General features: G+C 65.2%; 56 protein-coding genes and 1 tRNA gene (2 of these 57 only partly in view). 26 read left to right on the forward strand and 31 right to left on the reverse strand.

Annotation, left to right across the window (positions count from 1 at the left end; translation table 11 throughout):
- Positions 1-470: the 3' portion of a phosphoribosylglycinamide formyltransferase gene (gene purN, locus ACFQNJ_RS04130; RefSeq protein WP_382254044.1), read on the forward strand. 118 nt of this gene lie to the left of the window's left edge; only the last 470 of its 588 coding nucleotides appear in the window; its start codon lies off the left edge, out of view; the stop codon is at positions 468-470.
- A 2-nt stretch (positions 471-472) separates the two neighbouring features.
- Here the strand turns inward: purN and ACFQNJ_RS04135 are convergent, their stop codons facing one another.
- Positions 473-1,060, reverse strand: a complete 588-nt coding sequence (locus ACFQNJ_RS04135; RefSeq protein WP_382254047.1) for a YqaA family protein — start codon at positions 1,058-1,060, stop codon at positions 473-475.
- Between the two features lie 15 nt (positions 1,061-1,075).
- Positions 1,076-2,695: a peptide chain release factor 3 gene (locus tag ACFQNJ_RS04140; protein ID WP_382254050.1), complete on the reverse strand. Its 1,620-nt coding sequence runs from the start codon at positions 2,693-2,695 to the stop codon at positions 1,076-1,078.
- Between the two features lie 35 nt (positions 2,696-2,730).
- Here ACFQNJ_RS04140 and ACFQNJ_RS04145 point away from each other — a divergent pair, with 35 nt between their 5' ends.
- Both ACFQNJ_RS04145 and ACFQNJ_RS04150 read left to right on the forward strand, forming a co-directional pair.
- Complete coding sequence (locus tag ACFQNJ_RS04145; RefSeq protein ID WP_382254053.1) at positions 2,731-3,999, forward strand: RsmB/NOP family class I SAM-dependent RNA methyltransferase; 1,269 nt, start codon at positions 2,731-2,733, stop codon at positions 3,997-3,999.
- 193 nt (positions 4,000-4,192) lie between these two features.
- Positions 4,193-5,416: a DesA family fatty acid desaturase gene (locus ACFQNJ_RS04150; RefSeq protein ID WP_382254056.1), complete on the forward strand. Its 1,224-nt coding sequence runs from the start codon at positions 4,193-4,195 to the stop codon at positions 5,414-5,416.
- 112 nt (positions 5,417-5,528) lie between these two features.
- Here the strand turns inward: ACFQNJ_RS04150 and rpmG are convergent, their stop codons facing one another.
- From rpmG to trxB, 3 genes are all read right to left on the reverse strand, one after another.
- A complete protein-coding gene (gene rpmG, locus ACFQNJ_RS04155) occupies positions 5,529-5,699 on the reverse strand; it encodes a 50S ribosomal protein L33 (protein WP_056269543.1) in 171 nt (56 codons plus the stop codon).
- Between the two features lie 13 nt (positions 5,700-5,712).
- Positions 5,713-5,946, reverse strand: coding sequence for a 50S ribosomal protein L28 (rpmB, locus tag ACFQNJ_RS04160; protein ID WP_300235070.1), 234 nt, complete (start codon positions 5,944-5,946; stop codon positions 5,713-5,715).
- A 188-nt stretch (positions 5,947-6,134) separates the two neighbouring features.
- On the reverse strand, positions 6,135-7,076 hold the full coding sequence (gene trxB / locus ACFQNJ_RS04165) for a thioredoxin-disulfide reductase (protein WP_374641705.1): 942 nt from the start codon (positions 7,074-7,076) through the stop codon (positions 6,135-6,137).
- 160 nt (positions 7,077-7,236) lie between these two features.
- Between trxB and ACFQNJ_RS04170 the strand changes: the two genes are divergently transcribed.
- The 9 genes from ACFQNJ_RS04170 (at position 7,237) to lysS (ending at position 17,760) form a co-directional block, all read left to right on the forward strand.
- Positions 7,237-7,911 carry a Crp/Fnr family transcriptional regulator gene (locus tag ACFQNJ_RS04170; RefSeq protein WP_382254061.1) on the forward strand — a complete coding sequence of 225 codons (675 nt, stop codon included), beginning with the start codon at positions 7,237-7,239 and terminating at the stop codon, positions 7,909-7,911.
- A 54-nt stretch (positions 7,912-7,965) separates the two neighbouring features.
- Positions 7,966-10,314, forward strand: a complete 2,349-nt coding sequence (locus tag ACFQNJ_RS04175) for a DNA translocase FtsK (protein WP_382254064.1) — start codon at positions 7,966-7,968, stop codon at positions 10,312-10,314.
- Positions 10,315-10,367: 53 nt separating this feature from the next.
- Entirely contained in the window at positions 10,368-11,006 is a 639-nt protein-coding gene (gene lolA / locus ACFQNJ_RS04180) for an outer membrane lipoprotein periplasmic chaperone LolA (protein WP_374641711.1), read from the forward strand.
- Positions 11,007-11,012: 6 nt separating this feature from the next.
- A complete protein-coding gene (locus ACFQNJ_RS04185) occupies positions 11,013-12,302 on the forward strand; it encodes a replication-associated recombination protein A (RefSeq protein ID WP_382254066.1) in 1,290 nt (429 codons plus the stop codon).
- Positions 12,303-12,572: 270 nt separating this feature from the next.
- Positions 12,573-13,502, forward strand: a complete 930-nt coding sequence (locus ACFQNJ_RS04190; RefSeq protein ID WP_374641715.1) for a branched-chain amino acid ABC transporter permease — start codon at positions 12,573-12,575, stop codon at positions 13,500-13,502.
- Positions 13,503-13,519: 17 nt separating this feature from the next.
- Complete coding sequence (locus ACFQNJ_RS04195; protein WP_374641717.1) at positions 13,520-14,614, forward strand: branched-chain amino acid ABC transporter permease; 1,095 nt, start codon at positions 13,520-13,522, stop codon at positions 14,612-14,614.
- A gap of 16 nt (positions 14,615-14,630) precedes the next feature.
- A complete protein-coding gene (locus tag ACFQNJ_RS04200) occupies positions 14,631-15,401 on the forward strand; it encodes an ABC transporter ATP-binding protein (protein ID WP_374641719.1) in 771 nt (256 codons plus the stop codon).
- Positions 15,402-15,419: 18 nt separating this feature from the next.
- The gene (locus ACFQNJ_RS04205; RefSeq protein WP_374641721.1) at positions 15,420-16,136 is read left to right on the forward strand and encodes an ABC transporter ATP-binding protein; all 717 of its coding nucleotides are present in this window, start codon (positions 15,420-15,422) and stop codon (positions 16,134-16,136) included.
- Positions 16,137-16,212: 76 nt separating this feature from the next.
- Positions 16,213-17,760 carry a lysine--tRNA ligase gene (gene lysS, locus ACFQNJ_RS04210; RefSeq protein ID WP_382254070.1) on the forward strand — a complete coding sequence of 516 codons (1,548 nt, stop codon included), beginning with the start codon at positions 16,213-16,215 and terminating at the stop codon, positions 17,758-17,760.
- A gap of 27 nt (positions 17,761-17,787) precedes the next feature.
- Here lysS and ACFQNJ_RS04215 read toward each other — a convergent pair whose 3' ends face one another.
- Positions 17,788-19,575 (reverse strand): 7TM diverse intracellular signaling domain-containing protein, encoded by a 1,788-nt coding sequence (locus tag ACFQNJ_RS04215; RefSeq protein WP_382254073.1) that lies wholly within the window; start codon positions 19,573-19,575, stop codon positions 17,788-17,790.
- 121 nt (positions 19,576-19,696) lie between these two features.
- Positions 19,697-20,656 carry an RNA polymerase sigma factor RpoH gene (gene rpoH, locus ACFQNJ_RS04220; RefSeq protein WP_374641727.1) on the reverse strand — a complete coding sequence of 320 codons (960 nt, stop codon included), beginning with the start codon at positions 20,654-20,656 and terminating at the stop codon, positions 19,697-19,699.
- A gap of 308 nt (positions 20,657-20,964) precedes the next feature.
- Here rpoH and ACFQNJ_RS04225 point away from each other — a divergent pair, with 308 nt between their 5' ends.
- Both ACFQNJ_RS04225 and ACFQNJ_RS04230 read left to right on the forward strand, forming a co-directional pair.
- Entirely contained in the window at positions 20,965-21,396 is a 432-nt protein-coding gene (locus ACFQNJ_RS04225) for an OsmC family protein (RefSeq protein WP_382254075.1), read from the forward strand.
- Positions 21,393-22,352, forward strand: coding sequence for a cation diffusion facilitator family transporter (locus tag ACFQNJ_RS04230; protein ID WP_382254078.1), 960 nt, complete (start codon positions 21,393-21,395; stop codon positions 22,350-22,352). Before ACFQNJ_RS04225 ends, ACFQNJ_RS04230 begins: the two co-directional genes overlap by 4 nt.
- An 11-nt stretch (positions 22,353-22,363) precedes the next feature.
- On the opposite strand, the gene ACFQNJ_RS04235 is transcribed toward ACFQNJ_RS04230, so the two are convergent.
- The 10 genes from ACFQNJ_RS04235 to ACFQNJ_RS04280 are packed head-to-tail and all read right to left on the reverse strand — an operon-like array spanning position 22,364 to position 32,256.
- Entirely contained in the window at positions 22,364-22,600 is a 237-nt protein-coding gene (locus ACFQNJ_RS04235) for a thioredoxin family protein (protein WP_382254081.1), read from the reverse strand.
- A gap of 28 nt (positions 22,601-22,628) precedes the next feature.
- Entirely contained in the window at positions 22,629-24,074 is a 1,446-nt protein-coding gene (locus ACFQNJ_RS04240; protein WP_382254084.1) for a permease, read from the reverse strand.
- Positions 24,075-24,095: 21 nt separating this feature from the next.
- Entirely contained in the window at positions 24,096-26,909 is a 2,814-nt protein-coding gene (locus tag ACFQNJ_RS04245) for a cation-translocating P-type ATPase (protein WP_382254087.1), read from the reverse strand.
- Positions 26,910-26,940: 31 nt separating this feature from the next.
- Positions 26,941-27,672, reverse strand: coding sequence for an arsenical resistance protein ArsH (gene arsH, locus ACFQNJ_RS04250; protein WP_382254090.1), 732 nt, complete (start codon positions 27,670-27,672; stop codon positions 26,941-26,943).
- Positions 27,665-28,087 carry an arsenate reductase (glutaredoxin) gene (gene arsC, locus ACFQNJ_RS04255; protein ID WP_382254092.1) on the reverse strand — a complete coding sequence of 141 codons (423 nt, stop codon included), beginning with the start codon at positions 28,085-28,087 and terminating at the stop codon, positions 27,665-27,667. Before arsC ends, arsH begins: the two co-directional genes overlap by 8 nt.
- 7 nt (positions 28,088-28,094) lie before the next feature.
- Positions 28,095-29,108 (reverse strand): ACR3 family arsenite efflux transporter, encoded by a 1,014-nt coding sequence (gene arsB, locus ACFQNJ_RS04260; protein WP_382254094.1) that lies wholly within the window; start codon positions 29,106-29,108, stop codon positions 28,095-28,097.
- A 6-nt stretch (positions 29,109-29,114) separates the two neighbouring features.
- Entirely contained in the window at positions 29,115-29,594 is a 480-nt protein-coding gene (locus tag ACFQNJ_RS04265) for an ArsI/CadI family heavy metal resistance metalloenzyme (RefSeq protein ID WP_374641733.1), read from the reverse strand.
- Between the two features lie 11 nt (positions 29,595-29,605).
- Positions 29,606-29,935: an ArsR/SmtB family transcription factor gene (locus ACFQNJ_RS04270; protein ID WP_382254097.1), complete on the reverse strand. Its 330-nt coding sequence runs from the start codon at positions 29,933-29,935 to the stop codon at positions 29,606-29,608.
- A gap of 9 nt (positions 29,936-29,944) precedes the next feature.
- Positions 29,945-31,213, reverse strand: coding sequence for an organoarsenical effux MFS transporter ArsJ (gene arsJ / locus ACFQNJ_RS04275; RefSeq protein WP_382254100.1), 1,269 nt, complete (start codon positions 31,211-31,213; stop codon positions 29,945-29,947).
- Positions 31,213-32,256: an ArsJ-associated glyceraldehyde-3-phosphate dehydrogenase gene (locus tag ACFQNJ_RS04280; protein ID WP_382254103.1), complete on the reverse strand. Its 1,044-nt coding sequence runs from the start codon at positions 32,254-32,256 to the stop codon at positions 31,213-31,215. Before ACFQNJ_RS04280 ends, arsJ begins: the two co-directional genes overlap by 1 nt.
- A 65-nt stretch (positions 32,257-32,321) precedes the next feature.
- On the opposite strand from ACFQNJ_RS04280, the gene ACFQNJ_RS04285 reads away from it, so the two are divergent.
- From ACFQNJ_RS04285 to ACFQNJ_RS04300, 4 genes are all read left to right on the forward strand, one after another.
- Positions 32,322-33,221 carry an NUDIX hydrolase gene (locus tag ACFQNJ_RS04285; RefSeq protein WP_382254105.1) on the forward strand — a complete coding sequence of 300 codons (900 nt, stop codon included), beginning with the start codon at positions 32,322-32,324 and terminating at the stop codon, positions 33,219-33,221.
- A gap of 88 nt (positions 33,222-33,309) precedes the next feature.
- Positions 33,310-34,449: a PQQ-dependent sugar dehydrogenase gene (locus ACFQNJ_RS04290; protein ID WP_382254108.1), complete on the forward strand. Its 1,140-nt coding sequence runs from the start codon at positions 33,310-33,312 to the stop codon at positions 34,447-34,449.
- Between the two features lie 140 nt (positions 34,450-34,589).
- On the forward strand, positions 34,590-35,981 hold the full coding sequence (locus ACFQNJ_RS04295; protein WP_382254110.1) for an ATP-grasp domain-containing protein: 1,392 nt from the start codon (positions 34,590-34,592) through the stop codon (positions 35,979-35,981).
- A complete protein-coding gene (locus ACFQNJ_RS04300; protein ID WP_382254113.1) occupies positions 35,978-36,604 on the forward strand; it encodes a YHS domain-containing (seleno)protein in 627 nt (208 codons plus the stop codon). Before ACFQNJ_RS04295 ends, ACFQNJ_RS04300 begins: the two co-directional genes overlap by 4 nt.
- A gap of 99 nt (positions 36,605-36,703) precedes the next feature.
- On the opposite strand, the gene egtB is transcribed toward ACFQNJ_RS04300, so the two are convergent.
- From egtB to ACFQNJ_RS04330, 6 genes are all read right to left on the reverse strand, one after another.
- Complete coding sequence (egtB, locus tag ACFQNJ_RS04305; protein ID WP_382254116.1) at positions 36,704-38,032, reverse strand: ergothioneine biosynthesis protein EgtB; 1,329 nt, start codon at positions 38,030-38,032, stop codon at positions 36,704-36,706.
- A 62-nt stretch (positions 38,033-38,094) separates the two neighbouring features.
- Positions 38,095-38,457: a DMT family transporter gene (locus ACFQNJ_RS04310; RefSeq protein ID WP_382254119.1), complete on the reverse strand. Its 363-nt coding sequence runs from the start codon at positions 38,455-38,457 to the stop codon at positions 38,095-38,097.
- Positions 38,458-38,459: 2 nt separating this feature from the next.
- The gene (phnE, locus tag ACFQNJ_RS04315; RefSeq protein ID WP_382254122.1) at positions 38,460-39,287 is read right to left on the reverse strand and encodes a phosphonate ABC transporter, permease protein PhnE; all 828 of its coding nucleotides are present in this window, start codon (positions 39,285-39,287) and stop codon (positions 38,460-38,462) included.
- The gene (locus tag ACFQNJ_RS04320) at positions 39,284-40,126 is read right to left on the reverse strand and encodes a PhnE/PtxC family ABC transporter permease (RefSeq protein ID WP_382254124.1); all 843 of its coding nucleotides are present in this window, start codon (positions 40,124-40,126) and stop codon (positions 39,284-39,286) included. The genes phnE and ACFQNJ_RS04320 overlap by 4 nt, the downstream gene beginning before the upstream one ends.
- A gap of 4 nt (positions 40,127-40,130) precedes the next feature.
- Positions 40,131-40,964, reverse strand: a complete 834-nt coding sequence (locus ACFQNJ_RS04325) for a phosphonate ABC transporter ATP-binding protein (protein WP_382254127.1) — start codon at positions 40,962-40,964, stop codon at positions 40,131-40,133.
- An 18-nt stretch (positions 40,965-40,982) separates the two neighbouring features.
- Positions 40,983-41,852 carry a putative selenate ABC transporter substrate-binding protein gene (locus ACFQNJ_RS04330; RefSeq protein WP_382254130.1) on the reverse strand — a complete coding sequence of 290 codons (870 nt, stop codon included), beginning with the start codon at positions 41,850-41,852 and terminating at the stop codon, positions 40,983-40,985.
- Between the two features lie 224 nt (positions 41,853-42,076).
- On the opposite strand from ACFQNJ_RS04330, the gene egtD reads away from it, so the two are divergent.
- Positions 42,077-43,027, forward strand: coding sequence for an L-histidine N(alpha)-methyltransferase (gene egtD, locus ACFQNJ_RS04335; RefSeq protein ID WP_382254132.1), 951 nt, complete (start codon positions 42,077-42,079; stop codon positions 43,025-43,027).
- Between the two features lie 12 nt (positions 43,028-43,039).
- On the opposite strand, the gene senA is transcribed toward egtD, so the two are convergent.
- On the reverse strand, positions 43,040-44,287 hold the full coding sequence (gene senA, locus ACFQNJ_RS04340; RefSeq protein WP_382254135.1) for a selenoneine synthase SenA: 1,248 nt from the start codon (positions 44,285-44,287) through the stop codon (positions 43,040-43,042).
- Between senA and senB the strand changes: the two genes are divergently transcribed.
- Genes senB through ACFQNJ_RS04370 form a run of 6 tightly spaced genes read left to right on the forward strand, consistent with a single transcriptional unit; the run spans position 44,286 to position 48,640 of the window.
- A complete protein-coding gene (senB, locus tag ACFQNJ_RS04345) occupies positions 44,286-45,272 on the forward strand; it encodes a selenoneine biosynthesis selenosugar synthase SenB (RefSeq protein WP_382254138.1) in 987 nt (328 codons plus the stop codon). The two genes, senA and senB, sit on opposite strands and share 2 nt — an antisense overlap.
- A 57-nt stretch (positions 45,273-45,329) precedes the next feature.
- Positions 45,330-46,397: a selenide, water dikinase SelD gene (gene selD, locus ACFQNJ_RS04350; protein ID WP_382254141.1), complete on the forward strand. Its 1,068-nt coding sequence runs from the start codon at positions 45,330-45,332 to the stop codon at positions 46,395-46,397.
- Between the two features lie 41 nt (positions 46,398-46,438).
- Entirely contained in the window at positions 46,439-47,137 is a 699-nt protein-coding gene (locus ACFQNJ_RS04355) for a haloacid dehalogenase type II (RefSeq protein WP_382254143.1), read from the forward strand.
- An 18-nt stretch (positions 47,138-47,155) separates the two neighbouring features.
- Entirely contained in the window at positions 47,156-47,782 is a 627-nt protein-coding gene (gene rsmD / locus ACFQNJ_RS04360; protein WP_382254145.1) for a 16S rRNA (guanine(966)-N(2))-methyltransferase RsmD, read from the forward strand.
- A gap of 32 nt (positions 47,783-47,814) precedes the next feature.
- Positions 47,815-48,330 (forward strand): pantetheine-phosphate adenylyltransferase, encoded by a 516-nt coding sequence (gene coaD / locus ACFQNJ_RS04365; RefSeq protein ID WP_382254148.1) that lies wholly within the window; start codon positions 47,815-47,817, stop codon positions 48,328-48,330.
- A 10-nt stretch (positions 48,331-48,340) separates the two neighbouring features.
- A complete protein-coding gene (locus tag ACFQNJ_RS04370) occupies positions 48,341-48,640 on the forward strand; it encodes a YfhL family 4Fe-4S dicluster ferredoxin (RefSeq protein ID WP_382254151.1) in 300 nt (99 codons plus the stop codon).
- Here the strand turns inward: ACFQNJ_RS04370 and pth are convergent.
- The 7 genes from pth to ACFQNJ_RS04405 form a co-directional block, all read right to left on the reverse strand.
- Positions 48,589-49,260: an aminoacyl-tRNA hydrolase gene (gene pth, locus ACFQNJ_RS04375; RefSeq protein WP_382254154.1), complete on the reverse strand. Its 672-nt coding sequence runs from the start codon at positions 49,258-49,260 to the stop codon at positions 48,589-48,591. The two genes, ACFQNJ_RS04370 and pth, sit on opposite strands and share 52 nt — an antisense overlap.
- A gap of 88 nt (positions 49,261-49,348) precedes the next feature.
- Positions 49,349-49,972 (reverse strand): 50S ribosomal protein L25/general stress protein Ctc, encoded by a 624-nt coding sequence (locus ACFQNJ_RS04380; RefSeq protein WP_374642154.1) that lies wholly within the window; start codon positions 49,970-49,972, stop codon positions 49,349-49,351.
- Positions 49,973-50,056: 84 nt separating this feature from the next.
- Entirely contained in the window at positions 50,057-51,049 is a 993-nt protein-coding gene (locus ACFQNJ_RS04385; RefSeq protein WP_374642152.1) for a ribose-phosphate pyrophosphokinase, read from the reverse strand.
- Positions 51,050-51,129: 80 nt separating this feature from the next.
- Positions 51,130-51,206: transfer RNA gene (locus ACFQNJ_RS04390), tRNA-Gln, on the reverse strand.
- 90 nt (positions 51,207-51,296) lie between these two features.
- Positions 51,297-52,223 carry a 4-(cytidine 5'-diphospho)-2-C-methyl-D-erythritol kinase gene (gene ispE / locus ACFQNJ_RS04395; RefSeq protein ID WP_374642150.1) on the reverse strand — a complete coding sequence of 309 codons (927 nt, stop codon included), beginning with the start codon at positions 52,221-52,223 and terminating at the stop codon, positions 51,297-51,299.
- Entirely contained in the window at positions 52,220-52,687 is a 468-nt protein-coding gene (locus ACFQNJ_RS04400; protein WP_382254159.1) for an outer membrane lipoprotein LolB, read from the reverse strand. Before ACFQNJ_RS04400 ends, ispE begins: the two co-directional genes overlap by 4 nt.
- 50 nt (positions 52,688-52,737) lie before the next feature.
- Positions 52,738-54,525 carry a tetratricopeptide repeat protein gene (locus tag ACFQNJ_RS04405; protein WP_382254161.1) on the reverse strand — a complete coding sequence of 596 codons (1,788 nt, stop codon included), beginning with the start codon at positions 54,523-54,525 and terminating at the stop codon, positions 52,738-52,740.
- Between the two features lie 79 nt (positions 54,526-54,604).
- On the opposite strand from ACFQNJ_RS04405, the gene mutM reads away from it, so the two are divergent.
- Positions 54,605-54,869, forward strand: the 5' portion of a protein-coding gene (mutM, locus tag ACFQNJ_RS04410) for a bifunctional DNA-formamidopyrimidine glycosylase/DNA-(apurinic or apyrimidinic site) lyase (protein ID WP_382254164.1). It continues 551 nt past the right edge of the window; 265 of the gene's 816 nt are visible here — the first part of the coding sequence; its start codon is at positions 54,605-54,607; the stop codon falls past the right edge of the window.

Here is a 54,869-nt window from a genome sequence, read left to right on the forward strand (position 1 = left end):
CCGTGATCAGCAACCGGGCCGATGCGGCGGGGCTGGTGTTTGCGCGCGAACGGCGGATCGACACGGCGGTGCTCGACCACAAGGCACACGCCTCGCGCGAGGCCTTCGATGCCGCCCTGATGGCCGAGATCGACCGCCACCGCCCGGCCCTGGTGGTGCTGGCTGGCTTCATGCGCATCCTGACGCCCGGGTTTGTCCAGCACTATGAAGGCAGGCTCATCAACATCCATCCCAGCCTGCTGCCCGCTTTCCCGGGACTGAACACCCATCAGCGGGCCATCGATGCTGGCTGCCGATTCGCAGGCTGCACGGTGCACCGGGTGACGGCCGAACTCGATCATGGGGAATACCTGGACCAGGCGGTGGTGCCCATCCTGCCGGGCGATACGGCTCAGGTGCTGGCCGCCCGGGTGCTCTCCCAGGAGCATCTGATCTATCCCCGGGCGGTCGAGCGCCTGATTGCCCGCTGATCTCAGCCCTTTAAGGCGAGGTAGGCGGCAGCGCCCAGCGCGACCAGGGCCACCGTGGCCCATCCCAGGCGATCGATGTGCTGGCGAAGTTGCGCTTCCATGCGGGCACCGCCCCAGCGCATCAGGCCTGCCACCAGGAAGAACCGCGCGCCGCGACCGACCACCGATGCGAGGGTGAAGGGCAGCAGGGCCATGGACAGGGCGCCGGCGGCGATCGTGAACACCTTGTATGGAATCGGCGAGAAGCCGGCGATGAACACCGCCACCACACCCCATTCGTCGAACCACTGGGTGGCGGTCTGGTAGGCGCCCCAGTAACGGCTGGTCTGCAGCCAGGGCTCGATGGCGTCGAAAGCCAGCAGCCCGATGAAGTAGCCAAAGACACCGCCAGCCACCGAGGCCAGCGTCGTGATCCAGGCATAGAGCCAGGCCTTCTCCGGCCGGGCCAATGCCATTGGCGCCAGCATCACGTCGGGCGGGATGGGAAAGAACGACGATTCCGCGAAGCTCATGCCGCCCAGATACCAGGGCGCATGGCGGTGGCGGGCCCATTGCATGGCGCGTTCGTACAGGGGCGCAAACAGCTTCATGTCGGTGAATTCTGATCAGACGCCTTTGTGGAAGACCAGGCCGGCGTGCTCGCGCATCGCGTGGAACTTGATCTTGGGCCAGTTGGCCTCGACCGCCCGCAGGGTGGCCATGTGGTCCAGCAGCACGGTGGGCGCATCCACGGCGTCCAGCGCCACGCGGTGGGCGTTGGCGTCCATGAAGCGCTTGAGCTCCTGCTCGCCGCCATCCTCGGGCGCGCAGGTCACCCAGCGCGCCACGTTGTAGCTGCTGCCCATGATGCGTGCCTTGACGCCGTACTCGTGCTCCAGCCGGTGGGCGACGACCTCGAACTGCAGCTGGCCGACGGCGCCCAGCAGCAGCACCGTGCCGGCGATGGGGCGGAACACCTGGATCGCGCCTTCTTCGCCCAGCTGGGTCAGGCCGGCGCGCAGCTGCTTGGTCTTGAGCGGGTCGGCCACTTCCACGCTTCGGATGATTTCCGGCGCAAAGAAGGGCAGGCCGGTGAACTGCAGCGCTTCGCCTTCGGTCAGGGTGTCGCCCAGCTGCAGCACGCCGTGGTTCGGGATGCCGATGATGTCGCCGGCAAAGGCCTCGTCCAGCAGTTCGCGGCGCTGAGACAGGAAACTCACCACCGTGTTGGGGCGCAGTTCCTTGCCGCTGCGCACCACTTTCAGGCGCATGCCGCGCTCGAAGTGGCCGCTGGCGCAGCGCACGAAGGCGATGCGGTCGCGGTGCGCCGGGTCCATGTTGGCCTGGATCTTGAACACCACGCCACTGAACTTGGGTTCGGTCGGCTCCACCGTGCGCTGGATCGCGGCCTTCGCGCCCGGTGACGGGGCCAGGTCGACCAGCGCGTCCAGCACCTCGCGCACGCCAAAGTTGTTGACGGCCGAGCCGAACAGCATCGGCGTCTGCGTACCGTTCAGGAACGCGTCCTTGTCGAAGGCTGGGGAAGCGCCTTCGACCAGTTCCAGTTCGTCCTTGGCTGCCGTCCACTCCATGCCGAAGCGGCGGGCGCTCTCGGGGTTGTCCAGGCCGGCCAGCACTTCTTCGTCGCCGCCGCGGCGGTCTTCACCGGCGGCGAACACGCGCATCTGGTCCTCGCGGCGGTCGTACACCCCGCGGAAGGTCTTGCCCATGCCCACCGGCCAGGTGAAGGGAACCACGGTCATGCCCAGCTCGCGCTCGATCTCGTCCATCAGGTCCAGCGGGGCCTTGACCTCGCGGTCCATCTTGTTGACGAAGGTGAGAATGGGCGTATTGCGAGCGCGGCAGACCTGCAGCAGGCGCCGGGTTTGCGGCTCCACACCGTTGCCGGCGTCGATCACCATCAGCGCGGCGTCCACCGCGGTGAGCACGCGGTAGGTGTCTTCCGAGAAGTCCTGGTGGCCCGGGGTGTCCAGCAGGTTGATGACGCAGTCGCGGTACTCCATCTGCATGACGGACGACGCCACGGAAATGCCGCGCTGCTTTTCGATCTCCATCCAGTCGGACGTCGCGTGGCGTGCGGCCTTGCGCGCCTTGACCGAGCCGGCGATGTTGATGGCGCCCGAGAAGAGCAGCAGCTTCTCGGTCAGCGTGGTCTTACCCGCGTCGGGGTGCGAAATGATGGCGAAGGTGCGGCGGCGGCGCACCTGTTGGGCGATGTCGGACATAACCTTTGATTATCGCCGGTGGGACAATACGGCCCATGCATCCCAAAGCCCTCCTCGACGAATCGACCCGTCTCATTGAAAAAGTCTTCAAGTTCGACCACCCGGCCGACGCCGTGGTCGCGCGCCATTTCCGCGAGAACAAGGCCCTGGGGCCCCGCGAACGCGCCACGCTGTCGGACACGGTCTATGCGGTGCTGCGCGAGCGCCTCAAGCTGGAATGGCTGGCACGCTCGGGCACCGGGTCCAAGTGGCGCCGACTCGCCATCCTGGGTTTTCCGGGCGACCGCGACTTTCTCAAGAGTGCGCTGACCGATCCGGAAAAGACCTGGCTGGATGCCTGCGCGCGGGTGACCGACGGCGATTTTCTGGCGCCGCACCGCCACAACTTGCCGGAATGGCTGGCGCAGGCGCTGCGCGATCAGGTGGGCAAGGAGTTCGATGCACTGGCGACCAGTCTGAATCAGCCGGCTCCGCTCGACCTGCGTGTCAACACGCTCAAGATGAAACGCGACGCCGCGGTGACCGAGCTCAAGGCAGCGGGGCTGGCCGCGCAGGCAACACCTTTTTCACCCTGGGGCGTGCGCCTGCAGGACAAGGCCAACCTGGGCAAGCTGCCCCTGTTCATCAATGGCGGGATCGAGGTGCAGGACGAGGGTTCCCAGTTGCTGGCCTTGCTGATGGACGCCAAGCGGGGCGAGATGGTGGCTGATTTCTGTGCCGGTGCGGGCGGCAAAACCCTGGCCATCGGGGCGTCCATGCGCAACAGTGGCCGGCTCTACGCTTTCGACACCTCGGCGCACCGCCTCGACGCCATCAAGCCTCGGCTGGCGCGCAGCGGCCTGTCCAATGTTCATCCCGTGGCCATCGCCCATGAGCGGGACGAGCGGGTCAAGCGCCTGGCCGGCAAGATGGACCGGGTGCTGGTGGATGCGCCCTGCTCGGGTTTGGGAACCTTGCGCCGCAGCCCGGATCTCAAATGGCGTCAGACGCCCGAGACCGTGGCAGCCCAGGCCGAGTTGCAGGGGCGCATCCTGGCCAGCGCCGCGCGCCTGGTCAAGCCCGGAGGGCGGCTGGTCTACGCCACCTGCAGTCTGTTGCCCCAGGAGAACGAGGCGGTCGCCGGGGCTTTCACCCGAGAGCACCCGGATTTTGAGGTGCTGCCGGTCTCAGCCCTGTTGGCCGCCGCTCATGTGGTCGACAGCGACCAATTGGTGGCCGGTGAGGGCGGATGTTTCCTTCGCCTGTGGCCGCATCGCCATGCGACCGACGGATTTTTTGCCGCGGTCTGGACGAAGAAGCCTTGAATTGCCGGCAAAACACCCGAACTGTTGGAAAAGTTGCCGGCATTTGACGCATTCTTGGCGGTGGTTGCCGTTTGGTGTTTTGGGACTACTCACTTAAAATTGATGAACTGACATGAGTCAGTGCATGCCTTGCCGGTCGGGCCTTGTGGCCGGCACGTCGCCTCCGTCGTTGGGCGATTCTGCTAGGAACTGAATGAACATTTTCGAGAACGTGTGGTCCACCGGGTGGGATGCCCTGGTCCATTTCGTACAGCACGGCCTGACCGGTGCCAGCTGGTGGCAAATCGTCCTCGTGACGCTGGTGCTCACCCACATCACCATCGCCAGCGTCACCATCTACCTGCACCGCCATTCGGCGCACCGCGCGCTGGATCTGCATCCGATTCCTGCCCACTTCTTCCGGTTCTGGCTCTGGATGACCACCGGCATGGTCACCAAGCAGTGGACAGCCATCCACCGCAAGCACCACGCCAAGTGCGAGCGCGAGGAAGATCCTCACAGCCCCCAGATCTATGGCATCAAGAAGGTGTTCTGGGAGGGGGCTGAGTTGTACCGTGCCGAGGCCAAGAACGCCGAGACCATGGCCCGCTATGGTCACGGCACGCCCGACGACTGGATCGAACGCAACCTCTACACCAAGCATTCGGCGCTGGGGGTCAGTCTGATGCTGATCATCAACGTCGCGCTGTTCGGTGCCCTGGGCCTGACGGTCTGGGCGGTGCAGATGATCTGGATTCCGCTGTGGGCCGCCGGTGTCATCAACGGGATCGGCCACTACTGGGGTTACCGCAATTTCGAGGCGGTCGACGCCAGCACCAACGTCTCCCCCTGGGGCATCATCGTCGGTGGTGAGGAACTGCACAACAACCACCACACCTACCCCACCTCGGCCAAGTTCTCGGTCAAGCCCTACGAGTTCGACATCGGCTGGATGTACATCCGTGGCCTGCAGGCCCTGGGTCTGGCGCATCCCAAGAAGGTGCCGCCCCGCCTGGCTTTCGGTGACGTCAAGCCGGTGGCTGACGAGAAGACGCTCGAAGCGATCATTGCCAACCGCTATGAGGTGATGGCCGGCTATGCCGCCGAGCTGCGCGCGGCCTGCCAGCGCGAACTCCAGGGTGTGAAGTCCCGCAGTGCCGACGTCGCTCTCGTGAAGGCGGCCCAGCGCTGGTTGCACCGCGATGACGACAAGGTGCCCGCCAACGTCAAGCCGCAGCTGGCCCAGGTGCTGGCCCAGAGCCCGGTGCTGGACAAGATGGTGACCATGCGCGAGGAACTGCGCGCCCTGTGGTCCAGCACCAACGCCACCCGTGAGCAACTGGCCGCCGACCTGCAGGCCTGGTGCCGCCGCGCGGAAGAGAGCGGCATCGCCGCCTTGCGCGACTTCTCCATCAAGCTGCGTTCGGCGCACGCCTGATCTGGATCTGCGCCGCTTCGGCGGCGCGGCGTGCCTCTCGGAAGAAATCTTCGAGAGGCAACAAAAAACCCGCTGTTTTCACAGCGGGTTTTTTTGTGGGTCTCAGGCCGAATTACTTCAGCTTGATTTCCTTGTAGTCCACGTGCTTGCGAGCCTTCGGATCAAATTTCTTGATCAGCATCTTCTCGGGCGTGGTCTTCTTGTTCTTGGTGGTGGTGTAGAAGTGGCCGGTTCCAGCGGTGGATTCCAGCTTGATCTTCTCGCGTGCGCCTTTGGTTGCCATGGTGCCTTACTCCTTATGCCTGGCCGCGTGCGCGCAGGTCGGCGAGCACGGCATCGATGCCCTTCTTGTCGATCAGGCGCAGGGCAGCACCCGAGACGCGCAGACGAACCCAGCGGTTCTCGCTCTCGACCCAGAAACGGCGGTATTGCAGGTTCGGCAGGAACCGGCGCTTGGTTTTGTTGTTGGCGTGGGAAACGTTGTTCCCGACCATGGGCTTCTTGCCCGTGACGTCGCAGACGCGTGCCATGAGGACACTCCGATCTCATCAAACGGCCGCCACCCGAGCGGTGGGGGCCTCACCTCGCCATAAGGGTGGCGGTAACCCATTTCCTGTCTGATCTGGCCAAGCCGGATTCAGCAAAGCCTTGCATTATAGGTTGCTCGGCAAAGCAAGCGCCAGTCTCACCCGACCGACGGCTTCGTGTGCGGGGCAGATCAGGCGTTTTCGAGGTATCGCTGGGCGTCCAAAGCGGCCATGCACCCGGTACCGGCGCTGGTGATGGCCTGGCGATAGATGTGGTCCTGGACGTCGCCGGCGGCAAAGACACCGGGCACGCTGGTCATGGTGGCCATGCCATTGAGACCCGATTTTGTGACGATGTAGCCGTCCTTCATCTCCAGCTGGTCCTTGAAGATGTCGGTGTTGGGGCTGTGTCCGATGGCGATGAAGCAGCCCTTGACCGCCAGATCCTCCAGGGCGCCGGACTGCACGTTCCTGAGGCGGACGCCGGTCACACCGGAAGCATCACCCAGCACCTCATCCAGCACGCTGTGCAGCTTGAGTTCGATCTTGCCCTCGCGCACTTTCTCCATCAGCTTGTCGATCATGATCGCCTCGGCCTTGAAGGTGTCGCGGCGGTGGATCAGGGTGACCTTGCTGGCGATGTTCGACAGGTACAGGGCCTCCTCGACCGCCGTGTTGCCGCCGCCGACCACGGCCACTTCCTGTCCGCGGTAGAAGAAACCGTCACAGGTGGCGCAGCCGCTGACGCCTTTGCCCATGAAAGCCTGCTCGGAGGGCAGACCCAGGTACTTGGCCGAGGCCCCGGTGGCAATGATCAGGGCATCGCAGCTGTATTCGCCGCTGTCGCCCTTGAGCACGAAGGGCCGCACAGAAAAGTCGACCGTGTGGATGTGGTCGAACACGATCTCGGTGTTGAACCGCTCGGCGTGCTGCTGGAAGCGCTGCATCAGGTCCGGTCCCTGCACGCCATGGACGTCGGCGGGCCAGTTGTCCACCTCGGTGGTGGTCATGAGCTGACCGCCCTGGGCGATGCCGGTGATCAGCACCGGGTTGAGGTTGGCCCGGGCAGCATAGACAGCGGCGGTGTAGCCAGCGGGGCCGGAACCAAGAATCAGGACTTTGCAGTGTTTCATGAGGAAGGTCCCGGGTTTGTCGGCCGGGCGATTGGTATACATTTGGCAGTACACGCGGACGGCAGCGGCATGGAGGCAATGCCTGCCCCGAACCGGTGAGGTTCGAGGGGCATTTTACGAAGCTGGGCCGTCGCGGGACATGACAACAAGGAATACACGCATGGCCATCCTGTCCAATCTCGAGCTGATCCGACGCGTTCCCCTGTTTTCCACGCTGACCCAGGCCCAGGCCGAATCGGTGTCAGAGGCGGTGGTCAAGCGACGCTACAAGCGGGGCGAAGAGATTGTCGAGCAGGGCAAGAAGTCCAACTTCCTGGCCATCGTGCTCACCGGTCGTGCCCGGGTCATCACCCAGGACAGCCGGGGGCGCGAGGTGATTCTCGCTACCATGAACCCGGGCGATTACGTCGGTGAGATGAGCCTGATCGACAACCAGCCCCATTCGGCCACCGTGCGGGCCGAGGTGCAGACCGATGTGCTGATTCTGGGGCGCGCCGAATTTGCCCGCTGCCTGCCCGAAAACACCTCCATGGCCTATGCGGTGATGAAGGGCCTGGTGCAACGCCTGCGTCAGGCCGACCGCAAGATCGAGTCGCTGGCCCTGATGGATGTGTATGGCCGCGTGGCCCGGGCGCTCCTGGAGTTTGCGCAGCCCGACAAGGACGGGCAACTGGTGATCCGCGAACGGGTCTCGCGTCAGGATGTGGCCAAGATGATCGGCGCTTCCCGGGAGATGGTCAGCCGGGTCATGAAGGATCTGGAGGACCGCGGCTTCATCGAGTCGGCCGACGACGGCAGCACCATCATCAAGGAGCGGCTCAATTCCCTGGGTTGAGGCGATCCTGGTTTTTCCATGGGGTAAGCTCGCATCCGGATCGTTGCGAGCGACATGACCTATTCACTGAACACACTCAATGCCGACCGGGCCGCGCAAGGGCCCTCGGGTCTGGCACGCTTTGCCCAGGAGATTGGCTTGGTGCTGGGCGCCGCCGGCTTGCTGTTTGCTTTGGTGGCACTGCTGACCCATTCACCGTCCGATAGCGCCTGGAGCACCTCGGGCACCAGTGCGGCCATTCACAACTGGGGCGGCCAGGCGGGCGCCTGGCTCTCTGATGGCGCCTATTTCCTTTTTGGTTTCTCCTGCTGGTGGTTGGTCTTCGCCGGGGTTCGGGCCTGGCTGTCGACGCTGGCGCGCTGGCTTCGGGGCCAGCAGGATCTTCCGCCCGCGCCGGGTGAGTCGGACGAGTCGGTCGCCTGGTGGCGCTGGCGGGGGCGGCTGGGGTTCTGGGTGGCGCTGGTTCTTCTGATGGTGGCCAGCTGCGTGCTGGAGTGGACGCGCCTGCACCGGCTCGATGGCCTGTTGCCCGATGACGCGGGCGGCGCCCTGGGGCATGCCCTGGGGCCTCTGACCATGCGCTGGCTGGGTTTCACCGGCTCGGCCCTGGTTCTGCTGGCCCTGCTGGTGCTGGCGCTGCCGCGGGTGTTCGCCTTTTCCTGGGGGCACTGGTCCGAGGCCCTGGGCAGCCGCCTGGAAGGCTGGTTCGAATCGCGCCGTGAAAAGCGCGAGGCGGATGAGGACCTGCGCATCGGCGAGCAGGCGGCACGCGAGCGCGAAGTCGTCGTGGCGGTGGAGCGCGAGGAGATCGAGGAGCATCACCCGACCCCCGTGTTCATCGAACCGGCGGTCGTCGAGGTACCCAAAAGCGAACGGGTGGCCAAGGAGCGCCAGAAGCCGCTGTTCACCGAACTGCCGGACAGCAAGCTGCCCCAGGTGGACCTGCTGGACAGCGCGCCGGCGCAGCAACAGGGTGTGGACGCCCAGACGCTGGAGATGACCAGCCGCCTCATCGAGAAGAAACTCAAGGACTTCGGCGTCGAGGTCCGCGTGGTGGCGGCGGCGCCGGGCCCGGTGATCACGCGCTACGAAATCGAGCCGGCCACGGGGGTGAAGGGCTCGCAGATCGTCAACCTGAGCCGCGATCTGGCGCGTTCGCTGTCGCTGGTGTCCATCCGTGTGATCGAGACCATCCCGGGCAAGAACCTGATGGCGCTGGAACTGCCCAACGCCAAGCGACAGACCATCAAGCTCAGCGAGATCCTCGGTTCACAGGTCTACAACGACGCCAAGAGCCTGTTGACCATGGGCCTGGGCAAGGACATCGCCGGCCTGCCGGTGGTCGCTGACCTGGCCAAGATGCCGCACTGCCTGGTGGCTGGTACCACCGGTTCGGGCAAGTCGGTGGGCATCAACGCCATGATCCTGTCGCTGCTCTACAAGGCCGACGCCAAGGACGTGCGCCTGCTGCTGATCGACCCGAAGATGCTGGAACTCAGCGTCTACGAAGGCATTCCGCACCTGCTGTGCCCGGTGGTGACCGACATGAAGCAGGCGGCCAATGGCCTGAACTGGTGCGTGGCCGAGATGGAAAAGCGCTACAAGCTCATGAGCAAGATGGGTGTGCGCAACCTGGCGGGCTTCAATGCCAAGATCGACGAGGCCAAGGCGCGCGGCGAGCACATTGGCAACCCCTTCAGCCTCACGCCCGAGCAGCCCGAGCCGCTGGAGCGGCTGCCGCACATCGTGGTGGTGATCGACGAGCTGGCCGACCTGATGATGGTGGTGGGCAAGAAGATCGAAGAGCTGATCGCCCGCCTGGCGCAGAAGGCCCGCGCCGCCGGCATCCACCTGATCCTGGCCACGCAGCGCCCCAGCGTGGACGTGATCACCGGTCTGATCAAGGCCAACATCCCGACCCGCATTTCCTTCCAGGTCAGCAGCAAGATCGACAGCCGGACCATCCTGGACCAGATGGGTGCCGAGAGCCTGCTGGGCATGGGCGACATGCTCTACATGCCCTCGGGCACCGGTTTCCCGATCCGCGTGCACGGCGCCTTCGTCAGCGACGACGAGGTGCACCGCGTGGCCTCGTACCTGAAAGAACAGTACGGCGAGCCCAACTACATCGATGGCGTGCTGGAATCGGCGGCGGGCGATGGTGAGGGCGGAGATCTGCTGGGCGAAGGTGGTGAGGGTGGTGAAAAAGACCCGCTGTACGACCAGGCGGTGGCCATCGTGCTGCAGGACCGAAAGGCCAGCATCTCGTATGTGCAGCGCAAGCTCAAGATCGGTTACAACCGCGCCGCCCGCCTGCTGGAAGACATGGAGAATGCAGGACTGGTCAGCGCATTGACCTCCAGCGGCCAGCGCGACATCCTGGTGGCACCGCGAGGGGATTGAACCCGGCTCGCAGATCTCCGGAAACTCCCGGACCACAGGAGGGTCCCAGTTCCATGAAAACATCCTTGCTCACGGCCCTGGCGGCCACTTTTCTGATGGGCTCGGCGTACGCCGACGGTTTGCAGGACCTGGAGCGTTTCCTGCGTGAGGTCACCGGTGGCAGCGCGTCGTTCACCCAGGTGGTGACCTCACCCAAACGTGAGGGCGACACCCGGGCGCGCACCAAGACCTCCAGCGGCCGCTTCGACTTCCAGCGGCCCAACCGCTTCCGCTTTGACTACACCAAGCCCTTCGAGCAGACCATCGTGGCCGATGGTCAGACGCTCTGGCTGCACGATGTGGATCTCAACCAGGTGACGGCCCGCAAACAGCAGGATGTGCTGGGCAGCACGCCGGCAGCCCTCATTGCCGCGGGCACCGACCTCAAGTCGCTGCAGGGTGTTTTCGAGCTGGCTGCGCAGCCGGATCGCGACGGCCTGTCGTGGGTGGAGGCCAGGCCGCGCGAGAAGGACGGCCAGCTGCAGCGGGTGCGGGTGGGGTTTCGCGCCGGTCAACTGGCGGTGCTGGAGATCGCCGACAGCCTGGGCCAGCAGTCGGTGCTGACTTTCACCCAATGGCAGGCAGGTGCGGCCCTGCCGGCGGAACGTTTCCGGTTCAGCCCGCCGGCGGGTGCCGACGTGATCCGCCCCTGACCCCTCATGGCGACGGGCACGCATGTTCCGCTGGCTGAACGGCTGCGACCGCGCAGCCTCGGCGAGGTCATCGGGCAGCAGCACTTGCTGGGTGAAGGCATGGCCTTGCGCCTGGCCTTCGAGTCCGGGCAACCTCACAGCTGCATTCTCTGGGGGCCGCCGGGGGTGGGCAAGACGACCATTGCCCGGTTGATGGCCGATGCGTTCGACGCCCAGTTCATCACCATCAGTGCGGTGCTGGGCGGGGTCAAGGACATCCGCGAAGCCGTGGAACGCGCCGAGGCCGCGCGGGACGGGCTGCATGCGCAGCGCACCATCGTGTTTGTGGACGAGGTCCACCGGTTCAACAAGAGCCAGCAGGACGCCTTTCTGCCCCATGTGGAGAGCGGGCTGTTCACCTTCATCGGTGCCACCACCGAGAATCCCTCGTTCGAGGTCAATTCGGCCCTGCTGTCGCGGGCGGCGGTCTATGTGCTCCAGCCCCTGGGTGAGGAGGATCTGCGTCAGCTGGTGAACCGGGCGCAGGGCATCGGTGCCGTGCCCGTGATCGAGAAGGCCGCCGAGGATCGGCTGGTGGCGTATGCCGATGGGGATGCCCGGCGTCTGCTCAACACGCTGGAGACGCTGGCCGTGGCGGCGGCGCGGGAGAAGCTGGCCGAGGTGACCGATGCCTGGCTGCTGCGCGTCCTGGGTGAACGCATGCGCCGCTACGACAAGGGCGGCGAGCAGTTCTACGACACCATCAGCGCCCTGCACAAGAGCGTGAGGGGATCGGATCCGGATGCGTCCCTGTACTGGTTCGCGCGCATGCTCGACGGCGGTGCCGATCCCCGCTACCTGGCCCGGCGCTTGATCCGCATGGCGGCCGAGGACATCGGCCTGGCCGATCCGCGGGCCTTGCGTCTGGCGCTCGATGCCGCCGAGGTGTACGAGCGGCTGGGCTCGCCCGAAGGGGAGCTGGCCCTGGCCGAATGTGTGGTCTACCTGGCCGTGGCCCCCAAGTCCAATGCGGTCTACAAGGCGTTCAACGAAGCCAAGGCCTTCGTCAAGAAAGATGGCAGCCGCCCGGTGCCCATGCATCTGCGCAATGCGCCCACGAAGCTCATGAAGGATCTGGATTACGGGAAAGGCTATCGCTACGCGCACGACGAGGCCGGTGGCTTCGCTGCCGGCGAACGATATCTGCCCGAAGGCATGCCTGACCCGGATTTTTACCGGCCTGTGGACCGAGGGCTGGAAATTCGTATTGGCGAGAAGCTCCGGGAGCTGTGTGCGCTGAACAATAAGAAAGTCTAATGAAATCTCTGTACTGTTGATGCAGGGCTGATGCTGCCGCCGAAACGAGGGTAAACCCGTGCGGCATAAGGGCTTGCACGCATCGGAAGGCGATTAACCCTTCGCTACAATGCCGCCACCAACCCGCAGACCGCCCTGTAAACAGGTCGAGCCTGGCGGGTTTTTTGCTAGGTTGAAGCGGGTAAGAACACGGGACTCCTCGCCCTACCCGGGCGCGGGATCGGATCTCCCGGTCGGTGTCCCGGCCTGTCACAAACACGGAGTAACTTCATGGACGTCTTGCTGCAGCAGATCATCAATGGTCTGGTCCTGGGCAGTATGTATGCGCTGGTGGCCCTCGGGTACACCATGGTGTACGGCATCATCGGACTCATCAACTTCGCGCACGGCGACGTGCTCATGGTCGGCGCGCTGACCAGCTGGACCATCATCCGCCTGATGATGGAAGCGTCCATCGGCTTGCCGGGCTGGATGATCCTGCTCATGGCCACCGCGATTGCGATGGTGGTGTGCGCGGCGCTGAACTTCACGATCGAGAAACTGGCCTACCGGCCCTTGCGCAACTCGCCGCGCCTGGCCCCGCTGATCACCGCCATCGGCATGTCCTTGCTGCTGCAGACATTGGCGATGATCATCTGGGCACCCAACCCCAAGTCCTATCCGTCGATGCTCTCGCGCGAGCCGATCCAGCTGGGCGGCGCGGTGATCTCGGTGACCCAGATCACCATCCTGGCGGTGACCGCGATCACGCTGGCGCTCCTGATGTGGCTGGTGAACAAGACCAACCTGGGACGCGCCATGCGTGCCACCGCCGAGAACCCGCGCGTGGCCGCCCTGATGGGCATCCGCCCCGACGTGGTGATTTCCGCGACCTTCATCATCGGCGCCATGCTGGCGGCCATCGCCGGCGTGATGTGGGCCTCGAACTACGGCACCGTGCAACACGCCATGGGTTTCATGCCCGGTCTCAAGGCCTTTGTCGCTGCCGTCATGGGCGGTATCGGCAACCTGGCCGGTGCCGTGGTCGGGGGCATCGCGCTGGGGCTGATCGAAGCCCTGGGGGCTGGTTATCTGGGTGCCCTGACGGGCGGCTTCCTGGGCAGCCAGTACGTCGACATCTTCGCGTTCATCGTGCTGGCCCTGGTGCTGACCCTGCGTCCGTCCGGCCTGCTGGGTGAGCGTGTGGCCGATCGCGCCTGATACCGGAGGACACCATCATGATGAACTCGAAATCCGGAAAAATCGTCACCTTCATCATTGCGGGCATTGCCCTCATGGTGCTGCCTCTGCTGCTGCAGGCCACCGGCAGCAACTCCTGGGTCCGCATCGTTGACATCGCCCTGCTGTATGTGCTGCTGGCCTTGGGCCTGAACATCGTGGTCGGCTACGCCGGCCTGCTGGACCTGGGTTACATCGCCTTCTTTGCCGTCGGCGCGTACCTGTACGGCCTGCTGGCCTCACCCCATCTGGCGGACACCTTCCCGGCCATCAAGGCCATGTTCCCTGATGGTCTGCATGTCAACATCTGGATCGTGATGATCGTGGCGGCGGTGCTTGCCGGCATCGTCGGCATGATCCTGGGCGCGCCCACGCTCAAGCTGCGCGGCGACTACCTGGCCATCATCACCCTGGGCTTCGGCGAAATCATCCGCATCTTCCTGCTGAACCTGGACCGCCCGGTCAACATCACCAACGGTCCCAAGGGCATCAGCCAGATCGACCCGCTGACGGTCTTCGGCTTCAACATGGGGCAGCGGCACACGCTGAGCATCGGCGACTGGAGCTTCACCTTCCAGCCGGTCACGCTGTATTACTACCTGTTCCTGTTCTTCGTGATCCTGACGGTGATCATTTCCTACCGCATCCAGGACTCGCGCATCGGCCGTGCCTGGATGGCCATCCGCGAAGACGAGATCGCCGCCAAGGCCATGGGCCTGAACACCCGCAACCTCAAGCTGCTGGCCTTCGGCATGGGTGCCACCTTCGGTGGCATGTCCGGGGTGCTGTTCGCGTCGTTCCAGCGCTTTGTCTCGCCCGAGTCCTTCTCGCTGATGGAGTCGGTGATGGTCGTGGCGATGGTGGTGCTCGGTGGCATCGGTCATATCCCTGGCGTGATTCTGGGCGCCCTGATGCTGGCCGGCCTGCCGGAGTTGCTGCGTCATCTGCCCGACCTGTCGCACATGACCGATGGCCGCCTGGGCCCCGAGATCCTGCGCCAGCTGCTGATCGCGCTGGCCATGGTGGTGATCATGCTGATCCGTCCGAAGGGGCTGTGGCCTTCTCCGGAACACGGCAAATCCCTGGCGAAGTGAGCGAAAGGACACCATCATGAGCGAGACCATTCTCAAAGTGGCGAACGTGTCCAAGCGCTTTGGCGGCCTGCAGGCCCTGAGCGATGTGGGCATCGAGATCAAGCGTGGCCAGGTCTATGGCCTGATCGGCCCCAACGGCGCCGGCAAGACCACGTTCTTCAACGTGCTGACGGGCCTGTACACCCCCGACAGCGGCAGCTTCGAGCTGGCGGGCAAGCCATACACCCCCACGGCGGTGCATGAGGTGGCCAAGGCCGGCATCGCGCGCACCTTCCAGAATATCCGTCTGTTTCCTGAGATGACGGCCCTGGAAAATGTGATGGTGGGGCGCCATGTGCGCACCACTTCGGGGCTGGTGGGCGCCATCCTGCGCACCGGGTCGTTCAAAAAGGAAGAGGCAGCCATCCAGGCCCGCGCCATGGAGTTGCTGGAATATGTGGGCATCGCCAAGTTCGCCGACTACAAGTCGCGCACGCTGAGCTATGGTGACCAGCGACGTCTGGAAATTGCCCGTGCGCTGGCCACGGACCCGCAACTGATTGCGCTGGACGAACCGGCCGCCGGCATGAACGCGACCGAGAAGGTCCAGCTGCGCGAACTGATTGACCAGATCCGCAAGGACAACCGGACCATCCTGCTGATCGAGCACGACGTCAAGCTGGTGATGGGTCTGTGTGACCGTGTGACCGTGCTGGACTACGGCAAGCAGCTGTCTTCGGGTACGCCCGCCGAAGTGCAGAAGGACCCCAAGGTGATCGAGGCTTACCTCGGCACCGGCGGCCACTGATCGAGGATGGACAAGAACATGGCAAACACACTCCTGAAAGTTTCGGGCCTGAAGGTGTCTTACGGTGGCATCAAGGCCGTCAAGGGCATCGACATGGAGGTCCGCGAGGGTGAACTGATCACCCTGATCGGCTCCAACGGCGCCGGCAAGACCACCACCATGAAGGCCATCACCGGCTCGCTGGGGGCCGAAGGCGGCAGCATCGAGTACCTGGGCCAGAACATCAAGGGCCAGGGTGCCTGGGATCTGGTCAAGCAGGGTCTGGCGATGGTGCCGGAAGGACGCGGCATCTTCACCCGCATGACGATCACCGAGAACCTCCTGATGGGTTCGTACATCCGCTCGGACAAGGCTGGCATCCAGGCCGACATCGAGCGCATGTTCGGTATCTTCCCGCGCCTGAAGGAACGCAAGGACCAGCTGGCGGGCACCATGTCCGGTGGCGAGCAGCAGATGCTGGCCATGGCCCGTGCCCTGATGAGCCAGCCCAAGGTGCTGCTGCTCGACGAGCCGTCCATGGGCCTGTCACCCATCATGGTGGACAAGATCTTCGAGGTGGTGCGCGACGTGTCCGCCCAGGGCGTGACCATCGTGCTGGTGGAGCAGAACGCCCAGCGCGCGCTGCAGATCGCCGACCGCGGTTACGTGATGGATTCGGGTCTGATCACCATGACGGGCCCCGGCAAGGATCTGCTGACCGATCCCAAGGTCCGCGAGGCCTACCTGGGTCACTGACCGGACCGGTTCCGCCGGAAATTACAATGACGGGTTGCGCCTGCCTGGCGCAACCCGTTTTTTCATGCCTTCCACCATGACCACCGAACACGCCCACGCCGCCCCTGCCACCGACGACAACCAGCTGATTGCGGAGCGTCGCGAAAAACTCAAGGCCTTGCGCGAGGCCCAGCAGCGCGGTGAAGGCGTGGCCTTTCCGAACGACTTCAAGCCCGCCAACAAGGCAGAAGAGCTCTTCTCGCTCTATGGCGAGATGACCAAGGAGCAGCTGGAAGCCGAGCCGGTGCGCGCCAGCGTGGCGGGCCGGATGATGCTCAAGCGCGTGATGGGCAAGGCGTGCTTTGCGACCCTGCAGGACGCTTCCTTCGGCCCCACGGCCGGGCGCATCCAGATCTACCTGAACAAGGACAGCGTGGGCGAGGCGACGCTGGAAGCTTTCAAGCACTGGGACCTGGGTGACATCATTGCCGCCGAGGGGGTGCTGATGCGCACCCGCACCGGCGAACTGACGATTCATGCCGATCACCTCCGGCTGATCACCAAGAGCCTTCGTCCGCTGCCCGACAAGTTCCACGGCATCCAGGACCAGGAGGTCAAGTACCGGCAGCGCTACGTGGACCTGATGACGGACGAGGAAACCCGCCAGCGCTTCATGGCCCGCAGCCGGGGTCTGTCCAGCATCCGCGAGTTCATGGTCGCGCACGGCTTCCTGGAGGTGGAGACGCCGATGCTGCATCCCATCCCGGGCGGCGCCAACGCCAAGCCGTTTGAAACCCACCATAACGCGCTGGACCAGCAGATGTTTCTGCGCATCGCGCCCGAGCTGTACCTCAAGCGCCTGCTGGTGGGCGGCTTCGACCGCGTGTTCGAGATCAACCGCAATTTCCGCAACGAAGGCATCAGCGTCCGGCACAACCCGGAGTTCACGATGATGGAGTTCTATGCGGCCTACTGGAACTACCAGGACCTGATGGGCTTTACCGAGCAGCTGATCCGCCATGCGGTGCGGACGGTTCGTGGCGACCAGCCCTTGAGCTACCAGGGCCAGCCGGTGGACATCGACAGTCCGTTCGAGCGCCTGACCATCCGCGAGGCGATCCTCAAGCACACGGCTGCAGGCGCCCATGTGGACGACGCCGCCTGGCTGCGTCAGGCCCTGCTCAAGCTGGGCCTGACCGAAGAAAAGGACAAGCTCTCCAGCCGCTCGCTGGCTGGCTTGCAGGTGCTGTATTTCGAGGAACTGGTCGAGGAAAAGCTGTGGCAGCCCACCTTCATCATGGAGCACCCGACCGAGATCTCTCCGCTGGCGCGCGCCAATGATCAGCGACCTGAAGTGACCGAGCGCTTTGAGCTGTACATCACCGGTCGCGAGTTCGGCAATGGTTTCTCCGAGCTCAATGACGCCGAGGACCAGGCCGCGCGTTTCCATGCCCAGGTGGCCAACAAGGACGCTGGTGATGACGAGGCGATGTTCTACGACGCCGACTACATCCGGGCGCTGGAATACGGCATGCCGCCCGCCGGTGGCTGCGGCATTGGCATCGATCGCCTGATGATGCTGCTGACCGACAGCGCCAGCATCCGCGACATCATCCTGTTCCCGGCCCTGCGTCGAGAGGCCTGATTCTGCCGGTGGTGGCCCGCGGGCCGCTCAGAAGTTCACGGTGGCGATGTTGCGCTGCCGGTCCCATTGCAGGTTGTCGGCTTCATCGTGCAGCCACGCCAGATGCTGCTGCGCATCCATCGGCAGCTCGATCGACGGGTCTGGCAGCAGGGCAATCACGATCTTGAAGCGCAGCGTCGCTCCGACCGGCAGTTGCTCGTTCGGCCGCAGGCCACCCGCCAGAATCGCGGTGGCGGCGGAAACGGCTTGGGCGGGGCGCACCGGTCCCTCCATGAGCAGGGCAAAGGTCCGGTCGTCGATCCGCGCGGCCGTGTCCACATCACGGGCCACCGTGCGCAGCAGTGATCCGGTCAGCACCAGGGCGCGGTCCCCCACCTCGCGCCCATGCTCCTGGGTGAACCATTCGTGGTTGTCGAGGTTGATCACCAGCAGCGCACAGCGGTGCTGATAGCGCTGGGCACGAATCAGGGCGTCGTGCAGGCGCAGGATGCAGTTGTGGCGGTTGGTCAGCCCTGTCAGCGGCTCGGTCAGCGCCAGGGCCTTGGCTCGAGCGCGCGCCTCATGCTGGATGGAGGAGCGTTGCACCAGGCCGTAGATCAGCAGTGGTGCCTCGATGGTGGCGGCCAGCACCATGCCGTACTGCGAGAGGAATCCCGACGACACCAGGTTGAAGTTGCGCAGCACCGGGAGGGTGCCTGCCAGCAGCATGGGCAGCACACCCAGGGCAATCCAGCGCACCCAGCGTTCCCCCGAGCGCCAGGCTGACCACAGCAGCGCATAGGTCAGCGCCATGGTGGCGGCACCGGCTGCGCTGAGTGCCTGCATGCTGGCGGTACTCGGTTCGCTTTGGTCCCAGACAATCAAACCGACCCAGATGATCGACAGCGCGACGGCCATCCGGTCCAGGCGCCGGTCGATCCAGCTGGCCTGGATGACCTGCCGGATGAAGAGCAGTCCGGCCATGGCCACCAGGGGCAGCAGAATGAACTCGGCGCGGCTGTTCCAGACCACACTGTCCGGCCACAGGAATTGACCTCCCACGCCCAGGGAGGCTGCCATGCTCAGGGCCAGCACACCGGTGTAGATCGCATAGGCCAGGAAGCTCTTGTCCCGGAACACCAGGCCGTTGGCCAGCGCCACCAGACTCAGCAGCAAGGCCATGCCGAAGTAGGCACCGATCAGGAACTGCTGGTGGATGCGCTGCTCGCGCAGATGGGGATGGCTGTGGACATAGAACTCTCCCGAGAACGGTACCCGGGCATGTTCGATCTTCACCCAGTACCTCACCGGACCCTCGGTTCGGGTGTCCAGGGTGAAGACGGGGTAGCGATCCGGTGAATGCCAGCGGCTGACTGCCAGGTGGTCACCGGCTTCCTGCCGGACCCACTGGCCGTGTCGATCCCTGTAGTGCAGGGCGACGTGATCGGTGCCGGATCTGGCCAGCTCCAGTTCCCAGTGGACGTCATCGTGCTGTACCCAGGCATCGAACCGGATCCACAGCGCGGCGGATTCGCCGAGGGTGACGCGCTGCCCGTTCGTTCGTTCCGACCAGGGCAGCAGGTCCTGCCTGGCTTCAATCTCGTCCGGCTCCAGCTGGCCGGTGGGGTCGATCCAGTAAATGCTCCGACCCGCCAAAGGGAAACTCTGAACGGATCCGTCGATGATGACTGGCCCCGGGTATCCGTCCTGGAGCGGCAGGGCGTGGGTGCGTCCCGTGGTGAACCAGAGGAGAAGGCCCGCCAGCAGCATGGCCATCCAGGCTCGAAGGGCAGTGGTGCCCGCAATGGGGCTTGGCAGACGGCGCGCGACGGACATTCCCGGATTGTGACCGGACGGCACGCGACGGGAATCCATCTGGACCGGGTAAGTGCTCAAAGAAAAGGCCCTTGTGGCGCGCACGCCGCAAGAGCCTCAGCGATCAAGGAAAGATGGTTCGTCAGGCGTACGCAGCCAGGGCCTTGCGCATCTTCTTCATGGCCGCCACCTCGATCTGACGCACGCGTTCGGCGCTGACACCGTACTCGGCCGCGAGTTCGTGCAGCGTCATGCCGCCCGAGCCGTCGTCGTTGACCTTGAGCCAGCGCTCGGTCACGATGCGGCGGGAGCGGTCGTCCAGCTCGCCCATGGCCTTGGCGATCCCTTCGGTCGCCAGACGGTCGCGTTCGGCGGACTCCAGCATGGCGGTGGGCTCATGGGAGCCATCGGCCAGAAAGGCAATGGGGCCGTATGCCTCCTCACCATCGTCGGAAGGGGAGGGATCGAGCACGACATCGCCGCCCGCCAGACGCGTTTCCATCTCGCGCACCTCTTCCGGCTTCACGTTGAGGTCGCGTGCCACCACGTCGATTTCGTGGTCGGACAGCGCCTCCCGGTGGGTGTCGCCATCGGCCGCCTCGGCCCGGAAGCCCTGCTTCATGCTGCGCAGGTTGAAGAACAGCTTGCGCTGGGCCTTGGTGGTCGCCACCTTGACCATGCGCCAGTTCTTGAGGATGTACTCGTGGATCTCGGCCTTGATCCAGTGCATGGCGTAGCTCACCAGGCGCACGCCCTGGTCAGGGTCAAAGCGCTTGACCGCCTTCATCAGGCCCACGTTGCCTTCCTGGATCAGGTCGCCGTGCGGCAGGCCGTAACCGAGGTACTGGCGGGCAATCGACACCACCAGACGGAGGTGCGACATGACCAGCTGGCCAGCCGCGTCCAGGTCGTTGTGGTCGCGCAGGCGTCGCGCGGCCTGCTGCTCTTCTTCCAGGGTGAGCAGCGGAATGCGGTTGACCGCCGAGATGTAGGCGTCCAGATTGCCCAGCGGCGGCAGGGTGAGCGAACGTCCCGTCCACGCGCCAGCCACGGCCAGCTGGCCAGAGGGAACTGCGGTGGTGGGAGCAAGCATCTGGGACATGTGAAACACCCTCCTGAGGTATTTGTATGAATCTATGTTAGCACTCCCAGGTCAAGAGTGCTAACGTGAGACAGCATGTCCCCCGGAAAGTTCCGTCGGCTTGTACAGTGGCTGTTTTCATGTGAGTGAATGCAAACTTTCATTGATTTCCACCGTCTGAAGTCCCCTCTATGCCTGCAGCGATTTCGGACCGCTCGAGTGCATACCTGTTGGCGTGCCGCTGATCGCCGGGTGCCTATGACGCAGCAGTGGTCCGCCAAATCGTGTCGGCGGAGCAAAATATCCTTCGTTTGAGCAACAGGAAACCCATGACAGTCTCCCCGACCAAGATGCAGTTCCATGTGGTTTCGCGCCGCGAAAGTGCTCAACTCAGTCGTGCCCGCTGCAAGAACGCGCAAATCGACCTGGACACCGACCTGGCGGGCAACCCGGACGCCTTCAACCCGGCCGAGGTGCTGCTGGCTGCGCTCTCAGCCTGCATGATCAAGGGCATCGAGCGCGTGATCCCCATTCTCAAGTTCCAGCTGCGCGGGGTGGAGGTGCGGGTACACGGCGTACGACAGGACGTACCCCCGCGCATGGAATCCATCGACTATGAAATCGTGGTGGACACCGACGAAGACGACCGCCGCCTGGCCCTGCTGCACGACAACGTGAAGAAGTTCGGCACCGTGTTCAACACGGTAGCCCCGGGGACGGAACTCTCCGGAATCCTGCGGCGCAGGACCGATGCCGAATGAGTGCGGGACACGACCACCACCACGCGCCCACCAGTTTCGACCGGGCGTTTGCCATCGGCATCGCCCTGAACCTGGCCTTTGTCGGCATCGAGGCTTTCTACGGATGGCGCATCAACTCTCTGGCGCTGCTGGCCGATGCGGGCCACAACCTCAGCGATGTGGCCGGGCTGGTGCTGGCCTGGGGCGGGGCCCTGGCTGGCCAGCTGCGGCCCAACCCGCGCCACACCTATGGCTGGAGGAAGGGGAGCATCCTGGCGGCGTTCGCCAACGCCTTGCTGCTGCTGGTGGCCATGGGCGCGCTGGTGTGGGAAGCCATCGGGCGCGTGCTGGACCCCGATCCGGTAGCAGGCCGTGAAGGCCTGACCATCATGGCCGTGGCGGGGGTGGGCATCGTCGTCAATTCGGTCACGGCCTGGCTGTTCATGCGCGGGCGCCAGACCGACCTGAACATCCGTGGTGCCTTCCTGCACATGGCCGCCGACGCGCTGGTGTCGGCCGGCGTGGTACTCGCCGGCGCCCTGACGCTGTGGATGGGCTGGACCTGGCTGGACCCGGTGGTCAGCCTGCTGATCGCCGCTGTGATCCTCTGGGGCACCTGGAGCCTGTTCCGGCAATCGCTGCACCTGCTGTTCGACGGCGTGCCTGACAGCGTAGACCCGCATGCGGTGCACGTCAGCTTGCTGGCGCTGCCGGGCATCGTGCAGGTGCACGACCTGCACATCTGGGCCATGGACACATCACAGGTGGCCATGACGGCCCATCTGGTGATGCCGGTGGGGCATGCCGACGACGCCTTCCTCCAGGCTGCGACCGATATGCTGCACGAGCGTTTCGAGATCACCCACGTCACGCTGCAGGTGGTGAACGTGCCCTTCACCCGACCCTGCGGCGACTGGTCCTCAGTGCCAGCCGTGGAGCCGCTGCCGGCGGATCACCACCACCACCATCACCACTGACAAGTCACCTGTCAAGCGGTGAGCCACTTCTGCACTTCGGCCACGGTGGGGATGCGGCCGCTGCTGACCAGCTTCTCGTTGATCACCAGCCCGGGCGTGGACAGCAGGTCGTAAGTCATGATCTGCCGCATGTCGGTCACTTTGATGAACTCGGCCTCCAGTTGGGCGGCCGTGGCGGCCTCACGGGCGACGGCTTCAAGCTTCTTGCAATTGGCACAGCCTGAGCCGAGAATTTTGACAGTCAGCATGGTGCTTTCCTTTGAGGGTCGATTGAGATCAGGCGGGAACTGACCTGGCTTGACGCCGCCGCAGCCAGGTCAGCCCGGCGCCGAGCAGGGCGATGAAAACAGCCAGTGACAGACTCAACGGTAACCAGCCGAGGCCGTCCACCCAGGCCCCGTAAAGCAGACCGGCGCAGATGCTGAACACCGCCACGAGGCTCACGTACGCAGCCGTTTTCTGGCGACCGATCACGGCAGCGACCATCAGCATGCTCTGCAGGCTCAGCTCGGGGTCGGCCATCAGGTAGGCCAGCAGCGGTCCGGGGTGCATGCCCAGGTCCAGGAACATGCGGGCCACCGGTACCTCGACGAGGGTCGGGAAGTACATGAAAACGCCGAACAGGACGGCGACCGCATTGGCCTGCACCGTGTTGCTGCCGGCCAGCGATTCGATCCATTCCGGTCGGATGATCTGGCGCACCACGCCGACGATGAAGACACCCACGACCAGCAGGACAAAGATCTGTTTCACAAAGCGCCAGGACTCCCAGAGCCAGGCCTGGCGGTCGTCCGCGCACAGCTGGCGAGCGAAATGCCAGCAGGCCACGAGCGTAGCTGCCACGGCCAGCACGCGGCCGGTCAGGCCGAGTTCCAGGCCGCCAGCCACCGGCGTCAGGCGCAGGGCAGCGACCAGCAGCGTGGTGACTGTCAGTCCCAGTGTGATCCAAGTCCATTGGTTCGGACCCTCGATGACGTTCTCCAGCCCTTTCCAGGCTGTGGCGGCGATCAGCAGCAGCAAGGCGATCAGCACCGAACCCTGGAAGCTCACGCCTTCCTCGCCCTTGGCTGGGTCGAAGGGCACCCAGCCGAACAATGTCGCCTGCCAGTCGGCCGCCCAGGACAGGGGCAGCCTGACCGTCGCGAAGGTCTCGGTCAGTGGCCAGAGCTTGAGCGTGCCAGCGATGAGTACGGCCACCAGAGACAGCAGCAGGCCGGTCGCGGCGGGTCCGACGCTGGCCTGCTGGGCAAACAGGGCATCGGACTGGGCATCGTGGCTGGCATCGTCCTTCCAGAACAGCATGGCCATCAGCAGGCCGATACCGATGCCGAACAACAGACAGAGCAACAGCCGTGCTGCGGCAAATTCGGGCCCCAGGATACTGCCGGTATAGGCCAGCGCCATGATGTTGCCGGCCGGTGCGAAGAACAGGAAGGTAATGGCTGGCCCGATGCCGGCACCCTTGCGGTAGATGCCGGCAAACAGCGGCACGATGGTGCAAGAGCAGACCGCCAGCAACGAACCCGCCGCAGCTGCCGCCGGATACGAGACATGGGCCGGCGTACTGCGACCGAGCCAGCGCGTGATGCTGGCCTTGGGGATCAGAGCCGCCATGGCCCCGGCAATGAAGAAGGCGGGCAGCAGGCACAGCAGCACATGGGCCGCTAGATACGCGGCCAGGTTGCCCGCGCCACCCGCCATCAAATGCAAGACATAGTCCATCTGGCACTCCCCTTCTTGATCCTAACCGTCGCTCATGCGCCGGGCAAGCCATTTGCGAGTTTCGCTATAGCACAACACCGTGCTGGCGATGGTCAGGCACTGCAGCCATTGGCTGGCTTCCAGCGCGCGGGTGCCAAAGGCCTGGTTCAGGAAGTCCAGGTGCACAACCGCCACCTGGAGCACGGCGCCCAGCCCGACGGCTCCCCAGAGCCAGCGGTTGACGAACAGGCCGCGCCAGGCGCTGCCGGTCTCCGATCGGGCATTGAAGGCGTTGAACAATTGCGAAAACACCAGCACGGTGAACGCCGCCGTGCGAGCGGTCTCCAGCGACTGATCGCCCTCGATCAGTCCGCCGGGCATGAAGAGGTCGAGTGTGAACAGGGTGGCAATGGCCATGACCAGACCGACCTGCAGCACACCCGACCACATGCGCGCATCGATGATGCGCTCGTGCGGGCTTCTCGGACGACGGTTCATCACATCGTCGGTCTGTGGGTCGACCCCCATGGCCAGCGCCGGAGCGGCGTCGGTGATGAGGTTGATCCATAGGATCTGTGTCGCCAGCAGTGGCAGCACGATCGCGCCACTTGCGTCGATCAGCCCCAGCGCTTGGGCGGCGAGCACGCCGAGCAGCACGGTCAGCACCTCGCCCATGTTCGAAGACAGCAGGTAGCGCAGAAACTTCCGAATGTTGTCGAGGATGCCGCGGCCCTCCCGTACCGCCGCCACGATGGTCGCGAAGTTGTCGTCGGCCAGGATCATCTTGCCGGCCTCCTTGGTCACCTCGGTGCCCGTGATACCCATTGCGGCGCCGATGTCGGCCGACTTGAGTGCCGGCGCATCGTTGACACCGTCACCGGTCATCGCGACCACGTGACCCTGGCCCTGCAGCGCATCAACGATGCGCAGCTTGTGCGCGGGATCGACCCGTGCGTACACCGAGACCTGTTGCACCGCTTGTGCGAGTCCGGCTTCATCAAGCGCATCGATCTCGGCACCGGTCAAGGCAGCACCACCGGCTTCGATGATGCCGAGATCCGACGCGATACGCGCCGCCGTGCGCGGGTGGTCGCCAGTGATCATGATGACCCGGATGCCCGCACGCCGAGCCTCCTGGATGGCGGCTGCCGCTTCGGGGCGTGGCGGATCGATGATGCCCACCGTGCCGACAAAGATCAGGCCTTGTTCGAGCGCATCGCCTGTCCGTTCGTCTTCGCCGGGTGCCAGTGGCCGGTAGGCCACCGCCAGTGTTCTCAGCGCCGCATCCGACAGCTCGTCCACGTCGGCCAGTGCGCGCGTACGGATGGCCTCGCTCATCGGCACGACATCCATGCCCACCCTGGCCTGGGTGCAGTGCTGCAACAGAACATCGGGCGCCCCCTTGACGATGATGACGCGCTGGTCATCATTCTCATGGTCGATGGCAATCACCGCCATGCGCTTGCGCTCGGAGCTGAAGGGAATCTCGGCGATGCGCTCGAAGCGCTCGCGCCGTCGTTCGTGGACACCCAGCTTGCGCTCGGCGACCAGGAAGGCAGCTTCCGTCGGGTCTCCCTGGATCACCCAGCTGCCATCGGTCTGCTGGCGCAAGTCGGCATTGCCGGCCAGGCTTCCGCCACTGAGCATGAGGACCAGCTCGCTGTGCAGGGGGCCGGGCCCGATGAGCTGACCTTGGTGTCGGAACTCGCCGACCGGCTCGTAACCCACGCCCTCCGGACAACTGCACCCTGAAGCGGTCACCACTTTCTCGATCGCCATCTCCGAGCGCGTCAGGGTGCCGGTCTTGTCGGTGCAAATCACAGAGGCGGAGCCCAGTGTCTCGACCGATGACAGCTTCTTGACGATGGCCTGTCGCCTGGCCATGCGCTGGACCCCGATCGCCAGCACAAGCGACAGGATGGCCGGCAGTCCCTCGGGGACGGCCGCCACCGCCAACGATACCCCCAGCAGCAGCACTTCCTCGACATCGGCCCAACTGCGAACCTCGCTCATCAGCAGCACCGTACCAACCACCAGCAGGGCAATCAGCAGCACGGCCCGACCGAGCATGATGCCGATCTGGCGTACTTCCTTCTGGAGAGGCGTCGCCTCCTCAGGCGTCTCCGCAAGCAAATGGGCGATACGGCCCATCTCGGTGGCCATCCCGCTGGCCGTCACCAGCGCCATGCCCGTGCCCTGAACCACCGCGGTGCCCTTGAACACCATGTTGGCCCGTTCGGCCAGCGGGGTGTCCCGTGGCAGTACGGCAGCGTCCTTGAGCACTGCGTCGCTTTCACCGGTGAGCGACGCCTCCTGCACCCGCAGCGAATGCGCCTGCAGCAAGCGCGCGTCTGCGCCCACGCGGTCGCCTTCGGTCAGCTGCAGCAGATCACCCGGCACCAGTTCGACGCTCGGCACCCGAAGTGGCACACCGTCGCGCAGCACGGCCGAGGTGACCGAGCCCAGACGGGCCAGGGCAGCTGCGGCGCGCTGGGAGCGGACTTCCTGGAAAAACCCCAGCAAGGCATTTAGCAGAACGATGACCAGGATGACCAAGGCATCGATCGGCCATCCGCCCGCGCCTTCCGATAACCAGACCAGCAGTGTGATGCCGACGGCCGCCAGCAGCAGATAGACCAGGGGATCTCGGAACTGCGACAGCAGATGCCGCCATGCCGGTACCGCCGGTTCAAGCTTCAACGCATTCGGACCAAAGCGATCGAGGCGCCGACGTGCCTCTTCTGTGCTCAGCCCACGCACGATGTCGGTGTCGAGGCTTTCAGCCAGTGCGGTTGTCTGCTGATGCCAAGGCTCCTTGAGCAACCGGGAGTCGTCAGCGACTGGTGGCTGTGACATGGGGCTTGCCTGGCATCTCAACGAACTGTTCCTAGAGGGTCTGTTGATTGACGCGTTTCATCAGCTCTTCGGCACTTTCCTTGCGCTCGCTGTAGCGGTCCACCAGATAGGGCGAGATGTCTCGGGGCAGCCAGGTGAACTTCACCAGTTCCTCCATCACATCGACCAGCCGGTCGTGGTAGCTCGACGGCTTCATACGGTCATGGTCGTCGAACTCCTGAAAGGCTTTGGCCACCGACGACTGGTTCGGGATGGTGATCATGCGCATCCAGCGTCCGAGCACACGCATCTGGTTGACGGCATTGAAGGACTGGGAACCGCCGCACACCTGCATCACGGCCAGCGTCTTGCCCTGGGTCGGACGAACCGCGCCGGCCGACAGTGGAATCCAGTCGATCTGGGTTTTCATGATGCCGGTCATGGCGCCGTGACGCTCGGGCGAGCACCAGACCATCCCCTCGGACCACTGGGTCAAATCGCGCAGCTCCTGCACTTTGGGGTGGCTGTCCGGTGCATCGTCGGGCAAGGGCAATCCACTGGGATTGAAGATCCGGGTTTCCGCGCCCATGGCATTCAGGAGCCGGGCAGCTTCTTCCACCAGCAGGCGGCTGAAGGAGCGCGGGCGTAGGGATCCGTACAGCAGCAGGATGCGCGGCGGGTGGGCCGAATGCGCACGCAGCAGTTGCGCCGGGTTGGGCACGCGAAAGTGTTCCGGCTGCACCTGGGGCAGATCGGCCAAAGGTTTGCTGACAGATTCAGACACGGCGTCCCTTGGCATCGATGACCATCTCGCCATCCTCCTTGATGAATGGACCTTGCTGGGGATTGGGGAGGATGTCCAGCACCACCTCGGATGGTCGGCAAAGTCGTACACCCAGCGGCGTGACCACGATTGGGCGATTGAGGAGGATGGGATGCTGCTGGATGAAGGCCAGCAGCTCGTCGTCGGACCACTTCGGGTTACCCAGGTCCAACTCGGCAAATGGCGTTCCCTTCTCGCGCAGTACCTGGCGCGCCGAGGCGCCCATGGCGTTGAGCCAGGTCTTGATCTGCTCCGTGCTGGGTGGGGTCTTGAGGTATTCGATGACCGTGGGTTCGACGCCGCTGTTGCGGATCATGGCCAGCACGTTGCGTGAGGTGCCACAGGCTGGGTTGTGATAGATCGTGATGTCGGACATGGCAAGTTCAGGTGCTGCGGGGTTTCCAGGCGTTGACGATGGCCACCAGGGACAGCATCACCGGCACTTCCACCAGCACCCCCACCACGGTGGCCAGTGCGGCGCCGGAATTCAGCCCGAACAGCGAGATGGCCACGGCCACCGCGAGCTCGAAGAAGTTGGAAGTGCCAATCAGGCAGGCTGGCCCAGCAATGTCGTGTGGCAACTTGAGCAGTTTGGCACCCCACCAGCCGATGAAAAAGATGCCGTAGGACTGAAGGATCAGCGGCACGGCGATCAACGCGATCACGCCTGGCTGCTCGACGATGGTGCCGGCCTGGAAGCCGAACAGCAGGACCACGGTGGCGATCAGGCCGACCACCGACCAGGGCTTCAGGCGCGCGACGAACTGTCCCAGTGCCTGCGGGGAACGCTTGACCAGCATCTGGCGGGTGGCCATGCCCGCCAGCAGGGGCAGCACCACATACAGCACGGTGGACAGCAGCAGCGTTTCCCATGGCACGGTCACGTCGGTCACGCCCAGCAGAAAAGCGGCGATGGGCGCAAACGCGACTACCATGATGAGGTCGTTCACCGAGACCTGCACCAGGGTGTAGTTGGCATCGCCTTTGACCAGCTGGCTCCAGACGAACACCATGGCGGTGCAGGGCGCCACGCCCAGCAGGATCATGCCGGCGATGTATTCGCTGGCCGACTGCGGGTCGACCCAGCCCGCAAAGATGTACTGGAAGAACAGCACGCCCAGCGCCGCCATGGTGAAAGGCTTGATCAGCCAGTTGACCACCAGGGTGAGCATCAGCCCCTGAGGCTTCTTGCCCACGTCTTTGACTGCATGCCAGTCAATCTGGATCATCATCGGGTAGATCATGATCCAGATGAACACGGCCACCACCAGGTTGACCTGCGCGACTTCCATCGCTGCCACGGCCTGGAAGACCCCCGGCATGACGAGCCCGAGGCCCACACCGGCCAGAATGCCCAGCCCGACCCACACGGTCAGGTAACGTTCGAAAAGTCCCATGGCGGATCAGCAGCAGCGTGGGGTGGAGGACGTCTTGCTGGTGGCGCAGCACTTTTGGACGGAGTCGCTGGTAGGTGAACAGCAGGCCACGGCCGAGGTCTCATCAGGCTTTTCGCGGAACACCGGGATGTTGCCCAGCGTGTGAAAGTGTTCCCAGGCAATGCCCTGCGGATCGGTGATCCAGTGCTTCTCGCTGCGGGCGTAGCAGCAGGTGGTGGCGCCTTCGTCCAGCAGGCTCATGTCGGCAGCGGTGGCGCGGTCCTTCAGGGCCTGAAGCTCTTCGGCATTGTCGGTCTGTATGCCCAGGTGGTCGATGCCGGGTTGGTTGCCGCGGGTGGAGATGGCGAAGTTCACCGGCGGGTCGTCGAGCATCCACTTGGCGTAGTCGGCCTCCGTGCGCGCTGGTTTTGCCGCAAACAGCTGGCTGTAGAAGGCAATGCTCTGTGCCAGATCGGCCACATGCAGATGGACATGGAATCTCTTCATGGTCGGTTTCCTCAGCAGTGGCTGCAGTCGAGCCTGGTGGTCGCATCCAGACAGGGCTGACCCTGGCAGCAGTGCGCGGTCAGGAACCCCAGCAGGTCGTTCATCAAGGGAATGGATGCCCGGTAAATCAGGTGGCGGCCGTCACGCTCCACGTCGATCAGGCCAGCATGGCTCAGTTCCTTCAAGTGAAAGGACAGGGCTGTCGGCGAGGCCCCCAGTTGCTCTGACATGTGACCCGGGGTCATGCCTTGCGGCCCGGCCACCACCAGCAGGCGGAAGATACGCAGGCGCGTCTCCTGAGCCAGCGCCCCCAGCGCCTTGACGACATCGGCTTCTTCCATGGCTTTTCCTCAGACCGTTGAATGACTGGGCATGGCCAGCCTGGTTGGAAGTGCCAGCGTGACCAGCCAGCAGACCAGCAGCATGAACGCCGAGCCCACCAGTGCATACAGCAGGCCGCCCCACTGGTAGAGCAGGCCCGACATGAGCGTGCCGAAGAAGCGACCCAGCGCGTTGGCCGCGTAGTAAAAGCCCACATCCTCCGCCGCTTTCTCGCTGCCGGCGTAGGCCAGGATCAGGTAGGAGTGCACGGACGAATTGACCGCGAAGGCGAAGCCAAACAGCCCCAAGCCGCCAACCACCCACCACTGCAGGTGAGGAGCGTCCATCAGCACGGCGGCCGCGATGCCGACCGGAATCAATGCCAGCGCCAGCGACCAGCCACGTGCGGCAGGTACCTCGCTGCTCAGGCCGTCGGCACTGCGTTTGACCAGATTGGGCGCCAGCGCCTGCACCAGGCCGTAGCCAATGGTCCAGGCCGCCAGAAAGCCGCCCACCATGGTGAAGTTCCAGCCCTGCGAATAGAGGAACACCGGCACGCCGACCACAAACCACACGTCCCGCGCGCCGAACAGCGCCACGCGTGCGGCGGCCAGGTAGTTGATGCCCTGGTTCTTGGCGAACAGCTCCTTGGCCGATTTGGAGGCCTTGGCCTTGCCCATCATCGGCGGCACCGACAGCACCACGCCTGCGAGCACCAGCACCAGCAGGCCGGCCATGGCCCACAGCGAGTGCTGGAAGCCCAGCGCCTGCAGCAGCACGCCGCCCAGGAAGAAGCCGAAGCCCTTCATGGCGTTTTTGCTGCCGGTGAACCAGGCCACCCACTTGAAGAGCTGGTTGTTGCCGCCGTCCTCGGCCTTGGCCTGCGCCTGCGTGACCTTGATGGCCGACTTGCTGGCGGTCTTGGTCAGGTCCTTGGCCACGCCGCAGATGCCTTGCGCCACCACCACCCAGGCCACCGACATGGCGGCCGTCCACGCCGGGTTCAGCAGAGAGAGCAGGATGAAGCCGGTGATCTGCGTGGCCAGGCCCACGGTCAGCATGCGCTGGATGCCGTAGCGCGTGGCCAGCCAGCCGCCAATCAGGTTGGCCAGCACGCCGGCCGCCTCGTACAGCAGGAACAGAAAGGCCAGCGTGAAGGGTGAATAGCCGAGCTTGTAGAAGTGCAGCAGCACCAGCATGCGCAGCGCGCCGTCGGTGAGCGTGAAGCCCCAGTAGGCGGCGGTGACGATGGCGTAGTTGCGCACCGCGTGGCTTGTTGTGGTTGTCGGGGCGTTCATCAGATGCCGACGGATTCGAGGTGGCAGGCCAGGTCCACCATACGCGTGGCGTAGCCCATCTCGTTGTCGTACCAGGCGTAGAGCTTGAGCAGCGTGCCGTCGGTCACCATGGTGGACAGACCGTCGACGATGGAGCTGCGCGTGTCGCGGGCGTAATCGGCACTCACCAGCGGGCGGGTCTCGTAACCCAGAATACCGGCCAGCGGACCTTGGGCCGCGGCCTCGAACAGGGCGTTCACTTCTTCGGCCGTGGTCGCGCGGTTGAGCTCGAACACGCAGTCGGTCAGCGAAGCGTTGAGCGCCGGCACGCGCACCGCGTGTCCGTTGAGCTTGCCCTTGAGTTCGGGGTATATCAGTGCGATGGCGGTGGCGCTGCCGGTGGTCGTGGGGGCCAGGTTCACCATGGCGCTGCGCGCGCGGCGCAGGTCCTTGTGCGGTGCGTCCACCACCAGGTTGGTGTTGGTCGGGTTGTGCAACGTGGTGATCTGGCCGTGCTTGATACCGATGGCTTCGTGAACCACCTTGACCACCGGGGCCAGGCAGTTGGTGGTGCAGCTGGCGGCGGTGACGATGCGGTCGCGCGCCGGGTTGTAGAGGTGCTCGTTGACGCCAACCACGATGTTCAGCACATCGCCCACCTTGACGGGCGCGGCCACGATCACGCGCTTCGCGCCGCGGTCCAGGTGGCCTTGCAGAGTCTCGGGCGTGAGGAACTTGCCGGTGCACTCCAGCACCACGTCCACGCCCAGATCGCCCCAGGGGATCTCGGCGGCGGTGGCGTGTTCGCTGAACGACAGGTGGCGGTCGTTGATGCGGATGGTGTCGCTGCGCTCGGCCGCGATGTGCGCCCGCCACTTGCCCTGCACCGTGTCAAAGGCCAGCAGGTGGGCGGTGGCGGCCGCGCCGCCCTTGATTTCGTTGAGGTGCACCACCTCCAGGCGATTGCCCTGGCGGGGGTCGATGGCTTCGCGTTCGATGGCGCCGAACGCCGCGCGCAGGGCCAGCCGCCCCATGCGTCCCATGCCGTTGATACCGACCTTCATAGCCTCTTTCCTTTCTTCTATGGTTCAATAATAGTTGAAATATAAGGGAGAAATGTGACAAATGAATGACCGCACAATGCGGCATGGCCATTCCCTTCCTGTCTCAAGAAGTCCACTCAGCGCCCTTGCCCTCAGCCACTGTACTGGTGCTGAGAGATGGTTCCACCGGGCTGGAGGTGCTCATGGTTCGCCGCCATGGCAACGCTGGCGTGCTGGGAGGTGTGCATGTGTTCCCGGGCGGCAAGCTCGATGCGGCGGATGGTCAGGTAGCCGCCGGCGCCCTCGACCTGACACCTCAGGCCTGTGTGGCCCGACTGGCCGAGTCCGCGTTGTCGGCGGATGAGGCCGTGGCCTTGCATGTGGCGGCCCTCAGGGAGACCTGGGAGGAGGTGGAACTGGTCCTGGGCATGGATGCCTGGACGCGGAGCCGGCAGCAGTCGCTGGAAGAGCGAATCGGCCAAGGCCAGGACTGGGCCGCAGCCATGCAGACAGAAGCAAGGCGCATCCCTGTCTCGGCGCTGGTGCCGTGGTCCCGGTGGATCACGCCCCGCCTGCCGTCGGTATCCAGCAAGCGTTTTGATACGCGGTTCTTTCTGGCCCGGCTTCCGTCCGGGCAAACGGCTCGCCACGACGGACACGAAGCCACGGAGGCGGTCTGGCTGTCGCCACGCGATGCTCTGGAGCGGTTCTGGGCCGATGACATTGAGCTGGCACCGCCGCAGATCATGAGCCTAGTGGCGCTGTCCCGATTTCGCGATGTCGATGCCGCGCTGGCGCATGCGCAGGGGCGCAGACCGCCCCTCATCGAGCCTCACCCGTTTGACCGTGACGGCTGCCGGGTGATCTGCTATCCCGGGGACCCGGAGCACCCGGTGTCCGAGCCCGCCTGGCAAGGGCCCACGCGCCTGACCTACCGCAACCGGCGCTTCGAGCCCGATGGCGGATTGACCGCCTTGTTGGCGTGATGCCCCAGGTGTCACCGATGGCGCGCCTGCACGGGAACCTGTGGCCTCCGATGAGGTCTTGCCAGCGTACCCGCTTGAGGAGATTTGCATGAGCTTCACTGCCCGTCGCCCCCTTTCGTTGCCGATTTTGGCCAGTGTGTTGCTGGCCGTCGGCGCGGTCACCAGCATTCCTTCGCGCGCCGCCGAGCCGGTGGTGGAGGTGGTCGCCCGTGACCTGCAGAACCCCTGGGCCGTGGCTTTCATCGGTCAGGGACGCATGCTCGTCACCGAACGGCCCGGCCGCATGAGGGTCATCGAGCCCGATGGCCGCGTCGGGCAGCCGCTGGAAGGCCTGCCAGCCATCGATGCGGTCGGGCAGGGCGGACTGCTGGACCTGATCACCGACAGCGGTTTTGCCAGCAATCGCCGTCTCTACTTCTGCTACAGCGAGCCGGGCAGCGCAGGCACCAACTCGACCGCGCTGGCCAGCGCCCGCCTCTCCGATGACGCGCGGCGCCTGGAAGATGTCAAGGTCATCTTCAGCCAGCGGCCCAAGGTGGCCAGTCGTCTGCATTTCGGTTGTCGCGTGGTTGAGGCGCCGGGTGGTCTGCTCTTCCTCACGCTGGGCGACCGCTTTCACCGGATGGCCGACGCCCAGACCCTGGACAACCACCATGGCAAGGTGGTGCGGATCCGCAAGGACGGCGGCGTGCCGCCGGACAATCCGTTCGTGCAGCGGGCGGGCGCGCGGCCGGAAATCTGGAGCTACGGTCACCGCAATCCGCAAGGGGCTGCGCTGGGCGTGGACGGGCGGCTCTGGACCCAGGAGCACGGTCCCCAGGGCGGTGACGAAATCAACCGTCCCGACGCCGGCAAGAACTACGGCTGGCCGGTGATCACCTATGGTGAGAACTACGGCGGCGGCAAGATCGGCGACGGCATCACGGCCAAGCAGGGCATGGAGCAACCCTTGCACCAGTGGACGCCGTCGATCGCGCCCTCGGGCATGGTGTTCGTTCGGACCGACCGCTATGGCCCCGCCTGGAAGGGCAGCTTGCTGGTGGGGTCGCTGAAGTTCCGCTACCTGTCGCGCCTGGAGATTGACGGCACCCGCGTGGTGCGTGAAGAGCGTCTGCTGCCGGAACTGGGCCAGCGCGTGCGCGACGTGCGCGAAGGGCCCGATGGGCTCATCTACCTGTTGACCGATGATCGCAACGGGCAGTTGTTGCGGCTCCAACCTGTCCGGTGAAGTCTCGGAGTATGCTCCAAGGGGTATGTGGTGACTCCGCGCTGAACTGGCGATGTCGACGTGACCTGTAAGGAGGGCGCGCGAAAGACGACAGACAGGCGTGTCGGGATCCACCGCCACCATCGCCTCTTCCTTCACTCATGCAGCTATCCCTCAGCCCAGCCGGGCGTACCTTGATTCTGTTCAACCACGACTGGGATGAGATCGGTCACGAGCGCGCTTTGCGTGGTACCGGTCACCCGGTGGATATTGACGGTTTCGACCTGTTTTCTTTCCCCAGCAATGTGCAGCTGGCGTTTCTGGACCTGCAGCGCTGGGTGAACCGTTTGGCACGCAAGGCCTCATCCAGGGCATGGACGGCGGTGGTGTCCCACCAAGAGCAGTTTGGTGCGCTGGCTGCAGCCCTGTTGGCCGAGCGCATGGGGTGGCCCGGCACGCCGGTGCAGGCCATCCTGGCCTGCCAGCACAAGGTTTATGCCAGGCAGGTGCTGCAGCAGGTGGCACCGGAGGCCTGTGTGGCGTACGCCCTGATGGAGGCCGAATATGGTGATCCTGTACCTCCAGGGCTTCGCTATCCCGCCTTCGTCAAGCCGGTCAAGGCAGCCTTCTCGGTGTTGGCCCGTGAGGTGCGCTCCCAACAGGAGCTCCATCGTCATACCCGCTTCGGCCCCTGGGAGCGCTGGGTCATCCGGCGTCTGGTCGAGCCATTTGATCGCCTGTCACGGGAGCGCCTGGGTCCCGGGGTGTCGAGCGCCCATCGGATGATGCTGGAGGAGCCTGTGCATGCCGAGCAGTTCAACCTTGATGGCTATGTGTTTCAGGGGCAGCTGTATCCCATCGGTGTGGTCGACGCCATCATGTATCCCGGGACCCAGGCCTTCATGCGGCACCAGTTGCCCACGCGGCTGCCGCAGGCTGTGCAGGACCGAGCCACCGATGTGGCCCGGCGGTTTCTGGGCGCGGTAGGCTTCACGCACGGCCTGTTCAACATGGAGTTCTTCTACGATGAGGCGCGGGACCGACTCAGCGTCATCGAGTTCAATCCGCGCATGGCCTCGCAATATTCGGATCTGTACCTGAGAGTCCTGGGCATTGATCTGCACGCGATCGGCCTCGCACTCGCGCACGGGCAGGACCCGGCCTGTCTGGGCCGTGTGGTGCCTCAGGCTGGTTCAGCAGCCAGCTTCGTCTATCGACAGTTCGATCCGGTCGACCAGGTGTCCATGCCCGATAGACACCAGCGGGAGGCTTTTGTCCGAGGCTTCCCCGATGGTTTGCTGTTCTGCTATCCCAAGTCCGCCGGTTCCGTGGCGCGCGATCACAAATGGCTGGGCAGCTGGCGCTATGGCATCGTTCACCTGGGCGGCCGCGACGAGGCCCAATTGCGCGAACGGTGCGAAGCCGCCAGCGCTTTGTTGGGCTGGCCGGCGCCTTATGACGAACTTTCGCAACCTTCGGCCGCTCTCAAGCCTGGTGAGGCATTGCACAAGCCCACTCCCTCCTTTTCTCCTGCCATCCGGACCAGACCATGACAACAGCCGTATCGACGCGTTCCTTGAAGACCAGCCGTGGGCTGGCTGCCACCATCCTTGCCGCGGCTGCCATTGGCCTGTCCGGTTGCGGAGCCATGCAGGCCCAGAATCCATCCGGCAATCTCAGGCCCGTCAATGCGGTCGAGATGGCGCCCGATGCCCGCGTCATGCTCAAGGGGGCCGATGTGGTGGCCTATTTCACGGAGAGCCGCTACCGCCAGGGCAAACCCGAGTTCCGCAGCGAGTTCGAAGGCGTGGTGTTTCACTTCGCGACGGCCGACCACAAAGCACGCTTTGATGCTTCGCCGGCGAAATATCTGCCCCAATACGGCGGCTACTGCACCAACGGCATCGTTTATGGCATCCCATGGGGCGGCGACGCGGACACCTGGAAGATGATTGACGGCAAGCTCTACATCTTTGGTGGCCAGGCCAGCAAGGACGCCTTCGAACTCGACGAGAAAGCCAACCTCGCTCTGGCTGAAAAGTACTGGACCGAAGAGGTCAAGGGCCGCAACAGCTTCATTCAGCGGGCTCAGCGCCTGGTGTTCAAGGTGCCGCACTACAAAAGCGGCGAGGACCTGGCCAAGGCAGTGGCCGCGGCCCACGCTGGCAAACCCTGATGCCTGGCTGGCGATGGTGCCGCCCGGTGGCATGTGTGTGTCCGATGCCAGCGTCCGTGCGGACCGCCCGCGCAGGTGCCGTGAGCTTGTGTCGTGTATTCACAAGTCCTTGGCCAGCCTGACCCCCATGAACTGCCAGCGCGAATGGGTGGGGAAAAAGTTGCGGTAACTGGAGCGGATGTGATCGCGTGGGGTGGCACACGATCCGCCACGCAACACCATCTGGTCGACCATGAATTTGCCGTTGTATTCCCCCACCGCGCCAGCCCAGGGCCGGTAGCCGGGGTAGGCGGTATAAGGGCTGGCGGTCCACTCCCATACGTCGCCTCCCATCTGCTGCGGGTCCGACGCACCGTCTGCATGGCACGACAGCGGAACCGGGTGCAGGGTCCCGTTGTCCAGGAAGTTGCCGCTTGCCTGCTGCGCCGGGCTGAGCCTCTGGGCGGCGTGCTCCCATTCGGCTTCTGTTGGCAGGCGAAGACACTCACCGGTCTGTGTGCCAAGCCAGCGGGCGTAGGCGTCGGCCTCGAACCAGCTGATGTGCACCACCGGGGTATCAGGATCCACCGGCACGCGGCCGTGCAGGGTGAAGTGGGTCCAGCCATCGCACGGCGTCATGTCTTGACCCTGCTGCCAGTACAGCGGCGCCTGGATGCCCTGGGTGCGAACCCAGTCCCAGCCGGCAGCCATCCACCAGCGCGAGTCGGCATAGCCACCAGCCTGCATGAACGTCAGCCACTCGCCGTTGGTCACCAGCCGGCTGGCCATCGCATAGGGCTGCAGCAGCACGGCGTGGCGCGGGGTTTCGTTGTCGAACGCAAAGCCCTCGCCTGCGTGGCCGATCTCGGTGATGCCGCCGTCGAACACGCACCAGCGCAGCGGCTGTGGCACTACGGCAGGCAGCGGGCATTGCGGGTGGTAGACCGGGTTCGTGGGGTTGCACGAGAGCAGGTGCTTGATGTCGGTGAGCAGCAGTTCCTGATGCTGCTGTTCGTGTTGCAGGCCCAGTTCCAGCAGGACGGCCAGTTCGTTGTCGGCGCCATGGGCGAGCAGCGCAGCCATGCGCGCGTCTACCTGCGCACGGTAGGCACGGACCTTGGCCAGGTCAGGTCGTGTGATCAATCCGCGCTGTGGCCGCGGGTAGGCCTCGCCCACACCCTGGTAGTAGCTGTTGAACAGCATGCGGAAGGCAGGGTCGAAGGGCTGAAAGCCGGACTCGAACCGTTCGAGGATGAACGTCTCGAAAAACCAGGTGGTGTGCGCCAGATGCCACTTGGTGGGACTGGCGTCGGGCATGGACTGCGCCTGACAGTCGGCTTCACTCAGTGGCACGGCCAGGGTCAAAGTCTGTTGGCGCACCGCCTCAAAACGTGAGGCAGAGGCAGCGGTTCCGGTGGTGGGACTTGTCTGCGGAGTGGGTGTGGACATGGCGTCACTCTCCGTTTCGCCCGCGCATCGGGCAAGGGTGGGTCGGACCAAAAGCCCGGAGCTCACGGGGAGCCCACCCGCGAGGCCGAATGCAGCCCCATGACACCGATGACGATGAGGCCGATGTTCGCCATCTTGAGTGCGGTTGCGGGTTCCTTGAAGTACCCGATGCCGATGATGGCCGTCAGCACTGTGCCCACGCCGGACCACACGGCGTAGGTCACGCTCAGGCCCAGCACGCGCACCACAAGCGTATTGAGCACGAAGGCACCGGCATAGAACAACAGCATCAGTGCCGCCGGCGCCATGCGTGTGAAGCCGTCGGACAGGCGCATGCTGGTGGTGCCCGCCACTTCCAGCAGGATGGCGCCGGACAGCAGCATCCAGGCCTGGGCGTGGGTGAGGGTGATGGCGGTGGCGTTCATGGTCAGCGGGTCATGAGGCGACGCGCGCCCAGGCTGGCCGCATCGACGATGGCCACCAGCAGCAGCATGGCACCCAGGATGGTGGCGGTCTTGGGCATGTGGAACAGGCCCATGTGGAAGGACAGCAACTGGCCCAGACCGCCCGCGCCCACCACGCCCAGCACAGCCGCGGCGCGGATGTTGTTTTCCCAGCGGTAGAGCGTGTAGCTCAGCAGTTGCGGAAGCACCTGCGGCAGCGTGGCATACAGGAACACGAGGCCGTTGGCCACGCCCTGCGCGCGCAGTGCCTCGGCCGGGCCGGCGGGGGCGTTCTCGATGGCCTCGGCAAACAAGCGGCCCAGCACGCCGGCCGTGTGCAGGGCAAGCGCCAGCGTGCCGGCCAGCGGGCCGAGGCCCGCGGAGATGAGCAGCAGCGCGGCCCATACCAGTTCGGGGATGCTGCGCAGGGCGTTGAGCAGCATGCGTGTGGATGCGCGGCCCCAGGCCGGGTCCTGCGGGTGCAGGCGCGCGGCGGGCAGGGCCAAGGCGAGCGCGGCGGCAGCGGCCAGTAGCGTGCCCAGGGCCGACATGGCCAGCGTTTCCCACGCGGCCACGCCCACCTTGTGCAGGAAGGAAGGGGAGATGTCAGGCGGGAAGAACTCGCCGATGAAGCTGCCCATGCTGTCCACCGCCTCGGCCGAGAAGAACTGCGCCCATTGCAGGTCCAGGCTCCAGAAGCTCAGCACCACCAGCACCAGCAGGCCCGCGGTGAACCAGCAGGCCTTGCAGCGTGCGTCGAACAGCGGCGGCGGCAGCTTGTAGGGCGGGTTGGCGGCGCGGGGTTTGTTCATGCCAACACCTTGCGCAACCACGCGCTCACCCGGTCAGCCAGGGCAACCAGTGCCATGAAGACCAGTAACATGGTGGCGACCTCGCCACCGTTGAACATCTTCATCGAGTTGTCCATCTGCTGGCCCAGGCCGCCGGCGCCCACAAAGCCCAGGATGACCGAGGAGCGGATCGCGCATTCCCAGCGGTAGACGGTGTAGCTGGTCAGCTCGGCCGCGCTGGCCGGCAGCAGGCCGTAGAAGAAGGCCTGCACGCGACCGGCGCCGTTGCGCAGCAGCGCTTCGGTGGCGTGGGTCTCACCGCTTTCCAGGATCTCGCCGTACACCTTGCCCAGCATGCCGCCGTAGGTGAGCGCGATGGCCAGCACGCCGGCCGTGGGCCCCAGGCCGACCACGCGCACGAACACCAGTGCCCAGACCAGTTCCGGGATGCTGCGCAGCACGATGAGCGTCCAGCGCACCAGCTGGCGCAGCCAGAACGGCCCGCGCGCCATGCGGCCCGACAGCGCCGAGATCGACAGCCCGCGTGTGGACAGCAGCGTCAGCGGCACGGCGATCAGCAGCGCCAGCGTCACCCCTGCGGTGGCCATGGCCACGGTACGCCAGGTTTCCTGCGCCACCATCCACAAAAAGTCGGCGCCGTGCGCGGGCGGAAAGAAGCTGGCGATGAACTGGCCGCTGACCTTCAGGCTTTCGGGCTCGAACATCACCCAGGGCTTGAATTCCGTGGCCACCAGCAGCGGCCACAGCAGCACCAGGGCCGCACCGGTCCAGAACAGGCGCGGCAGCCAAGCAGGGTCTCGGGTGGTTGCGGTGCGTGCGGGCAGGGCGGCAGCGGTCATCGCGTCACCTGCAATGCATCACCACCCGTTGCGGCGAGGCAGGTGTGACTTCGTCGATAACAGGTGGCGGGCCGTCCAGCTCGTGTTCGTGCTGCGCGTACAGCGCGGCCAGGCGCTCTCGCGTGACCTCAGCAGCGGGCAGGTCGAAGGCCAGCGCGCCGTCGCGCAGGCCGACGATGCGCGGGAAGTGCGCCAGCGCCACGTCCACCTGGTGCAGCGTGGTCACCAGCGTGGTGCCACGTTCACGCGCGGCATCCAGCAGCGTGTCCATGGCCTGGCGAGCCCGCATCGGGTCCAGTGCCGACAGCGGCTCGTCGATCAGCCAGAGCGAGGCCGGTGACAGCAGCGCGCGCGCCAGACCCACGCGCTGGCGCTCGCCGCCCGAAAGGCGGTCCACCCGCTCAAACAGCTTGTCGGCCAGGTCGAAGCGGTCCAGCGCCTCGAAGGCCGCCGGAATGTCCACCGGGTAGAACAGCGAGCGCAGGCTCTGCCAGGTGCCCATGGCGGGCAGGCGCCCGGCCAGCACCGACGTGACCACACGCTGGCGCGGCGGCAGCGGCGGCACCTGCGGCGCCAGGAACAGGCGCCCACGCAGGCGCTGCAGTTCGGCGCGCGGCAGCTGCCAGGGCGACTGGCCGTCCAGCTGCAGCACGCCGGCACCGGGCGGCAGCGCGCAGGCCAGCAGCTGCAGCAGCGTGGTCTTGCCGGCGCCGCTGGGGCCGATGATGGCCAGCTGTTCGCCGGCGGCTACCTGCAGATCCAGCGCGCGGATGGCAGGGGCTGCGCCAGCGCGCGCTGCCGGATGGCGGGCGCTGGCTGCGCTCAGGTCGATCTTCACGCGAATCGCGTCAGGCGATCACAGCAGCTCGGCGCTGCGTGCGGCAGACTCGATGCCTTTGTAGTTCTCGACCTTGGTTGGCACGAACTTTGTGGCGCGCTGCAGTTCCAGGATCTGCTTGCCCTCGGGCGTGGCTGGGCTGAGAGAGAGGAAGGCGTCGGTCAGCTTCTGGCGCAGCGCGGCCGGCATGTCGGCGTGCACGGTCCAGTTGTAGTCGTAGTAGGGCGGGGTGGTGTAGATCACGCGCACCTTGCTGGTGTCCACCTTCTTGTCGGCGACGAACTTGTCCCAGACCGAAATGTTGAGCGCGCCGCCCTGCACCTTGCCCGAGGCCACGGCCGCAATCGTCGCGTCGTGCGCGCCGCTGTAGGCCACGCGGCGGAAGGCTTTCTCGGGGTTGATGCCCTGATCCAGCAGGAAGCTGCGCGGCATCAGGTGGCCGCTGGTAGAGCTTTGCGAACCAAAGGACACGTCCTTGCCCTTGAGGTCGGCCAAGGTCTTGACCGTGGGGTCGCTGGTGATGAAGACCGAGCGGAATTTCTCGTCTTCCTCGCGCTGCACCAGCGGAATCACCTTACCGCCGGAGCGCACATGGGCCTGCACGAAGGTGAAGCCGCCGAACCAGGCTAGGTCGACCTTCTTGTTCACCAGCGCCTCGACCGAGGCGGCGTAGTCGGTCACCGGGGTGAACTCGACCTTCACCCCCAGTTTGGACTCCAGGTACTTCACCAGCGGCGCGGCCTTGCGTGCCAGTTCGGTTGGCGATTCGTCGGGGATGGCGGTGATGCGGAACACCGCCTGTTGCGCATGGGCCAGCGGGGCGAGGACGGTGATGGCAAGCACGGCGCAGGTCAAGAGTGCGCTGGTGATTCGGCGTTGGAAGTTCATGAAAATCCAGGGTAAAAGTGGATGGAATTGGTATTAAAACCCGAAACCCCAGGAAGATAGAGCAATGGGTCTTCCCGGCGCCCTCCTTTCTGACTCGCCTGAGGTTGAAGACTGGCACGTCATCTGGCTCCTGCCTGTATAACGTGATCATGTCCAAACATCATCCTTCCCATCGAGACGCCGTTTGGTCACGCCCCCACTTCCTTCAACGGCACCGCCAGGACATGGCAGCCGTGCGCGCGGAGCTCGCCAGGGGCCTGATCTCCAGTCCGGCCCGGCTGGCGCCCAAGTACTTCTACGACGCTCTGGGCTCACGTCTCTTTGATGCCATCACCGAGCTCGACGAGTACTACCCCACGCGAACCGAGGCCGCCATCTTCCAGTCGCATGCCCAAGCCATCGCACAGCTGGTGCCTGCGGATGCGGTCTGGTTCGATCTGGGCGCGGGCAGTTGCGCGAAGGCGGCGTCGCTGTTCGATGCGATGCGTCCTGGCGCCTACGTGCCCATCGACATTTCGGTCGACTACTTGCGGGGGTCGGTCATCGCCTTGCAGGAGCGGCATCCGTCCTTGCCAATGCTGGGGCTGGGGCTGGATTTCTCTTCGTCGCTGGCGCTGCCTGAAGAGGTGGATCGCTGGCTGGGTGACCATCAACTGCGTTTGGCGCCCCGCTGTGTGTTCTATCCCGGATCGAGCATCGGCAACTTCATGCCCACCGACGCCCTGCAATTGCTCTCCCAGGTGCACGGGGTTTGCGCCGGAGGCGCTGATGGCTCCGGCCTCCTGATCGGGGTCGACCTGGTCAAGGACACCGCGGTGCTGGAGCCCGCTTATGACGACGCCCTGGGTGTGACGGCGGCCTTCAACCGCAACCTGCTCAGGCACGTCAACCGGCTGCTGGGCAGCGACTTCGATCCATCGAAGTGGCGGCACCTGGCCTTTTTCGATCCTCACCAGTCACGCATCGAGATGCATCTGGTGGCCGAGGAAGCCCAGACGGTGAACTGGTCGGGCGGCGTGCGCCACTTCGCACGCGATGAGCGACTGCATACTGAGAACTCCTACAAGTGGACCGTTGCCGGTTTCGAGGCTCTGCTGCGTGAGGCCGGTTTTCGCCTCACCCGATGCTGGTCCGATCCCCGTGACTGGTTCGGCGTCTTCTGGGCGCAAGCCTGATCCGGGCAATCCTCAGCAGGCCACCGAACGAAAGCCGGCAAAAATGTCGTTGCGCTCGGGGGTGAAATAGTTGCGGTACTGCCGGTGCATCAGACGCGGGTCGGTGGCTGTGCTGGCGCCCTTGAGGACCGGGCGGCCATCAAACCAGGGCTGCGAGTAGTCCCGGTAGGGGTGAGGTTCGAAGCCGGGGAAAGGGGCAAACGCACTGGCCGTCCATTCCCAGACCTGGCCCCAGGCGAAGCCGGGCTGCAGGCTGGCCGCGATCCATTCGGACTCGGTCGGCAGGCGCCGCCCCGCCCAGGCGCACCAGGCCTGGGCTTCAAAGAAAGACAGGTGGCATGCCGGTGCGTTCAGGTCCAGGGCCTGCCAGCGACCCCAGCGCTGATGCTCCCAGCCTCTGGGCGTTTGCCGCGTGTAGCGTGGGCACCTGACACCGCTGGACGTCCGCCACGCCAGGCCCGCCTCGCTCCAGAAACGTGGCTGCGCCCAGCATCCGCTGTCCACAAACGCCAGATACTGGGCCCAGCTGACCGGTCGGGCATCGATGTCAAAGGCCTCCACGGCCTTGAGCTGGGGACCGAGTTCGTTGTCGAAGGCAAATCCGGCACCGGCGTGCCCCAGGGGCACCACACCGGCAGGGACCGAGATCTGGGCCGGCACCGGGGAAGCCGCAGAAATTGCCCATCGCTTGTCATGTCCCTCGCAGGGATCGAAGCCGAGGGCTTGCGCCATGTAGACCGCTGCCTCTGCGTGCATATCCTCGTGGAAGAGGGACAGGCGGAAAAAGTACAGACCGTCGTCCGTCTCGGGGGCCTGCGCCAGCCACATCAGGGTGTCGTCCAGACTGCGCACCAAGGCGTCCCGGGTGGACGCGGCGTCGGGCAGAGTCAGGTGCCAGCGGCGGTCGTGCGGCACCACGCTGGAGTTGTAGAGCGCATCGGCGTCCACACCTGCCAGGGCCTGCCGAGCGGGTGCCCGGGGGATGACCGGATCGGCTCTGCTGCCTTGGTCTCGCTGCGGGTTGCGGGCAATCCACCAGTCCGCGAACCACCCGACATGCCCCAGTTCCCACAGCGGCGGATTGAGCTCGGGTGTGCAGGGCACCATCAGATCGGGACCCAAGGCTTCTTCGTAGGCCGAAAACAGGTTCAGGGTGCGTGCCCGGCTGTGGGTCAGGGCCTGGGCCAGTGCGGTCTTGTCCAGCGTCCTGGCATGCAATCCCGCGTTTGCACGGACAATCGAACCGGATACCTGATCCATGGCCAAGAAACCCTCCATCTGCATCGTCACGCCAGCACTGGCGGACGCCAACAACGGCAACTGGCAGACCGCCCGTCGGTGGGCGCGCATGCTTGCGGGTCATTATGCGGTGCGACTGGTCAAATCGTGGCCCGATACCCCCTCGACGCGGGATGGCACCGACATCCTGCTGGCCTTGCACGCCCGTCGCTCGGCGGACAGCATACAGGCCTGGGCGCAGGCGAACCCGCAGCGGCCACTGGTGGTGGCGCTCACCGGTACCGACCTCTACCGCGACATTGCCACCGATGCCGCCGCACAGCGTTCGTTGGCGCTGGCCCATCGACTGATCGTGCTGCAGGACCAGGGCCCTCTGGCCTTGCCCGAGGCGTTGCGGGGCAAATGCCGTGTGGTGCTGCAGTCCAGCACGCGCCGGCAGACGCTGGCCAAGTCGGGTTCCCGCCTGCGGGTGGTGGTGGCCGGGCACCTGCGCGACGAAAAGTGGCCGCAGACCATTTTCGAAGCGGCACGTCTGTTGTCGCCCGATGAGGGTATCCACATTGACCACATCGGGCGCGAGCTGGACCCGGCCCTGGCCGAGGCAGCACGCGCCACCCAGCTGTCCTGTCCCCACTACCGCTGGTGGGGCGGCCTGCCTCATGGCGCCACGCGCTCACGCATCCAGCGCGCGCATTTGCTGGTGCACCCCAGCCGCATGGAAGGCGGTGCGCATGTCATCATGGAAGCCGTGCTCAGCGGCACGCCGGTGCTGGCATCCCGCATTGCCGGCAATGTGGGCATGCTGGGCACCGATTACAGCGGCTACTTTCCACCCGGGGATGCGCGTGCCCTGGTGGCTTTGCTGCGCGACTGCCGTGCTGGACAGTCAAGACCCGACGGCGGCATGCTGGCCGAACTGCAAGCACAATGCGGGCTGAGAGCACCTCTGTTCGAGCGCCAGACCGAGCAGGCTGTCTTGCTGTCAGTGCTGCGGGAGCTGCTGTAAGGTGCTCGCGCACCCCGCCCGTTCCACCCCTTTTCGTACCGACCACCGGAGACCCCGATGAATGCACCCGTGACCGTCGCACAACCGCGCCTGACCAGCCTCTCCCACGGGGGCGGCTGCGGCTGCAAGATTGCGCCGGGCGTGCTGTCTGACATCCTCAAGAGCACCACCGCCATGCCGGTGCCCCGGGAACTGCTGGTGGGCATCGAGACCGCCGACGATGCCGCGGTCTACCAGCTCAACGACGAGCAGGCCCTGATCGCCACCACCGACTTTTTCATGCCCATCGTCGATGACCCGTTCGACTTTGGTCGCATCGCGGCCACCAACGCCATCAGCGACGTGTACGCCATGGGCGGCACCCCCATCATGGCGCTGGCGCTGGTGGGCATGCCCATTAACGTGTTGTCGACCGAGACCATCGGCAAGATCCTCGAAGGCGGGCGCGCCGTCTGCGCGGCGGCGGGCATCCCCATCGCGGGCGGCCACACCATCGACTCGGTCGAACCCATCTACGGACTGGTGGCCATGGGTCTGGTGCATCCCAAACGCGTCAAGCGCAACGCCGATGCCAAGGTGGGTGACCGCCTGATCCTGGGCAAGCCACTGGGCGTGGGTGTGCTCTCGGCCGCGCTCAAGAAGGACGCATTGGGCGCAGACGGCTACGCGCAGATGATTGCCAACACCACCAAGCTGAACACGCCCGGTCCTGAGCTGGCGGCCATCGATGGCGTGCATGCCCTGACCGATGTGACCGGCTTCGGTCTGGCGGGGCACGCGCTGGAAATGGCGCGCGGTTCGGGCACGACGGTCCAGCTCGACATGGCCCGTGTGCCACTGATCGGCGGTGTGCGTGACCTGGCAGCGCAGGGCATGGTCACCGGCGCCAGCGGCCGCAACTGGGCCGCCTATGGCAGCGAGGTGCAACTGGCCGGGCGCCTGCAGCCGGTGGATCAAGCCCTGCTGACCGATCCGCAGACCAGTGGCGGCCTGCTGGTGGCCTGTGCGCCCGAGTCGGTGCAGCAGGTGCTGGACGTGTTTGCTCGGCATGGCTTTGAAGCCGCCGCCGAGGTGGGCGAGATCCTGCCTGCCGACGCCGGCAACGTCCGCCTGAAGGTTCTCTGAGCGTCCATCTTCGCAGTTTCCTCACCGACCCCGGCTTGCCCATGACCGAACCGAAGATTCTGGTGTTTGACATTTTCGGCACGGTGGTGGACTGGCACCGCAGCATCGTGCGCGAGGTGCTGGCTCGTCATCCGCAGGTGGATGCCGATGCCTTTGCCCTGGCCTGGCGTGCCGGCTACCAGCCGGCCATGGAGACCGTGCGATCCGGGGGGCGCGGCTGGGTCAAGCTCGATACCCTGCACCGCGAGATCCTCGACAGGATCCTGCCGCGCTTTGGCCTGGACCATCTGGACGACACACAGCGCCATGCACTCAACCTGGTCTGGCACCGGCTTGATCCCTGGCCGGACAGCGTGCGCGGCCTCACGCGCCTGAAAAGCCGCTTCACCATCTGCTCGCTGTCCAATGGCAATCTCGGCCTCCTGACCGACATGGCCAAGCGGGCGGGCTTGCCCTGGGACTGTGTGCTGGGGGCGGAGGTGTTCCGTACCTACAAGCCTGATCCGCGTGTCTACCGCGGCGCGGCCGAGGTGTTCGATGTCGAACCCGCAAAGGTCATGATGGTGGCTGCGCATCAGGATGACCTGGCGGCGGCACGTGCCTGTGGTCTGCAGACCGCCTACATCGAACGTCCCATGGAGTTCGGAGCAGCCCGCCCCAAGGACGTTTCCCCCGATTCGGCCAATACCGTGCATGCCCGTGACCTGATGCATCTCGCCGACCTGCTCGGCTGCGCCTGACCCGGCCGATCTGTCTTCATGAACCGTCCTTCATCCCCCCGTCGCCCATCGCCCGCATCTACCGCGCAGGCCCCGCAAGAGGTCCGCATCATCGGAGGGCAGTGGAAGCGCACGCCTTTGCCCGTGAAGAATGCGCCGGGACTGCGGCCCACGCCCGCGCGGGTGCGTGAAACCCTGTTCAACTGGCTGGGGCAGGACCTCAGCGGCTGGCGCTGCCTGGATGCGTTTGCCGGCAGTGGTGCCCTGGGCCTGGAGGCCGCATCTCGCGGGGCTTCGGAGGTTACGCTGGTCGAGCAGGATCCTTCGCTGGCCAAAGGCCTTCAGGCCATCGTGACCCGGCTGAAGGCCGAGGGCAGTGTCCGGGTCGAGCGGGGCGACGCGCTGGCTGCCATGCGGCAACGACAGGGTGCTGCCCTGGATCTCGTTTTTCTGGATCCGCCGTTCGGGGACGGAGGCAACGAGGCGCTATTCCGGTCGGCCCTGCAGGCTGCGCGGGGCGCCATTGGCGTCAACGGCCTGATCTACCTGGAGGCCCCCGTGGTGTGGACGGCCGACGCCCTGGCGAGCCTGGGCCTGCAGGTGCACCGGCAGGGCCGGGCAGGGCAGGTGGCCTTTCACCTGTTGCGGACTTTGGCGGTCGACTGAGTGCTGGCGGGCCCCTCGCGCATAATTCAAGGATGAGTTCCGAGCTTTCCAGGCCGGCCAGTGGCCGCATTGCTGTCTACAGCGGCACCTTCGATCCCATCACCCTGGGTCATGAGGATGTGGCCCGCCGTGCCGCGCGGATGTTCGATGAGCTGATCATCGCGGTGGCGATCGCGCACCACAAGAAGACACGATTCACCCTGCATGAGCGCATGGCCATGGCGGCCGAGGCCCTCTCCGCCGAGGGTTCCCGGATCCGCGTCCTGCCGTTTGACGGACTGATCATGGACTTCTGCCGCGAGCAGGGCGCCTGCGCCGTGGTGCGCGGCATCCGTAACCTGACCGACTTCGACTATGAAGCCCAGATGGCGGCCATGAACCGCAAGCTCAATCCGGCCGTAGAAACCGTGTTCCTGCTGCCGCAGGCAGAGACCCAGTGCATCTCCAGCACCCTGGTGCGCGAGATTGCGAAGCTCGGTGGCGATGTGTCCCAGATGGTCAGTCCCTCCGTGGCCGATCGCCTGCGCACGCCTCCCTTGCAGGCTTGAGGGATTCACCATGGCCCTGATGATCACCGCCGAGTGCATCAACTGCGATGTCTGCGAGCCCGAGTGCCCCAACCAGGCCATCTCGATGGGTGAGGAGTACTACCAGATCGACCCGAACCGTTGCACCGAGTGCGTGGGCCACTTCGATGAACCTCAGTGCGTGCAGGTGTGTCCGGTGGAGTGCATCCCGGTCGATCCGCAGCACGTGGAAAACCGCGAGACGCTGTGGCAGAAGTACCAGCGCTTGCAGCAGGCCGGTCAGTCGCTGGCGTCCGCAGGGCCTGCCACGGCGCCACCCTCTGCCGCTTGACCCGTCGCCGCCGGGGTCTTGGGCGGCCGCGGCGGTTTTGGACGGGGTGGCTTGCTGGTGTGAATCAGGGCAGTCGCCTTGTCCATCTCGCCGTCAATCAGGTGGCCCAGCGCCTTGAGGCTGCGGTCCATGGCCTGTGCAATCGCGATCCGGTCGTCCGGCGAGGGTTTCTTGAGGACCCAGTTGGCCACTTCGGCCTTGTTGCCGGGGTGACCGATGCCCAGGCGCAAGCGCCAGTACTCCGGACTGCCCAGCTGGGCGTGGATGTCGCGCAGTCCGTTGTGGCCAGCATGGCCTCCGCCTTTCTTGAGCTTGGCTTCGCCGGGCGGCAGATCCAGTTCGTCGTGGACAACCAGCACCTCCTCCGGGGCAATCTTGAAGAAACGCGCCACCGAGGCCACGGCCTGGCCCGAGCGGTTCATGTAGGTCTGCGGCTCCACCAGCCAGACGCTCTGCCCGCGCACGTTGGCCCTGGCCAGCAGACCGAAGTGACCGCGCTCCATCTGCAGCGACACGCCCAGCTGGCGTGCGGCTTCGTCCACCCACCAGAAGCCGGCGTTGTGTCGGGTCTGTTCGTAGTCGGGGCCCGGGTTGCCCAGGCCGGCTATCAGTCGGATCATGGTGTCGGATTATCGGGGGGGGACCCAAGAAAAAGGGCCCGCAGAGCGGGCCCCAGGACAGTCCGGACAGGTTGGCGTCCGGGAAGAATCACTTCTTCTTCTTGCCCTTCTTGTCGTCGGCGGCGGCGGCCACCGGCGCAGCGATGACTTCCTCGACCGGCTCCACCACCGTGGCGATGGTGATGTCCTTGCGGCCGTGGGTCACCAGCTTGACGTCCTTGGGCAGCTTCAGGTCACCCGTGTGGATGGTGGCACCCTTCTCGACCTTGGACAGATCCACCTCGATGAACTCGGGCAGCTGCATGGCCAGGCATTCGATCTCGATTTCGGTGACGACGTGATTCACCAGGCACTTGTCGTTCTTGACGGCCGGCGAGTTCTCGGCACCCACGAAGTGCAGGGGCACCTTTTTGTGCAGGCGGGTCTTCTCGTCCACGCGCTGGAAGTCCACGTGCAGGACCAGGGGCTTGAACGGGTGGTACTGCACGTCACGCAGCAGCACCTTCTCGACCTTGCCATTGAGCTCCATGTCGAGGATGGAGGCGTGGAAGGCTTCCTTTTTCAGGGCGTGCCACAGGGCGTTGTGATCGACTTCGATCGTGGCGGGGGCGGTGCTGCCACCGAAAACGATACCGGGCGCACGACCGGTGTTGCGCAGGCGGCGGCTCGCACCCGTGCCCTGCTTGGTACGCTCAAAAGCGACGAATTGCATGTCTGACTCCAGTTGAGGGGTTCCGCGACCAGAACGCCTCTGTTTCAAAATGGCCGCCACGGTGGCGGCCGGCTTCTTGCTGCCTCAGAACAGGTTGTCCTGGTCGGCGAACAAACTCATGACCGACTCGCCCGAGGCAATGCGCGCAATGGTCTCGGCCATCAGCGGCGCCACGGAGAGCTGGCGGATCTTGCTGCAGGCCTGCGCGGCCTGGGACAGCGGAATGGTGTTGGTCACCACCACCTCGTCCAGGGCCGAGCCCTTGGCAATCCGGTCGATGGCCGGACCCGAGAAGATGGGGTGGGTGCAGTAGGCATACACGTTCTTGGCGCCGCGCTCCTTCAGGACCTCGGCGGCCTTGACCAGCGTACCGGCGGTATCGATCATGTCGTCCATGATCACGCAGTTGCGGCCTTCGATATCGCCGATCACGTGCATCACTTCGGAGACGTTGGCCTTGGGCCGGCGCTTGTCGATGATCGCCATGTCGCAGCCCAGCTGCTTTGCCAGGGCACGGGCGCGCACCACGCCGCCCACGTCGGGCGACACCACCAGCAGGTCAGGGTAGTTCTTGGCTCGAAGGTCACCCAGCAACACAGGCGACGCGTAGATGTTGTCCACCGGGATGTCGAAGAAGCCCTGGATCTGGTCGGCGTGCAGGTCCATGGTCAGCACGCGGTCGACACCCACGGTCTGCAGCATGTTGGCCACCACTTTGGCCGAGATCGGCACGCGGCTCGAACGCGGACGGCGGTCCTGACGCGCGTAACCGAAGTAGGGGATGACCGCGGAAATGCGCTCGGCCGAGGCGCGTTTGAGCGCGTCGACCATGATGAGCAGTTCCATCAGGTTGTCGTTGGTCGGCGCGCAGGTCGACTGAATCACGAACACATGGCGGGCACGCACGTTCTGCGTGATCTCGACCGTGACTTCGCCGTCAGAGAAGCGCCCCACGTTGGCCGCACCCAGCTGGGTGTTCAGGTGGAGGGCAATCTCGGACGCCAGCACCGGATTGGCGTTGCCGGTGAAGATCATGAAGTCCGGCGACTGAACTTGGGCGGTGTTTCCAGCTTGCATGGCGTCCCCAGCGGCATCAACGAAAAAAGAGGCCGCGCAACGTACTGTCAGGCGGCCTGTCTCTGCGGTATCAAAAGGTTTGGCAGGGGAGGAAGGACTCGAACCCTCGCATGCCGGAATCAAAATCCGGTGCCTTAACCAACTTGGCGACTCCCCTACGCAGGTTGACGACTTGGAATTTCCTTGGCGTCCACCGAAATTGTCGCTGGTTGCCCATCAACTGGACCAACTGTGCAGCACTGGTATTCTAACCTGTGTGCCAATGGGCCAATGGATGCACATCCATGTTGCTGCATGTCTGAACCCGCCATCCCTCAGGATGGCTGCCCAGCGCCTTCAGGTCGGGTTGGTGAGCAAACACCGCCGTTCCCGATCCGGTCATCCTGCCTTGCAACCCTTGACTGTTTAGCCAGTTGATGCATTGCGAAACTTCCGGACAGAGGCTTTGGGCCACCGGCTGCAGATCGTTGTGCGTTTCGGTCAGCAGTTTCTGAAGATTCAGAAAACTCTCCAACTTGGCGCCAGCTTCTGAACCGTTGTCATCAGCAGCAAAGCTCAGCATTGTAGCAGTTTTTGTGTCCCGTTTCAAATCTGGCGACGCAAAAATTTGCTGGGTCGATGCACCGGTGGGGGGCTTGACCACCACAAACCGGGAAGGGGGCAAGCGCACGGGCGTGATGATCTCGCCGACGCCCTCCACCCAGGCGGTGCGTCCGTGGATGAAAAAAGGCACATCGGCACCCAGTTGCAGGCCAATGCTGGCCAGGGCCTGGCGATCCAGACCCAACTGCCAGAGACGGTTCAGGCCGATCAGGCAGGTGGCCGCATCGGATGAGCCTCCGCCCATGCCGGCTTCGGCTGGAATGCGCTTGTGCAGGCGGATGTGCGCTCCCAGGGTGCAGCCGGTGGCCTCGCGCAGGGCCTCTGCAGCCCGCACGCACAGGTCGCGCTCGGGAAGTGGCGTGGGGCTACCCAGATCCTCGCGGGTGATCTGCCCGTCCTGGCGCAGGTCCAGATCGATGGTGTCCTGCCAGTCGATAAGCATGAACACCGATTGCAGCAAGTGATAGCCATCGGCCCGACGGCCGGTGATGTGCAGGAAGAGGTTGAGTTTGGCGGGCGCAGGCAGCCCCATCAGTCGCGGGAGGGCGCCGCCCGATTGAACAGGGGTCATGGATCCAGAATGATGCGCAGGTTGGCAAGGGGGGCGGGTGACTGGCGCTGGGCCACGATGCGCCCTTCGGACAGCCGCGACAGATCGGCCGACCATCCCGGCACATCGGCGGGCTGGTCCTGCAGCCAGTCAAACAGGGCTTTGACCGGAAGCGGCGCCCCGCCCAGCGTGGTGACCAGATCCTCGACGCTGGCGTGCCGCGTGACCTGGCTCCCTTGCGTCAGGGTGGCCCCTTCGGCAGACCATTGCACCAGCGCCAGAAGGGTACCCAGGGGGGACGTGAGGCGCAGCTCACCCTCGGCGGGCTGTCCGGTCAGTTCGAAGCCGGCATGAAAGGACTGCGGCGGGTCACCGTCCACCTGCAGGGCCAGCCGGCCTGACCATGTCTTCTGGCTGCCGGCGGTGCGTGTCGCCCTGGGGCTCGCACAGCCCGCCAGGGCCGTCATCAGGGCGGCAGACAGCAAAATGCGACGGGATGGGCCGATGCGTCCCGTCCGCCTCGTGGGCCCAGTCGTCACGGTTTGACCTGAAACCGCTGCAGGGTCGATTGCAGGGTTTCGTTGTCGCTGCCTTGAAGCAGGCCTTCGCGCCAGACGCGAAGCGCCTCTTCCTTCTGACCGGAGAGCCAAAGCACCTCGCCCAGGTGAGCGGCAATTTCGGCGTCGGGTTTCTTGCGGTAGGCCGCCTGCAGGATCTCCCGGGCGCGGGGCAGATTGCCCAGGCGAAACTCCACCCAGCCGAGGCTGTCCTGGATGTAGGCGTCGTCGGGCGCCATGGCGACGGCCTTTTCGATCAGGGCCTTGGCCTCCGCCAGGCGGATGTTCCGGTCGGCCAGCGCATAGCCCAGGGCGTTGTACGCGTGGTGGTTGTCGGGGCGCTTGGCGATCAGTTCGCGCAGCAGCCGCTCCATGTCGTCCAGACGCCCGGCCTTCTCGGCCACCATGGCCTGGTCATAGAGGAGGTCGGTTTCCTCGGGGAATCGCGCCACGGCCTGGGCGTAAACCTCGTAGGCCTGCTGCCAGGCCTTGGCATCTCGCAGCAACTGCGCCTCGGCCACCAGTTTCACCCGTGCATCTTCGGGGCGCCGCTCGGGGTGGGCGCGCAGCAGCGCGCGTGCTTCATCCAGGCGCCCCTGCCGGGCCAGCAGGGAGGCCCGTCGCATCTGCGCCGCCATGATGTCGTTGCCGTTCTCGATCCGGTCCAGCCAGGCGGTGGCGCCCTGGAAATCGCCGCGCTTTTCCGCCACCTGGGCCAGCAGCAGATAGGCCTGGGTGGCGCCTCGCAAAAGGCGTTCGTCACCCGACGCGCGCGCCAGCGACAGGTAGCGCTGCAGAGACGCTTCGGCCGCTTGCGGTGGGTTGTCCTGGGCCTGCACGGTGCCCAGCAACAGCCAGGGCTCGGCCAGATCCGGTTGTTCGCGGGTCAGCTTGTCCAGCAGGGTGCGGGCGTCGGCAGACCGTTGCAGGTCCAGCAGCAGACGGGCGTAGGCCAGGGGAACCGGTGAGTCGGCGGGTGTCCTCGCGTCGGCCAGGTGGCGGCGCACCAGCACCTCGGCCTCGCCCTGGCCGCGTTCGACCAGTTCAATGGCCAAGAGGGCAGGATAAGGCGAGGCCGGGTCCAGTTGCAGGCCTTGTGCAGCCGACTTCAGCGCATCGCCGGTCAGATTGGCTGCCAGCTCCATCCGGCCGACCGTCGTCCAGGCGGCCGGTCCGGTGTCCGCCCGCGACAGATGGCTGGCCAGCGCCTTGCGAACCTCCTGCAGTGCCGCCGCCTTGTCCGTCACCCGGGCAAAGGTCTGCGGAATGGCATTGATGGTGTCCACCCGTTCGGTCGCAGGTGCGCGCTCGACGATGGCGCGCAGCGTCGGGGCGGTTTCCCCCGGACGGTTGAGCGCCAGGAGGATCTGCAGGACGAAACGGTCGGCTTCCCCGGACTCCGGCATGGCTTGTGCCCAGGCTCTGGCCGCGACCAGGGCCGAGTCGCCAGAACGGCCTTGCAGGGCAATTTCGACGGCTCGACGGTAGAGGCCGGCATCACGCTCGCGCCTGGCGGCATCCAGGATCAGCGAGTAGGCCGCGCCCGGGTCCCCGTTCCGGGCATTCAGTTCGCCCAGCAGCAACTGGTAGAACAAGGGTGCGTCCAAGCGGGAGTTGCGCACCCCGTCGGCGGTGGGTGTGGTGGCTTCCTGGGACAGCGCGGGCGCGACAGCGGCAGCCAGTGCCAGCATCAGGGTCGACAGCCTCAGCAGGGGCCGTGTTCTGGAGAGGTGGGGCTGAAGGCCCGGATGGCACTGGGTGGTCATCGTTTCATCATAATGGAAGGGGTCTGTGTCCTCTGTGATCCGGGCCAATGACCGACGTTCCCACCGTTCCAACGATCGCATGCCCGAACTCCCCGAAGTCGAAGTCACCCGCCGCAGTTTTGCCAGCCGGATCGCCGGTGCTTCGGTGGCATCCGTCAGTCTGGGAAAGCCGCTGCGATGGCCCCTGGGCTGCAATCCCGTCGATCTGGCCGGCCGGCAGGTGCTGGGTGTGGGCCGGCGGGGCAAATACCTCATCCTGGAGTTGGACCAGGGTTTTCTGCTGCTGCACTTGGGCATGTCGGGCAGTTTGCAGTTCGGTGAGGGGTTGCCGCCCTCCGGGCCTC

Origin of the sequence: Hydrogenophaga bisanensis, assembly GCF_042665135.1 — a bacterium.
GTDB lineage: Bacteria > Pseudomonadota > Gammaproteobacteria > Burkholderiales > Burkholderiaceae_C > Hydrogenophaga > Hydrogenophaga bisanensis.

What these genes read in the sequence shown, in the direction of transcription:
- ACFQNJ_RS04135 (WP_382254047.1), bottom strand. Translation starts at nt 1,060, where the DNA reads ATGAAGCTGTTTGCGCCCCTGTACGAACGCGCCATGCAATGGGCCCGC.
- ACFQNJ_RS04140 (WP_382254050.1), bottom strand. Translation starts at nt 2,695, where the DNA reads ATGTCCGACATCGCCCAACAGGTGCGCCGCCGCCGCACCTTCGCCATC.
- ACFQNJ_RS04145 (WP_382254053.1), top strand. Translation starts at nt 2,731, where the DNA reads ATGCATCCCAAAGCCCTCCTCGACGAATCGACCCGTCTCATTGAAAAA.
- ACFQNJ_RS04150 (WP_382254056.1), top strand. Translation starts at nt 4,193, where the DNA reads ATGAACATTTTCGAGAACGTGTGGTCCACCGGGTGGGATGCCCTGGTC.
- rpmG (WP_056269543.1), bottom strand. Translation starts at nt 5,699, where the DNA reads ATGGCAACCAAAGGCGCACGCGAGAAGATCAAGCTGGAATCCACCGCT.
- rpmB (WP_300235070.1), bottom strand. Translation starts at nt 5,946, where the DNA reads ATGGCACGCGTCTGCGACGTCACGGGCAAGAAGCCCATGGTCGGGAAC.
- trxB (WP_374641705.1), bottom strand. Translation starts at nt 7,076, where the DNA reads ATGAAACACTGCAAAGTCCTGATTCTTGGTTCCGGCCCCGCTGGCTAC.
- ACFQNJ_RS04170 (WP_382254061.1), top strand. Translation starts at nt 7,237, where the DNA reads ATGGCCATCCTGTCCAATCTCGAGCTGATCCGACGCGTTCCCCTGTTT.
- ACFQNJ_RS04175 (WP_382254064.1), top strand. Translation starts at nt 7,966, where the DNA reads ATGACCTATTCACTGAACACACTCAATGCCGACCGGGCCGCGCAAGGG.
- lolA (WP_374641711.1), top strand. Translation starts at nt 10,368, where the DNA reads ATGAAAACATCCTTGCTCACGGCCCTGGCGGCCACTTTTCTGATGGGC.
- ACFQNJ_RS04185 (WP_382254066.1), top strand. Translation starts at nt 11,013, where the DNA reads ATGGCGACGGGCACGCATGTTCCGCTGGCTGAACGGCTGCGACCGCGC.
- ACFQNJ_RS04190 (WP_374641715.1), top strand. Translation starts at nt 12,573, where the DNA reads ATGGACGTCTTGCTGCAGCAGATCATCAATGGTCTGGTCCTGGGCAGT.
- ACFQNJ_RS04195 (WP_374641717.1), top strand. Translation starts at nt 13,520, where the DNA reads ATGATGAACTCGAAATCCGGAAAAATCGTCACCTTCATCATTGCGGGC.
- ACFQNJ_RS04200 (WP_374641719.1), top strand. Translation starts at nt 14,631, where the DNA reads ATGAGCGAGACCATTCTCAAAGTGGCGAACGTGTCCAAGCGCTTTGGC.
- ACFQNJ_RS04205 (WP_374641721.1), top strand. Translation starts at nt 15,420, where the DNA reads ATGGCAAACACACTCCTGAAAGTTTCGGGCCTGAAGGTGTCTTACGGT.
- lysS (WP_382254070.1), top strand. Translation starts at nt 16,213, where the DNA reads ATGACCACCGAACACGCCCACGCCGCCCCTGCCACCGACGACAACCAG.
- ACFQNJ_RS04215 (WP_382254073.1), bottom strand. Translation starts at nt 19,575, where the DNA reads ATGTCCGTCGCGCGCCGTCTGCCAAGCCCCATTGCGGGCACCACTGCC.
- rpoH (WP_374641727.1), bottom strand. Translation starts at nt 20,656, where the DNA reads ATGTCCCAGATGCTTGCTCCCACCACCGCAGTTCCCTCTGGCCAGCTG.
- ACFQNJ_RS04225 (WP_382254075.1), top strand. Translation starts at nt 20,965, where the DNA reads ATGACAGTCTCCCCGACCAAGATGCAGTTCCATGTGGTTTCGCGCCGC.
- ACFQNJ_RS04230 (WP_382254078.1), top strand. Translation starts at nt 21,393, where the DNA reads ATGAGTGCGGGACACGACCACCACCACGCGCCCACCAGTTTCGACCGG.
- ACFQNJ_RS04235 (WP_382254081.1), bottom strand. Translation starts at nt 22,600, where the DNA reads ATGCTGACTGTCAAAATTCTCGGCTCAGGCTGTGCCAATTGCAAGAAG.
- ACFQNJ_RS04240 (WP_382254084.1), bottom strand. Translation starts at nt 24,074, where the DNA reads ATGGACTATGTCTTGCATTTGATGGCGGGTGGCGCGGGCAACCTGGCC.
- ACFQNJ_RS04245 (WP_382254087.1), bottom strand. Translation starts at nt 26,909, where the DNA reads ATGTCACAGCCACCAGTCGCTGACGACTCCCGGTTGCTCAAGGAGCCT.
- arsC (WP_382254092.1), bottom strand. Translation starts at nt 28,087, where the DNA reads ATGTCCGACATCACGATCTATCACAACCCAGCCTGTGGCACCTCACGC.
- arsB (WP_382254094.1), bottom strand. Translation starts at nt 29,108, where the DNA reads ATGGGACTTTTCGAACGTTACCTGACCGTGTGGGTCGGGCTGGGCATT.
- ACFQNJ_RS04265 (WP_374641733.1), bottom strand. Translation starts at nt 29,594, where the DNA reads ATGAAGAGATTCCATGTCCATCTGCATGTGGCCGATCTGGCACAGAGC.
- ACFQNJ_RS04270 (WP_382254097.1), bottom strand. Translation starts at nt 29,935, where the DNA reads ATGGAAGAAGCCGATGTCGTCAAGGCGCTGGGGGCGCTGGCTCAGGAG.
- arsJ (WP_382254100.1), bottom strand. Translation starts at nt 31,213, where the DNA reads ATGAACGCCCCGACAACCACAACAAGCCACGCGGTGCGCAACTACGCC.
- ACFQNJ_RS04280 (WP_382254103.1), bottom strand. Translation starts at nt 32,256, where the DNA reads ATGAAGGTCGGTATCAACGGCATGGGACGCATGGGGCGGCTGGCCCTG.
- ACFQNJ_RS04285 (WP_382254105.1), top strand. Translation starts at nt 32,322, where the DNA reads ATGACCGCACAATGCGGCATGGCCATTCCCTTCCTGTCTCAAGAAGTC.
- ACFQNJ_RS04290 (WP_382254108.1), top strand. Translation starts at nt 33,310, where the DNA reads ATGAGCTTCACTGCCCGTCGCCCCCTTTCGTTGCCGATTTTGGCCAGT.
- ACFQNJ_RS04295 (WP_382254110.1), top strand. Translation starts at nt 34,590, where the DNA reads ATGCAGCTATCCCTCAGCCCAGCCGGGCGTACCTTGATTCTGTTCAAC.
- ACFQNJ_RS04300 (WP_382254113.1), top strand. Translation starts at nt 35,978, where the DNA reads ATGACAACAGCCGTATCGACGCGTTCCTTGAAGACCAGCCGTGGGCTG.
- egtB (WP_382254116.1), bottom strand. Translation starts at nt 38,032, where the DNA reads ATGTCCACACCCACTCCGCAGACAAGTCCCACCACCGGAACCGCTGCC.
- ACFQNJ_RS04310 (WP_382254119.1), bottom strand. Translation starts at nt 38,457, where the DNA reads ATGAACGCCACCGCCATCACCCTCACCCACGCCCAGGCCTGGATGCTG.
- phnE (WP_382254122.1), bottom strand. Translation starts at nt 39,287, where the DNA reads ATGAACAAACCCCGCGCCGCCAACCCGCCCTACAAGCTGCCGCCGCCG.
- ACFQNJ_RS04320 (WP_382254124.1), bottom strand. Translation starts at nt 40,126, where the DNA reads ATGACCGCTGCCGCCCTGCCCGCACGCACCGCAACCACCCGAGACCCT.
- ACFQNJ_RS04330 (WP_382254130.1), bottom strand. Translation starts at nt 41,852, where the DNA reads ATGAACTTCCAACGCCGAATCACCAGCGCACTCTTGACCTGCGCCGTG.
- egtD (WP_382254132.1), top strand. Translation starts at nt 42,077, where the DNA reads ATGGCAGCCGTGCGCGCGGAGCTCGCCAGGGGCCTGATCTCCAGTCCG.
- senB (WP_382254138.1), top strand. Translation starts at nt 44,286, where the DNA reads ATGGCCAAGAAACCCTCCATCTGCATCGTCACGCCAGCACTGGCGGAC.
- senA (WP_382254135.1), bottom strand. Translation starts at nt 44,287, where the DNA reads ATGGATCAGGTATCCGGTTCGATTGTCCGTGCAAACGCGGGATTGCAT.
- selD (WP_382254141.1), top strand. Translation starts at nt 45,330, where the DNA reads ATGAATGCACCCGTGACCGTCGCACAACCGCGCCTGACCAGCCTCTCC.
- ACFQNJ_RS04355 (WP_382254143.1), top strand. Translation starts at nt 46,439, where the DNA reads ATGACCGAACCGAAGATTCTGGTGTTTGACATTTTCGGCACGGTGGTG.
- rsmD (WP_382254145.1), top strand. Translation starts at nt 47,156, where the DNA reads ATGAACCGTCCTTCATCCCCCCGTCGCCCATCGCCCGCATCTACCGCG.
- coaD (WP_382254148.1), top strand. Translation starts at nt 47,815, where the DNA reads ATGAGTTCCGAGCTTTCCAGGCCGGCCAGTGGCCGCATTGCTGTCTAC.
- ACFQNJ_RS04370 (WP_382254151.1), top strand. Translation starts at nt 48,341, where the DNA reads ATGGCCCTGATGATCACCGCCGAGTGCATCAACTGCGATGTCTGCGAG.
- pth (WP_382254154.1), bottom strand. Translation starts at nt 49,260, where the DNA reads ATGATCCGACTGATAGCCGGCCTGGGCAACCCGGGCCCCGACTACGAA.
- ACFQNJ_RS04380 (WP_374642154.1), bottom strand. Translation starts at nt 49,972, where the DNA reads ATGCAATTCGTCGCTTTTGAGCGTACCAAGCAGGGCACGGGTGCGAGC.
- ACFQNJ_RS04385 (WP_374642152.1), bottom strand. Translation starts at nt 51,049, where the DNA reads ATGCAAGCTGGAAACACCGCCCAAGTTCAGTCGCCGGACTTCATGATC.
- ispE (WP_374642150.1), bottom strand. Translation starts at nt 52,223, where the DNA reads ATGACCCCTGTTCAATCGGGCGGCGCCCTCCCGCGACTGATGGGGCTG.
- ACFQNJ_RS04405 (WP_382254161.1), bottom strand. Translation starts at nt 54,525, where the DNA reads ATGACCACCCAGTGCCATCCGGGCCTTCAGCCCCACCTCTCCAGAACA.